The following is a 57166-nucleotide window of genomic DNA, read 5'->3' on the forward strand; positions in this document are numbered from 1 at the left end:
TACGTGTCGAACGCGAGCGAGGATGCCGTCGCGATCCTCGGCGGCACGACGAGTCTGCTGCTCCTGGCGGTGTTCGCGGTCGTCAACTGCGCGGTGCTGATCCTGCGCCGCGACCGGGTCGACCACGACCACTTCTCCACCTGGACGCCGGTGGCGCTGCTGGGCGTCGTGACGTGCGTGTACCTCGTGACGCCGCTGTCGGGCCGGCCCGCCGAGCAGTACGAGATCGCCGGCATCCTGCTGGTGATCGGTCTCATCCTTTCGGTGCCGATGTACCTGTTCAGCCGGCGCCGCGGCGAGCCGCTGGAGGTCTCCTCGCCGGACGACCTGCCGCCGCACGACATCCCGTAGGAGTCAGTGGCCCCCACCGATGCGATCCGGGTACTTCTTGCTGTACCAGAGGCTCGCGATCGCGGTGACGCCGAGGATCACGATGATGACCGCGAGGCTGAGCAGCGTGGGGATCTCCGGAATCGGAATCGGACCGATGTGGTGGACCGGCTGGCCGTCGTTGATGAACGGCAGCTCGTTGGTGTGCAGGGCGTGGCACACGAGCTTGACGCCGATGAAGAACAGCAGGATCGCCAGCCCGTACGACAGGAACACGAGGCGCTGCAGGAGGTCACCGAGCAGGAAGTACAGCTGGCGCAGGCCCATGAGCGCGAAGACGTTCGCGGTGAAGACGATGTACGGCTCCTTCGTGAGGCCGAAGATCGCCGGAATGGAGTCGAGGGCGAACAACAGGTCGGTCGTGCCGAGGGCGATGATCACGAGCGCCATCGGGGTCACCGCACGCTTCATGACACCCGACGCGTCGGGCTCCTTGACGACCAGCTTGAGGCCCTGCCACTGGTCGCTCATGTTGAAGTGCTTGCGCGCGAAGCGGACGACGCCGTTCTCGACGTCCTCCTCCTCCTCGCCGTTCTCCTTCGCGAGCTTGATCGCGGTGTAGATCAGGAAGGCGCCGAACAGGTAGAACACCCACGAGAACTGGTTGATCGCGACCGCGCCGAGCGCGATGAAGATGCCGCGGAACACCAGCGCCAGGATGATGCCGACGAGCAGCGCCTCCTGCTGGTACTTCTTGGGTACCGCGAAACTGCTCATGATGATGATGAAGATGAACAGGTTGTCGATTGACAGGCTGTACTCGGTCAGCCAGCCGGCATAGAACTCGATGCCGTAGTCGTGACCGTGATAGGTCCAGATCCAGACGCCGAAGGCGAGCGCGAGGCCGACGTACACCGAGAGCGCGATGGCGCACTCCTTGGTGGTCGGCTCGTGCGGGCGGCGGGCGATCGCGATGATGTCGAACAGCAGGATGGCGATGGTCACCGCGAAGGTGATCCCCCACTCGAGCGTGCTGACGTTCACAGGCAGTCCTCGGTTTTCTCACTCCGGGTCGTCAAGACTCGGAGGTCTCTTCCGCCGGCTGCGCGGCCCTGCGTACCGGGGTGGTCGCCGTTGACCCCCGTGCTGACGAGACGCAGATGATGGGAATACTCCCCTCCGCCGGTCAGTCTGTCAGCCGGGGCCTCGTCACGCCAATCAGGTGGCGGCGTCGATCATGCCGCGCAGTTCGCGCTTGAGCTCGCCGATCTCGTCGCGCAGGCGCGCGGCGACCTCGAACTGCAACTCCGCCGCGGCCTGGTGCATCTGCTCGGACAGCGAGTCGATGAGTCCGGCCAGCTCGCTCGACGGCAGGGACGCGAGGTCCTTCGTGTGCTGCCCGAGCGGCACGGCGGTGCCCTTGCGGCGGTGGTCCCCCGTCGCGGCCAGCAGCGCACGGGTGTCCTCGTCCTCGCGCGCCAGCATGTCGGTGATGTCGCCGATCTTCTTGCGCAGCGGCTGGGGGTCGATCCCGTTCGCGGTGTTGTAGGCGACCTGCTTGGCGCGACGCCGGTTGGTCTCGTCGATCGCCAGGGCCATCGAGTCGGTGATCCGGTCGGCGTACATGATGACCTGCCCCGAGACGTTGCGCGCCGCGCGGCCGATCGTCTGGATCAGCGAGCGCCCGGAGCGCAGGAAGCCCTCCTTGTCGGCGTCGAGGATCGCGACGAGGCTGACCTCGGGCAGGTCGAGGCCCTCGCGCAGCAGGTTGATGCCGACGAGGACGTCGTACTCGCCGAGGCGCAGCTCACGCAGCAGCTCGACGCGGCGCAGCGTGTCGACCTCGCTGTGCAGATACCGGGTGCGGATGCCCGCCTCGAGCAGGTAGTCGGTGAGGTCCTCGGACATCTTCTTGGTGAGCGTCGTGACGAGCACCCGCTCGCTGCGCTCGACCCGGTCGTTGATCTCGCCGATGAGGTCGTCGATCTGGCCCTTCGTCGGCTTGACCACCACCTCGGGGTCGATCAGGCCCGTCGGCCGGATGACCTGCTCGACGACGTCGCCCTCGACCTTGGTCATCTCGTAGTCCCCCGGCGTGGCCGAGAGGTACACGGTCTGGCCGATGCGCTGGAGGAACTCGGGCCACTTGAGCGGCCGGTTGTCCATCGCGCTGGGCAGCCGGAAGCCGTGCTCGACGAGGGACCGCTTGCGACTCATGTCGCCCTCGTACATCGCACCGATCTGCGGGATCGTGACGTGCGACTCGTCGACGACCAGCACGAAATCGTCGGGGAAGTAGTCGAGCAGGCAGTTCGGCGCGGAGCCCGCGGCGCGACCGTCCATGTGCAGCGAGTAGTTCTCGATCCCGGCGCACGTGCCGACCTGCTCCATCATCTCGAGGTCGTACGTCGTGCGCATGCGCAGTCGCTGCGCCTCGAGCAGCTTGTTCTCGCGCTCGAGCACGCCGAGACGGTCCTCGAGCTCGACCTTGATGCCCTCGATCGCCCGAGCCATCACCTCAGGGCCGGCGGCGTAGTGCGTCGCGGCGCCGACGTACAGCTCCTGGTCGTCGCTCAGCACCTCGCCGGTGAGCGGGTGCAGTGTCATGAGTCGCTCGACCTCGTCGCCGAAGAACTCGACCCGCACGGCCATCTCCTGGTAGACGGGGAAGATCTCGACGGTGTCGCCCTTGACCCGGAACGTGCCCCGCGTGGAGCTGACGTCGTTGCGGACGTACTGGGCCTGCACGAGGGTCCGCAGCAGCCGGTCACGACCGAGCTCCTCGCCGACGCGGAAGCCGATCATGCGGTTCAGGTACTCCTGCGCCGAGCCGAGGCCGTAGATGCACGAGACGGTCGCCACGACGATGACGTCGCGCCGCGTGAGCAGGGACCACGTCGCCGAGTGACGCAGGCGCTCGACCTCCTCGTTGATCGAGGAGTCCTTCTCGATGTAGGTGTCGGTCTGGGCGATGTACGCCTCGGGTTGGTAGTAGTCGTAGTACGAGACGAAGTACTCGACGGCGTTGTTGGGCAGCAACTCGCGCAACTCCGTGGCGAACTGCGCCGCGAGCGTCTTGTTCGGCAGCATCACGAGCATCGGCCGCTGCAGCTGCTCGGCCAGCCAGGCCGTCGTGGCGGTCTTGCCCGTGCCGGTGGCGCCCATCAGGACGACGTCGTCGACCCCGCCGATGAGCCGCTTCGAGATCTCCGCGATGGCGGCCGGCTGGTCGCCCGCCGGCCGATAGTCGGAGACGACCTCGAACGGCGCGACCTGACGCGTGAGTTCAGTGGCTGGCCTCATGCGTCGAGCCTACGGGCACACGCCGACAGTTTCGGATCGCTGAGGTTCAGCATTCAACGACACGAGGGCCCGCACGATCGCGAAGGCGATTTCGGCAGCAGATACCGATAGAGTCGTGCCATGGCCATCGTCGAACGCCGGGCTCAGCGGACCCGCGAGATCCTCGAGGCGACGCGCTCCCTGTTCGACGAACGTCGGATGCGCGATGCCCAGATCGAGGACATCGCTCGCGCCGTGGGCATCAACCGGGCGATCATCTACCGGCACTTCACGACGAAGGAAGAACTCTTCGCCATGACGCTGGTGGACTACCTCGAGGAGCTCGAGCAACTGCTCGCGAAGGCCGACGACCCGGCGCTCACGCCCACCGAGCGGATCAACGTCATCGCCGACGAGTTCTTCGCCTACGGTGCCGAGTACCCGGCCTTCGTCGACTGCGCCCAGTCGCTGCTGCGCCACCGCGGCTCCGAGCTGCTCGAGCAGATCAGCCTCGACCGGCTCACCGAGCTCGGCGCGGCGATCAACCGCTGCTTCCTGCACATCACCGCGGCGATCCGCGACGGCAACGAGAAGGGCGACTTCGAGGTCAAGGACCCCGAGCTCATCGCGAACATCATGTACACGGAGGGCCTGGGCATCCTCAACCTCGTGACCTTCCAGCGCTCCATCCGCGAGCTCAACTCGGGCCTCCCCGCGATGGAGCACCTGCCGATGAGCGATGTCGTCGAGATCGCCAAGCGGTCGATGCTCGCGATGGTGGTTCCGCCGCCCGAACGGGCCTGACCCACTCCACGTTCCAGACGCCGAAGGCCGGTGGCGATTGCCACCGGCCTTCGACGTGCGTCCGTGGAGTCAGCGCTCCAGGATCGCCACGACGCCCTGACCGCCCGCGGCGCAGATCGAGATCAGACCACGGCCCGATCCCTTCTCCTGCAGCAGCTTGGCGAGGTTCGCCACGATCCGGCCGCCGGTCGCGGCGAACGGGTGCGCCGCCGCCAGCGAGGAGCCCTTGACGTTGAGCTTGCTGCGGTCGATCGCGCCCAGCGGTGCGTCGAGGCCGAGCTTCTGCTTGCAGAAGTCCGCGTCCTCCCACGCCGCGAGGGTCGTCAGCACCTGGCCCGCGAACGCCTCGTGGATCTCGTAGAAGTCGAAGTCCTGCAGCGTCAGCCCCTGGCGGGCGAGCATCCGCGGCACGGCGTACGCGGGCGCCATGAGCAGGCCCTCGCCACCGTTGACGTAGTCGACGGCAGCGGTCTCGTAGTCGACGAGGTACGCCTGGACGTCCCAGCCGCGACGGGCCGCCTCCTCCTCCGAGGCGAACAGCGCGACCGACGCGCCGTCGGACAGCGGCGTCGAGTTGCCGGCCGTCATGGTCGCGGCCTCGCCGAACTGCTTGCCGAAGACGGGCTTGAGCTTCGCGAGCTTCTCGACCGTGGAGTCCGGTCGCAGGTGGGTGTCCTTCTCGACGCCGTTGAACGGCGAGACGAGGTCGTCCTGCCAGCCCTCGTCCCAGGCCTTCGCGAGGTTCTGGTGCGAGCGCGCGGCGAGCTCGTCCTGCGCCTCGCGGGTGATGCCCCACTCCTTGGTGGTGATGGCCTGGTGGTCGCCCATCGACAGGCCGGTGCGCGGCTCGACGTTGCGCGGCTGGTCGGGGGCCAGGTACGACGGCCGGATCTTCGAGAACAGCTTAAACAGGGCCTTCTTGTCACCCTTGGCGTTGGCCTGGTTGGCCTCGAGCAGGATCTTGCGGAGCTTGTCGTTGACGGCCAGCGGGGCGTCGGACGTGGTGTCGGTACCGCCGGCGATGCCCGTCTCGATCTTGCCGAGCGCGATCTTGTTGGCGACCTGGAAGGCGGCCTGCAGGCCCGTCCCGCAGGCCTGCTGCAGGTCGGTGGCCGGCGTCGTGGGCGCGAGCTTGGAGCCGAGCACGACCTCACGGGTCAGGTTGAAGTCGCGGCTGTGCTTGAGGACGGCACCGGCGACGACCTCGCCGACGCGCTCGCCCTGCAGGTCGAAGCGATCGACCAGACCGTCGAGGGCCGCGGTGAGCATGTCCTGGTTGGAGACGCCGGTGTAGACCGTGTTCGAGCGGGCGAACGGGATCCGGTTTCCGCCGATGACGGCGACGCGACGGACGGTGCCGGCGGGGGCCGAGGGCTTCTGGGCCTTCTTCTGGGCGGGCTTGTCAGCCATGTCGAACCTTTCGTCTGCGACCTTCGTCGCTTTCCTTTGCCGTGGCGCTGTCGGGCAGGCTAGAGTCACCCTAACGCTTTCAGATACCGATGGTATCCGAGACTCCAGAGAGATAGGACACACCGCGCGATGAGCGACCGTTACAAGTCGATGATCCAGAACCCCATCGGCCAGTTCCTCGTGAAGAACCTCGGCCTGCCCAACCCGCCCGAGCTGGAGCGGTACCGCGGTGGTGCGCTGGTCGACGGCCCCGTCCTCATCGGCGGCACCGGCCTGGTCGCGGCCGATCTGCCCTCCGTACTGAAGGCCTCCGGCATCGACACCACGACGGTCAGCGCCCAGGGGCGCCGCTACAAGGGCCTCGTGTTCGACGCGACCGGCCTGGACTCCGCCGACGCCACGGTCGCCCTGCAGGAGTTCTTCACGCCCGTCCTGCGCAGCCTCGCGCGGTGCGCGCGCATCGTCGTGATCGGTCTGGCTCCCGACCGCACCGAGACGATCGGTGCCGCGATCGCCCAGCGCGGCCTCGAGGGCTTCGTCCGCTCGCTCGGCAAGGAGATCGGCGCGAACGGCAGCACCGCCAACCTCGTGTACGTGACCCCCGAGTCGACCGGCGCCCTGTCCTCGACCCTCGAGTTCCTGCTCTCGGCCAAGTCGGCGTTCGTCGACGGTCAGGTCGTCCGCATCGGCACGACCGAGCTCGTCGACGCCGACGCGCCCGCCGACCCCGCCAAGCCCCTCACCGGCAAGGTCGCCCTCGTCACGGGCGCCTCGCGCGGACTGGGAGCGGCCATGGCCAAGACGCTGCACCGCGACGGCGCCACGATCATCGGCGTGGACGTCCCGCCGCTGCAGGCCGACCTCGACGCCCTCATGAGCGAGCTCGGCGGCACCTCGATCGTCGCCGACATCACCGCCGACGACGCGGCCGAGACGATCGCCGCGGGTCTGGGCGACGGCGTCGACATCGTCGTGCACAACGCCGGCATCACGCGCGACAAGCGCCTGCGGAACATGAAGGCCGAGAACTGGGCCAAGGTCGTCGACATCAGCGTGGGCGCCCCCGAGCGCATCACGGCGTACCTGCTGGAGAACAAGCTCATCCGCCAGGGCGGCCGCGTCATCGGCATCTCGTCGATCGCCGGCATCGCCGGCAACAACGGCCAGACCAACTACGGCACCGCCAAGGCCGGGGTCATCGGCTTCGTCCAGGCCCTCGCGCCGCGGGTCAGCGACCGCGGCATCACGGTCAACGCGATCGCCCCGGGCTTCATCGAGACCGACATGGTCAAGACGATGCCGGTGGGCATCCGCGAGGCCGGCCGCCGGCTCAGCTCCCTGTCACAGGGCGGCCAGCCCGTCGACGTCGCCGAGGCGATCGCCTGGTACAGCCACCCGGGTTCGTCGGCGATCTCCGGCAACGTGGTCCGCGTGTGCGGCCAAGGCTTCCTGGGTGCCTGAGGTGACCACTCGCACGTTCGACAAGGCGCCCGCCGGGCTGCCGCTCATGCTCAAGGCGGCGCTGCCGGCGATCCCCGTCGTCGGCGGCCTGCCGGGCGTCAAGCACGAGAAGGGCGGACTGCCCGACACCGTGCTCAAGCGCACCCGCGTGAGCACCGACCTGGCGCACCTCGACCGCTACAACGAGGTGTGCGGCTTCCTCCGGTCCGACACCCTGCCCGCGACGTATCCGCACATCGCCGCGCACACGCTGCACCTGACCCTCATGACGGACACGGCCTTCCCGTTCCCGCCGATGGGCGCGGTGCACCTGCGCAACCGCATCACGCAGTACCGCCCGATCGGGCGCGAGGAGATCTACGAGCTGAGCCTGCGGGCCGCGGCGGACGAGCCGCACCCGAAGGGCCGGCTCATCTCGCTGGTCTCCGGGGCGCACGTCGGCGGTGAGCTGGTCTGGGACGAGACGATGACCGTGCTCTTCCGCAGTCGATCGGGTGGCGACGAGCCGGTCGCTCCGCCGCTGGCCGGGGTCGAGGCCCCCGAGGGCGTCGTGCACTGGAAGCTCGGCAGCGACCTGGGCCGGCGCTACGGCGCGATCTCGGGCGACCGCAACCCGATCCACCTCTACCCGTGGACGGCCAAGGCGTTCGGCTTCCCCCGTCAGATCGCCCACGGCATGTGGACCAAGGCGCACGCGCTCTCGGCCCTGCAGAACCGCCTGCCGGACTCGTTCACGGTCGACGTCGAGTTCAAGAAGCCGATCCTGCTGCCGGCCACCGTCGTGTTCGGCACGGCCGGCCAGGACGACGTGACGACCTTCGGCGTGCGGGACTCGCGCACCTCGCTCCCCCACCTCGTCGGCCGGGTCACGCCCGTCTGAGCGGTCCTGATCCTCAGCGGTCGTCGGGCTTGCGCGACTGCCGGATCAGGCCCTCCTGGGCCACGCTGGCGACGAGGGTGCCGTCCAGCGTGAAGACCCGGGCGGTGCTCAGTCCGCGCGCGCCGGACGCCGACGGCGACGTCTGGTCGTACAGCAGCCACTCGTCGACCCGGAACGGCCGGTGGAACCACACGACGTGGTCGAGCGAGGCCGGCTGCACCTTCGGCGAGCTGATCAGGACGCCGTGCGGCACGAGAGCGGCACCGAGCAGGCTGAAGTCGCTGTAGTACGTGAACGCCGCTCGGTGCAGCAGTTCGTCGTCGGGCAGGCGGTCGCTGGCCTTGAACCACATCCGCTGGACCACGGGCACGTACGCCCGCGACGGATCGTCCTCCGGCCGCGGGTCCCCCACGTACCGCATGTCGAAGCCGCCCCACTCCTGCAGCCACATCTCCGCCGCATCGGGGCTCACGTACTTGACGAGGTCGGACATCGGCGTCGCCTCGTCCGGGCCCGGCGTCGGCGTCAGGACGTCCTGGTGGTCCCAGCCGTCCTCCTGACGCTGGAACGACGCCGTCATGTAGAAGATCACCTCGCCGTGCTGGCGCGCCGCGACCCGTCGCGTCGCGAAGGAACGGCCGTCGCGGACGTTCTCGACGTCGTAGATGATCGGAATGCTCGGGTCACCGCCGAGGATGAAGTACACGTGCAGCGAGTGCAGCGACTTGTCCTCCGGGACGGTGCGCTGGGCGGCCATCACGGCCTGCCCCGCCACCTGGCCACCGAACACCCGCTTGAGCCGGCTCCTGACCGGCTGGCCGCCGCGGAAGAGGTTGACCTCCAGCTGCTCGACCTCGAGCAGGTCGACGAGTTCGTTCACTGACGCAGGCACGCTCGTGATCCTAGCGAAGGAGCGCCGTCACGAGGGCGACGTCGAGCGTGATCCTGCTTGCGCTGGGGCGCGGCTCAGCCCTGGTCGTCCTTGCGCTGACGCGCCAAGAACTGCTCGACCTGGGAGGCGAGCTCGTCACCCGTGGGCAGGCTGTCGTCGTCGGCCAGCAGCGAGTCGGCCGCGCCGCGACTGAACGTGTCGTACTGACGCTCGAGGCCGGCGAGCACCTCCTCGCCCTCCTGCTCGGCGATCTGCTGCTCGATCTGCGCGATCGAGTCGGGCTGGCGCGAGCGCAGGTCCTCGAGATCGAAGTCCAGGCCCAGTCGGACGCCCACCGCGTCGACGAGCGCGATCGCGGCCGTCGGGTACTCGATCTGTGACAGGTAGTGCGGCACGTGGACGACGTAGCCGATCGCGTCGAGACCGTGCTCGCCCATCCGGTACTCCAGCAGCGACTGCGCCGACGAGGGCACCGTGACCTCGGCGCTCCAGAAGTTCTTGCGGTCGACCAGCTCGGGGCGGGTGCCGTGCATCGTCAGCAGCGGCGGCCGCGTGTGGGGGACGCCCATCGGGATCCCGCCGAGCGACACGGTCAACGGCACGCCGAGCTCCTCGACGACGTCGATCGCCTCGGCCGCGAAGGCCTCCCAGCCGAAGTCGGGTTCGGGCCCCGCGAGCAGCAGGTACGGCGACCCCGCACGGTCGGTGTGCCGCGTGATCTCCAGGACCGGCTCGGTGTAGTCGAGGTAGCGGTCACGCTGGAACGTGATCGGCGGGCGGCGGGCCCGGTAGTCGTAGACGGCGTCGAGATCGAAGGCATGCACGACCTCCGCATCGGGAGTCCGCAACTGCTCGGCAGCCAGCGTCGCGGAAGAGCCGGCGCTCAGGAAGCCGTCGAGGGTGACGATCAGCGGAATCGGATCGCGGTCAGCGTCTTGTCGTCGAGAGAACCACTTCGGAGTCAACGTCCGTCACCCGCCGCTGATTCCCGCAACCGGACGAGTGCGTCGGCCGCGACGGCATCGGCGGTGAGGCCGAGCCGACCCAGGATGACGTCCCGCTTGGCGTGGTCGAGGTACTCCTGGTCGATCGCGTGGATCCGGACGGGGACGTCGACCGCGGCGTCGCTCATGAGGTGCAGGAGCGTCGAGCCGACGCCACCCTGGCGGCCGTTGTCCTCGATCGTCACCACGAGCCGGTGCGCGGCGGCCAGGTCGACGAGCGCCGGATCGAGCGGCTTCACCCAGCGCGGGTCCACGACCGTGCAGCGCACGCCGTCGGCGGCCAGCAGGTCCGCGACGTCGATGGCCGTGTGCGCCATGGTCCCCACTCCGACCACGAGGACCTCGGGGTCGGCGTCGCGGCGCAGGACGTCGATCGTCCCGATCCGGTCGATCGCATCGAGATCCGCGGCCACCGCGCCCTTGGCGAAGCGCACGACGCTCGGGGCGTCGTCGATGTCGACCGCCTCGCGCAGCAGCTCACGCAGGCGGCTGCCGTCACGCGGCGCGGCGAGGTGCAGACCGGGCACGAGCTGCAGCAGCGACATGTCCCACATGCCGTTGTGGCTCGCGCCGTCGTCGCCGGTGACGCCCGCCCGGTCGAGGACGAACGTGACGCCCTGCCGGTGCAGGCCGACGTCCATCAGGACCTGGTCGAAGGCTCGGTTGACGAACGTCGCGTACACCGCCACGACGGGGTGCATCCCGCCCATCGCGAGTCCTGCGGCGCTCGTCACGGCGTGCTGCTCGGCGATGCCGACGTCGAGCACCCGGTCCGGGAACTTGTCCGCGAACGCGTCGAGCCCGGTCGGGTACAGCATCGCGGCGGTGATGCCGACGACGTCGGGGCGGTCGTCGGCGATGCGCACGATCTCGTCGCGGAACACCGACGTCCAGCCGGCCGGCGCGATCGTGATCGCCTCGCCCGTGGACCGGTCGAACGGGTGGGCCTGGTGCATCTGGTCCGCCTCGTTGGCGACCGCGATGTCGTAGCCCTGGCCCTTCGTCGTGATGGCGTGCACGAGGACAGGTCCGTTGAAGTTCCGCGCGGCGGCCAACGCGTGTTCGAGCGCGGCCCGGTCGTGCCCGTCGACGGGCCCGAGGTACTTGATGCCGAGGTCCTCGAACATGCCCTGCGGGGCGAGGACGTCCTTGAAGCCCTTCTTGATCGCGTGCAGCGCCTCGTAGACGACGCCGGCGACCTTGGGGCCGGTGGTCATCCGCTCCTTGATCGCGTGCAGGGCCGGCTCGTAGCGAGGGTTGGTGCGTATCTCGGTGAGCCGGTTCGCCAGACCGCCGACGGTCGGCGTGTACGAGCGGCCGTTGTCGTTGACGACGATGACGACCCGCCGGGTCTTGTCCGCGGCGATGTTGTTGATCGCCTCCCACGCCATGCCGCCCGTGAGGGCGCCGTCGCCGATGACCGCGACGACATGGTCGTCCTTGCCCTGCAGGGCGTTCGCCCGGGCGAGGCCGTCGGCGTAGGACAGCGACGTGGAGGCGTGCGAGTTCTCGACCCAGTCGTGCGGCGACTCGGCGCGGCTGGGGTAGCCCGAGAGCCCGCCCTCCTGGCGCAGCCGCTCGAACTGTGCGGCGCGGCCCGTGAGCATCTTGTGGACGTAGGCCTGGTGCCCGGTGTCCCACACGATCGCGTCGCGGGGCGAGTCGAAGACGCGGTGGATCGCGATGCTCAGCTCGACGACGCCGAGGTTGGGCCCCAGGTGGCCGCCGTGCGCGGCGACCGACTCGATCAGCAACTCGCGGATCTCCGCCGCCAGGTGGGTCAGCTCCGCGTCGTCGAGGCGCCGGAGGTCGGCAGGGCCGGACAGCGCACTGAGGACGGAAGCCATTGTCCCATCGTAACGACGCCCGGCGAAGCCCGCGGAGCGACCGGCCGTGGCTGCCCACCACGCCCCCGGGGCCGCCGAGCGGCACTCGGCGCGTCAGCCGATCGCGCCGAAGCGGCCTCGCGCGTGGGCCAGTCCCCCGTCGCCGAGGATCTCCACGTTCTCGACCGTGCCGGTGACCTCGTGGGACCAGCCGAGGACCCGCACGTCGTCGACGACGAAGCCGCACCACGAGCGGTCGGCGAGGTGCGGACCCCACGCCGACGCCTCCCAACGTCCAAGGGTGAACGGACCGCCGGGAGCGGGCGCGACACCGGCAAATGCCTCCGCGAGGTACGTGTCACCGGCCTCGAGCAGGCTCAGCGCCGCCCGGGTGCCCGGTGCGAGCTCCTCGCCGAGGTCCGAGTCCGGATCGACGCAGAGGATGAGGTGGGCCGGATCGCCGTCGACGACCAGGAGGGAGGACACCGTGAGCCCGACCGGGCCTCGCTCCGCCGCGGTGGTGACCACCGTCACGGGCGAGACCAATCGGCCGCGGAGCCGGCGCAGCGCATCCTTCGCGCCATCGCCGGGGACGAACGGATGCTCGGAGTGGATCGTCACGTCTCCAGCCAACCACCGAGGGGTGCATTTCGGTCCGCGACGGCCCGGCGGGCTTGACTTAATTCACGAGTCGTATTAAACCTTGTGAGGTGGCTCACGTGATCGGCGTCGACAGTTCGACGCAGTCCTGCAAGGCGTTGCTCGTCGACGCCGACGACGGCACCATGGTGCAGGAGCGTCGGGCGGCTCACCCGGAGGGGACCGCGGTCGACCCCGGGGCGTGGCTCACGGCGGCGGACGCCTGCGTCGCGCCGCTGACGGACTCCGCCGCGGCCCTCGCGGTCGGCGGCCAGCAGCACGGGATGGTGGCCCTGGACGCCGACGGCGCTCCCGTCCACGACGCCCTGCTGTGGAACGACACGCGCTCCGCGCAGGCCGCCGCCGACCTCGTCCGCGAGATGGGCGGCCCTGCGGCGTGCGCCGAGCGGATCGGCAGCGTGCTGGTCGCCTCCTTCACGTCCACGAAGCTGCGATGGCTGCGCGACCACCAGCCCGAGGCCGCCGCGCGCGTGGCCTCGGTCCTGCTCCCCCATGACCACGTCTCGCGCCACCTCGCGGGCGGAGCGCCCGCCTTCACCGACCGGGGCGACGCCTCGGGAACGGGTTACTACGACGCCCGGGAGTCGGCGTGGTGCCCGGACCTGCTCGAGCAGGCCCTCGGCCATGCTGCCGCGGTCCCCGAGGTCGTCGCCCCCGGTGCCGTCGCGGCCGAGCACGACGGTCTCGTGTTCGCCGCGGGCACCGGCGACAACATGGCCGCGGCACTGGGCCTGGGCCTGGAGCCCGGCGACGTCGCCATCTCGATCGGCACGTCCGGCGTGGCCTCGGCGATCAGCAGCACGCCCGTCGCCGACCCGACGGGCCTCGTGACGGGCTTCGCCGACGCGACCGGCAACTTCCTGCCGATGGCCACGACGATCAACGCCGCCCGGATCCTCGACCTGCAGGCCCGCTGGCTCGGAGTCGACCTCGACGGACTGTCCGAGCTCGCGTTGCAGTCGACGCCGGGTGCCGGCGGCGTGACCCTGCTGCCGTACTACGGCGGCGAGCGGACCCCGAACCGGCCGGGCGCCACCGGGGTGTGGGCGGGACTCACCCCCGACACGACTCGCGCCGACCTGGCCCGCGCGGCGGTCGAGGCGCTGCTGTGCTCGCTCGCCGACGCCGTCGACGCGCTCACCGGCCTCACCGGCACCGCACCCCGACGTGTCCTGCTGATCGGCGGCGCGGCGCGCAGCAGTGCCGTGCGGTCGCTCGCCCCCGCCGTGCTCGGGCGACCCGTCCACCTGCCGCCGCCGGTCGAGTTCGTCGCCCTCGGCGCCGCCCGGCAGGCCGCGTGGGCCCTCGCCGGCACCCCCGCTCCCCCGGACTGGCCCCTGCCGGGCCTCGAGGTCCTCGAGGCCGATCCGACCCCCGACGTGCGCGACGCGTACGCCGCGCTCCGCGACTCCGCACCCATGAAAGGCAGCTCATGACCGACTACACCCCCACCCCCGAGGACAAGTTCTCGTTCGGGATCTGGACCGTCCAGTACCCCGGCCGTGACCCGTTCGGCGAGCCCACGCGCCCCGACATGGACCCCGTCCACGCGATCGAGAAGCTTGCCGAGCTCGGTGCGTACGGCGTCAACTTCCACGACAACGACGTGTTCCCTTTCGACAGCGACGACGCGGCCCGCGGCCAGATCCTCGACCGCTGGCGCAAGGGACTGGCCGAGACCGGCCTGGCCGTCACCACCGCGACGACGAACCTGTTCACCCACCCCATGTTCAAGGACGGCGCGTTCACGTCCAACGACCGCGAGGTCCGCCGCTACGCACTGCGCAAGGTGATGAGGAACCTCGACCTCGCCGCCGAGCTGGGCGCGAAGGTCTACGTGTGCTGGGGCGGCCGCGAGGGCGCCGAGAGCGGCGCCTCCAAGGACGTCGCCGCGGCACTCGACCGGTACCGCGAGGGCTTCAACGTCCTAGGCGAGTACGTCGCCGACAACGGGTACGACATCAAGTTCGCGATCGAGCCGAAGCCGAACGAGCCGCGCGGTGACATCCTGCTGCCGACGATCGGTCACGCCCTGGCGTTCATCCAGACCCTCGACCGGCCCGAGGGCGTCGGCGTGAACCCCGAGATCGGTCACGAGGAGATGGCCGGGCTCAACGCGGCGCACGGCTACGCGCAGGCCATGTGGCAGGGCAAGCTCTTCCACATCGACCTGAACGGCCAGAACGGCCCGCGCTACGACCAGGACCTGCGGTTCGGTGCGGGCAACGTCCGCGGTGCCTTCTGGGTCGTCGACACGCTGCTCGCGGGCGGCTACGACGGTCCGGTCCACTTCGACTTCAAGACGCCGCGCTCGGAGGACGAGGCCGGCGTGTGGGTCGCTGCCGAGGCGTGCATGCGCAATTACCTGATCCTGCGGGAGAAGGCGCAGGCGTTCCGCGCCGATCCCGAGGTCGTCGCCGCGCTCGAGGTCTCGGGCCTGCCCGAGCTGGCCACGCCGACGCTCGCCGAGGGTGAGACGTGGCGCGAGCTGCGCGAGTCGACCGGTCCGTCGCCCGACGAGCTGGCCGCGCGCGGCTGGGCCTTCGAGCGGCTCGACCAGCTGGCGCTCGAGCACCTCTACGGGGTCCGCTGAGTGACGCGCGCCCTGCCCACCGACACGACGGAGCTGCGCCGCCTCAACACCGCCCAGGTGTTGACGGCGCTCCGTCGTGACGGACCGTCGACCCGGACCGCGCTCGCGGAGCGGACAGGCCTCGCGAAGGCGACGGTCGGCTCGATCGTCGCCGACCTCGAGCAGCACGGCGCGGTCAGCGAGCACGGTCCGGTCGCCGGCGGGCGCGGCCGGCCGGGGCGCCCGATCGGCCTCACGGGACGCCCGGGCGCCGGAATCGGCCTGGAGGTGAACGTCGACTACCTCGCCGCCGTCGCGGTGGACGTCGCGGGCACGACGCTGGCCCGCGAGGTCGTGGCCGTCGACCCGGCCGACCCGCTCGCGGGCCTGGGCCCGCTGCTGGCCCGCACGCGCGAGGCCGTGGAGGACGCGGGGCTCACGATCCTCGGCACGGTGTGCGCCGTGCCCGGCACGGGCCTGGGTGGCACGCCGAACCTCGCCGCCGGGGCCGACGCGGTGGCCGCCCGACTCGCCGACCTCGCTCCCGGCCCGGTGGGTGCCGCGCTGGAGAACGACGCGAACTGCGCCGCCCTCGCCGAGGTGATGACCGGCGCGCTCGTGGGCGTGCGCGATGCGATCTACCTGACCGGCACGGTCGGGATCGGCGCGGGAGTCGTCCTCGACGGTCGGCTGCACCCGGGCGAGCGCGGCCTCGTCGGCGAGGTCGGTCACATGCCGATCGGCCGTCCCGACGTCACGTGCGGCTGCGGACGGCAGGGCTGCTGGGAGACGGCGGTCGGCCTGCGCGCCCTGCTCGACGACGTCGGCTGGCCCGACGACGACACGCCGGTCCGCCTCGCGGAGGCGATCGCTGGGCGGGTCGGGGATCCCGTCGTGGATCGTGCCCTCGACCGGCTCGTCGCCGACCTGGCGCGGGGCCTCGCGGTGCTCACGTCGGTCATGGACCCGTCCCGGATCGTCCTGGGCGGCTACTTCGCGGCGCTCGGGCCGGCGTGGGCCGAGCGCGTCGGCGACGCCGTCGCGGGGCTCCTCCCGGCCGGCCGGCCGGCCGTAGAGGTGCTCACGAGCGAACTGGGGTTGCACGCCGCCGCGCGAGGTGCGGCCGAGCATGCGCTCACGACGCTGTACGCGGGCGCGGTGGGGCTGGACGCCCTCAGCTGACGGCGACGACCGCGGTGCGCAGGTCGCCCGTCGTCGGCGCGTTGGTCAGCATGCCGACGGGATCGTCGAGCAGGGCACCGAAGGCGGCCTCGGCAGCGCCGATGAGCACGGAGTCCTTGCCGAGGCCGGGCAGGGCGATCCGCACCTCGGCGCGTGGCGCGGACAGCGCGCGCTGCTGCAGTTCGCGCTCGACCCGCGTGTCGACGAACCGGTAGAGCGAGTTGAGGTAGCCGCCGAGCACGACGAGCCGCGGGTTGAACAGGTTGACGATGCCGGCGATGCCCCGGCCGAGCTGCTCGCCCACGCGGTCGAGGCCCGGCGTGTCGTGGTCGAGTGAGTCGAGGAAGGCACCGAGGGTCGCGAGCTGCTCCGGCGGGCAGCCCACGGCGGCCCCGATCGCGGCCGCACCGACCTCGGTCTCCCAGCAGCCACGGGAGCCGCAGTGGCATTCACGGTCGCCGTCACCGAACGGCAGGTGACCGATCTCGCCCGCGAGCCCGGTCGCGCCCTTCGCGGCGAATCCGCCCGAGATGATGCCGGCACCGACGCCGACCTCACCGGAGAGGTACACGAGGTCGGAGACGCCGGCGCCCACGCCGCGGAGGCGCTCGGCCATCGCACCGTGGTCGGCGTCGTTGGCGATCACCGGATCGAAGGCGCCACCGAGCCGCTCGGCGAGCAGCGTCGCGAAGGGCACGTCCCGCCACCCGAGGTTGGGCGCGAGCCGCACCAGTCCGGAGCCGAGCTCGATCATGCCGGGCACGGCGATGCCGAGGCCGACCACCGGGTCGTGGGCCGGCACGTCGCGCGTGACGACCCGGACGAGGTCCAGGACGGCAGCCAGGGTCGAGTCCAGGTCATGGTCCGGAGCGGCCGGTCCGGTGGCGCGCGAGAGCACGACTCCCCCGAGTCCGACCCGCGCCACGACCAGCCCGTCGACCCGCACGTCCACCGCGAGGACGTACGGCTCGCGAGCGACGACGACGTCGACGGAGGGCCGCCCGGTCCCCCGCGGAGTCCGCGGGGTGACCTGACGTGCCAGCCCGAGCTCGTCCAGCTCGCCCACGAGACCGGCGATCGTGCTGCGGTTCAGGCCGAGCCGGCGCGTGAGATCTGCGCGCGACATGCGCCCCGAGCGGTGGAGGTGGGCCAACACCGTGCCGAGATTGTGCCGCCGCACGTCCTCCTGGTTCGCGCCCGACCCCCGGCGCGGGATGCGCTGAGTCACCCCAGGCCCGCTGCCGAACGCCGCCGCCTCGAGATCGCATCGACGCTGGCCGCGAGCAGCAGCACGCCGCCGGTGACGAGGAAGTTGATGTACGACGCCTGGTTGAGCAGGCCGAGACCGTTGGCGATCGTCGCGATCACGACACCGCCGATGACGGCGTCCTGCGCGCGACCCTTGCCGCCGAACAGGCTCGTGCCGCCGATCACGGCCGCGCCCACGCCGTAGAGCAGCGTGTTGCCGGCGCCCGACGAGGCCGAGACCTTGCCGACGTACGACGAGGCGATGATCCCGCTCAACGCCGCGAGGGACGAGCAGATCACGAACACCGAGACCCGGATGCGGTCGACGCGGATGCCTGCGCGGCGCGCGGCCTCGGCGTTGCCGCCGACGGCGTAGATGTGCCGGCCGTAGGCGGTCCGGCTGAGCACGAAGGTCAGCAGGATCAGCAGGACACCGATCAGCGGCAGCACGTAGGGCACGCCCTGGATCGGGAAGTTCGGGTTGACGCTGCGGTTGAGGTTCATCACGAACGTCACGCCGATGAGCACCACGGCGACGGCCACGATGCGCAGCACGACCACGCCGAGGGGCGAGTGGTGCAGGTTGAGGGCGACCTTCTGGCGATGCCGGTACAGCTCGATCCCCGCGAACGCGACCGAGAGGCCGATCGCGGCGATCCAACCCCACAGGACCGACATGTTGTTGATCGTGATGCCGCGGATCACCGAATCGGCGACGCGGACGGAGCCGCCCTCACCGATCAGCTTGAGCGTCACGCCCTGCAGCGCCAGGAAGAACGCGAGGGTCACGACGAACGACGGGATGCCGAGTTTCGCCACCAGCAGGCCGATCGCGAGGCCGATCAGCGCACCGACCGCGAGTCCGGCCAGGATCGCGAGCCACCACGACCAGCCGTGGTCCACGATCGCGAGGGCCGTCACACAGGCCGAGACACCGCCGGCGACACCGGCCGACAGGTCGATCTCGCCGAGCAGCAGGACGAACACGAGTCCCATCGCCAGCACGCAGATCGAACCGGCCTGCGTGATCAGGTTGGCCAGGTTGAGCGCGGAGAGGAAGCGCTCGTTGGCGAAGCTGAAGACGATGAACAGGACGACGAGTCCCAGGATCGCGGGCAGCGACCCCATGTCGCCGCCGCGCAGGCGCTGGACGTAGGCAGAGAACGCGTCGCCGACGGACTGCTCCGAACGGGTGTCCGCGGCGAAGTCGGAGTCGGCGAGCTTCATGTCTGAGGTCATGTCAGGTCCTTCACATCGACTGGGCGGCTTCGGCGGGAGCCAGACCGAGGTCGCCGGAGCGACCCGCGGTGATGAGCTCGACCACCTGGGTGTTGGTCACGTCGGAGGTCTTGACCTCCGCGGCCACCCGCCCGAGGTACAGGGCACAGATCCGGTCGGCGACCTCGAAGACGTCGACCATGTTGTGCGAGATCAGGACGACGCCGAGACCCTGGTCCGCGAGCCGGCGCACGAGGTCGAGCACCTGCCGCGTCTGGGCGACGCCGAGGGCGGCGGTCGGCTCGTCGAGCAGGACGACCTTGGAGTTCCAGAGCACCGACTTGGCGATCGCCACGGTCTGGCGCTGGCCACCGGAGAGGCTCGAGACGCTCTGCCGCACGGACTTCACGGTGCGGACCGAGAGCGAGGCCAGTGCCTCGCGGGCACGCTGCTCCATCGCCGGCTCGTCGAGCGAGCCACGGCGCTTGATCTCGCGGCCGAGGAACATGTTCTGGACGATGTCCAGGTTGTCGCACAGGGCCAGGTCCTGGTAGACGATCTCGATGCCGAGATCGGCGACGTCCTTGGGGCTGTGCACGGTGACCGGCTGGCCCTCGAAGTAGTACTCGCCGCTGTCGATCGGGTAGATGCCCGCGATCGCCTTGACGAGGGTGGACTTGCCGGCGCCGTTGTCACCGACGAGGGCCGTGACCTGTCCGGGGTAGACCTTGAAGTCGACATCGTGCAGCACGTGCACGACGCCAAAGCTCTTGTTGATTCCTCGCAGGTCGAGGATCGGGGTGTCGCTCATCGCGTGGCCTTCGTTCTGACGTGGGTGCGGAGACGGGACCGGTGGGTCCACGGGGACGTGCCCCGTGGACCCACCGCAGGGGGCATCAGGAGATGCCGGCCGCCGTGCACTTGTCGGCGAAGTCGCCAGCGCAGACGTCGTCCTTCGACTGACCGCCATCGGCGATGACGTCGCCGACGCTGTCCTTCGTGATGGACTTCGGCGTCAGCAGGACCGAGGGGACCTCGCGGCCGCTCTCGCTGTCCTTCGTCGTGCCGTTGGTCTCGGGCTCGTCACCCTTGACCAGTGCGATCGCGGCGTCGGCCAGCGCGCCGGCCTCTTCCTTGGCGGACTTGTAGACCGTCATGCACTGCGTGCCCGCGAGGATGTTCTGCAGACCCTCGACCGTCGCGTCCTGACCGGTGACGGGCACCTCGCCCGCGCGCCCGTTCTTCTGCAGGGTCGAGATGACCGAGCCGGCCAGACCGTCGTTGGCGGCCAGGACACCGTCGATCTTGCCGTCGGCAGCGGTGTACATCTGCTCGAAGATCGTCACGGCCTTGTCGTTGTCCCAGTCGGGAACGGCCTGCTCGCCGACCTTGGTGTAGGTGCTGATCTTGTCGAGCACGCTGTGCGCGCCCTGCGAGAACAGCGTGGCGTTGTTGTCCGTCGGCGAGCCGTTGAGGAACGCGATGTTCGCCTTCTTGTCACCGAGGCAGTCGGCCAGACCCTGACCCTGCAGCTCGCCGACCTTGACGTTGTCGAACGAGATGTAGGCGTCGGCGGTGCCGTTGAGCGTCAGGCGGTCGTAGTCGAGCGTCTTGACGCCCTGCTTGCCGGCCTTCTCCTGGATGGACGCGCCACTGTCGGAGTCGAGGTTGACGATCGCCAGCACCGTCACGCCGTCGGCGATCATGCTGTCGGCGATGGTCGCCATCTTGTCGGCGTCGCCCTCGGCGTTCTGGATCGAGTACTCCACACCGGCGTCCTTGAACGCCGCCTCGAGAGCCGGCCGGTCGGCCGACTCCCAGCGCACCGACGACTTCGTGTCGGGCAGGATCACACCGATCTTGCCCTTCGCGTCGCCGCTGTCGCCGTCATCCCCCGAATCGTCGCTGCCGCAAGCCGCCAGCGTCAGACTCGCGCCGAGCACCGCCGCGAGCATGAGATTGCGCGTCCGCTTCACACGAACCGCCTCCGTTCCTCCTCGTGCGCAGCCCGGAGTGAGCCACGTCACACGTTTGTTGTGCCAAACAACATATCCGGTGACGAGGCCCGAGTCCAGCGACACACGCACGAAACATTCGACGAGTCCCGAGAAATGCCGGACGGGGCCCGGACCGTGTGGTCCGGGCCCCGTCCGAGGGGTGCGTCGCGACTCAGTCGAGCAGCGAGCGCAGCACGTACGGCATGATGCCGCCGTTGCGGTAGTAGTTCGCCTCGCCCGGGGTGTCGATGCGGACGACGGCGTCGAACTCGACGTCGCCGGCCTTCACCTTGACCGTCTTGGGCGTGCGGCCCTCGTTGAGCTCGGTGACGCCGGTGACGCTGAACGTCTCCTCGCCGGTCAGGCCGAGCGACTCGGCGTTCTGGCCCTCGGGGAACTGCAGCGGCAGGACGCCCATGCCGATCAGGTTCGAGCGGTGGATGCGCTCGTACGACTCGGCGACGACGACCTTGACCCCCAGCAGCGCCGTTCCCTTGGCCGCCCAGTCGCGCGACGAGCCGGAGCCGTACTCCTTGCCCGCCAGCACGACGAGCGGGATGCCGGCCGCCTGGTAGTTCTGCGAGGCGTCGAACACCGTGGTGACCTCACCATCGGTGCTGAAGTCGCGCGTGAACCCGCCTTCGGTGCCCGGTGCGATCTGGTTGCGCAGGCGGATGTTGGCGAACGTGCCGCGGATCATGACCTCGTGGTTGCCGCGGCGCGAGCCGAGCGAGTTGAAGTCGCGCGGCTCCACGCCCTTCTCCATCAGGTACTTGCCGGCGGGGCTGTCCTTCTTGATCGCGCCGGCCGGGCTGATGTGGTCGGTCGTGACCGAGTCGCCCAGCTTGAGCAGCACGCGCGCGCCGTCGATGTCGGTGACCGGCGAGGGCTCGAGCGCCATGCCGTCGAAGTACGGCGCCTTGCGTGCGTAGGTCGAGTCCTCGTCCCACGCGAACGTGTCGCCGTCGGGGGTCGGCAGGTTCTGCCACCGCTCGTCACCGGCGAAGACGTCGGCGTACTCCTTGTCGAACGTGTCGGAGGTGATCGCGCTCTGGATCACGTCCTCGACCTCGGCGGGGCTGGGCCAGATGTCCTTCAGGTACACCGGGTTGCCGTCGGTGTCCGCACCCAGCGACTCGGTCGTGATGTCCATGTCCATCGTGCCGGCGATCGCGTACGCCACCACGAGCGGCGGGCTGGCCAGGTAGTTCATCTTGATGTCCGGGTTGATCCGGCCCTCGAAGTTGCGGTTGCCCGACAGCACCGAGACGACCGCGAGGTCCTTCTCGTTGACGGCTGCGCTGACCTCGGGGATCAGCGGGCCGGAGTTGCCGATGCAGGTCGTGCAGCCGTAGCCGACGAGGTTGAAGCCCAGCTTGTCCAGGTACGGGGTCAGCCCGGACCGGTCGTAGTAGTCCGAGACGACCTTCGACCCGGGCGCGAGCGTGGTCTTGACCCACGGCTTGCGGGTCAGGCCCTTCTCGACCGCCTTCTTGGCCAGCAGGGCCGCGCCGATCATCACCGACGGGTTGGACGTGTTCGTGCACGACGTGATCGCGGCGATCGTGACCGCGCCGTGGTCGAGCGTGAACGTCTGGCCGTCGACCGTGACCTCGACCGGGGCCGAGGGGCGGCCGCCGTCGGCGGGCACGCAGGACAGGTAGTCACGCGGCGGCTTGGTGCCGTCATCGTGCGAGGACGGTGCGTCCGAGGCCGGGAACGACTCCTCGACGGCCTCGTCGTAGTCCGCGCCGTTCTGCGGGTCGCCGTCCTCGACGTACGCCGCGAGGGCTCCGCGGAAGCCCTCCTTGGCGTGGGCCAGGACGACACGGTCCTGCGGACGCTTCGGGCCGGCGATCGACGGAACGATCGTCGACAGGTCCAGCTCGAGGTACTCCGAGTAGCGCGGCTCGTGGTCGGGGTCGTGCCACAGGCCCTGGGCCTTCGCGTAGGCCTCGACGAGCGCGATCTGCTCGGCGCTGCGGCCCGTGAGCTCGAGGTACTTCGTGGTCTCGCCGTCGAGCGGGAAGATCGCGACGGTGGAGCCGTACTCGGGGCTCATGTTGCCGATCGTGGCGCGGTTGGCCAGCGGCACGGCGCCGACGCCGGAGCCGTAGAACTCGACGAACTTGCCGACCACGCCGTGCTGGCGCAGCATCTCGGTGATCGTGAGCACGAGGTCGGTCGCGGTGGCGCCCTGCGGCAGCTCGCCGGAGAGCTTGAAGCCCACGACGCGCGGGATGAGCATGCTGATGGGCTGGCCGAGCATCGCGGCCTCGGCCTCGATGCCACCCACGCCCCAGCCGACGACGCCCAGGCCGTTGACCATCGTCGTGTGCGAGTCGGTGCCGACACAGGAGTCGGGGTACGCGACGACGGAGCCGTCGGCGTCCTTCGTGAAGACGACGCGCGCGAGGTGCTCGATGTTCACCTGGTGCACGATGCCGGTGCCCGGCGGGACGACCCGGAAGTTGTCGAAGGCGCCCTGGCCCCAGCGGAGGAACTTGTAGCGCTCGCCGTTGCGCTCGTACTCGATCTCGACGTTGCGCTCGAACGCCTCGGGCGTGCCGAAGACATCGGCGATGACGGAGTGGTCGATGACCATCTCGGCCGGCGCGAGCGGGTTGATCTTGTTCGGGTCGCCACCGAGGTCGACCATGGCCTCGCGCATCGTGGCGAGGTCGACGACGCACGGGACACCGGTGAAGTCCTGCATGATCACGCGGGCGGGCGTGAACTGGATCTCCTGGTCGGGCTCGGCCGACGGATCCCATCCGGCCAGCGCCTTGATGTCGTCGGCGGTGATGTCGGCACCGTCCTCGGTGCGCAGCAGCGCCTCGAGCAGGATCTTGAGGCTGAAGGGCAGCGTGGCGACGTCGAGTCCCTCGCCCTGCACCGCGTCCAGCCGGTAGTAGTCGTAGGAGTTCTCCCCCACCGCGAGAGTGTCCTTGGCCTGGAATGTGTCGACGCTCATGGCTTCTCCTTCGCTGGTACGTCCCATCCTGCCCGCATTCCGCGTCTCGCGGGCGATCAGGATGTCCTAACCCGTGAATTTATCTTGATGTCAAGATACACGATATCAAATGATCGCCGGGAGGCCAGTTCAGGTCACCCTCACCTGAGCGCGAGGATCCGCGCGACGACGGCCCTGCCCTCGGCGACGCGCTTCTCCCACGTCGTGCCGACGACGAGCAGCACGAGCCCGGCGACCGCGATGAGGATCCACCGCGGCGTCGCGGCCGCCGTGGGCCCCACGTTGACGAGGATCAGCACCGCGAGCACGACCGCTCCCCCGACCACCGGCGCGCCCCAGCGCAGGGCGACCCCGGCCGCGAGCACGGCGGCCGCCGTGAGACCGAGCAGCAGCGCCCGCAGTCCCGTCGGATCGGCGATCGCCTGGGGCAGGGACGGCAGCAGCGCCATCGTCAGTCCGGGGGTGAGCACCGCCCACGTGCGACTGGTCGGATCCGTCCGCAGCCGCCAGACGCCGGCGACCAGCAGCCCCACTGCGAATGGTGCGGTGTAGGCCTCCACCGTCGTGACGTCGCTCGCCGCGAGCCGGACGATCCACGCGGCCCCCACGAGGGCCAGACCCACCCAGCGGAACCACCGCCGGTCGTCGTCGAGCAGACCCACGAGGCCGGCGGCCACGGCGCCGATCGTCAGGATCAGGGCGACGGCCGGACCATTCTCGATCTCGGTCCCGACGGCGACGAGCAGGGCACCGGCCGCCGCCAGTTCGACGGCACCGCGGTGCCACGGCCACTCGTCGAGGGCCATCGCGACCAGCAGGACCGCCGCCGACAGACCCGCGATGCACGCGCCCAGCCAGCCCGGCCCGGGATCGGCGAGGTCGATCCACTCGGCAGCCGTGGCGATCGCGGCGGCGGCCGCCAGCCCCGTGCACACAGCCGAGATCTTCTCCCGCAGGCCGGCTCGGTCGGCCCCGACGAGCGCGCAGCCGGCGAAGCCCACGGTGGTCAGGCCCAGCACGAGGACCGTCACCGGCTCGTCCGGCGGGACGACGAGCGGGGCCAGTGCGACGAAGCCGATCGGCACGAACGCGAACCCGGCGTGGGCCGATCCGAGCAGGAAGGCGAGCGCGACCCCCACGAGCACGAGTGCCGTGGCGTGTACGAGGAACGGCAGCTCGGTCGCCGAGACCGCCGTGACGAGACCGAGCGCACCGACGACCAGCGCGAGCGGTCGCCCGAGCTGAGGCCAGTCGAGCCGCAGCGACGGCCACCGGCCGGCAGCCCACAGCACGACGTCGATGGCAGCAGCGACCACGAGCACGCGCCAGCCCTCGTGGAACGACGCATCGATGGGCCCGAGCCACCAGCCCCGCGGAGCGACGAACGAGGACGACGTGTCGATCCGCTCGAGATTCGTCGTCGCGACCGTCAGAAGCCACAGCGCCACGACTCCCCCGCCCGCCGCGGCGGCCCACCGCATGCCGGCCGACCACGCGTCGGCGCGGGTCGCGACGCAGGCGACCCCGGCCGTCAGCACCGCCAGCACGAGCACCGCGACGCTCTCGTGCGCCTCCAGTTCGAACGCCCAGCCGGACGCCGCGACGTACGCGAGGTACCCGAGGCCGGCCGTGGCGGCAGCCGCCGCAGGAGTCCTGAGCGCCGGCACCAGCTGGCCGGCGACGACCGCACCCACGATGAGGGTCAGCATCGGCGCAGCGTCCCCGAACGTCAACGTGGGCTCGTCGCTCCAGGCGTGCCCGACGGCGATTCCCACCAGCACGAGCAGGAACAGTCCCACGAGCGGCGCGGAGGTCAACAGCGCCCAGCGCAGCCGTCGGCGTGCCACGACAGCGACGACCGCCGCAGCCAGCGTCGCGCCCACGAGGGTCGACCAGAAGTAGCCGCCGGCGTCGAGCCACTCACCCACGCGCACCGCGAGCACCGGGGCACCGATCCACGGGGCTGCTCCGGCAGCCAGCTGAGGCGTCACGAGATCGTGGCCGAGCGGCCTCCGGGCCCAGCCGACGAGGAACGTCGACACCGCGACGATGACGACCGTCCACGTCGTCGTGACCCAGACGATGTCGTCACCCTCGATGCCGAACAGACCCTCGACGGCAGCGGCGAGGACGTCGACGGTCAGCAGGCCCAGGAAGACGGCCCACAGCGACTCGGCCGTGCCCCGCAGGCCCCGAAGCGTGGCCCATCGCGCACAGGCCCCGACGAGCGCCGTGACCAGGAGCAGGATCAGCGCGCGGCCGAGGATGCCCAGCGCACCCCACGCCACCGTCACGAAGATGATCCCGGCCACGACCAGACACGCCGCGCCGAGGCCGAGCAGGATCGACCCGGTGGACCACGAGTGGGACGGTCGGGCGACCGTCGAGGCGTCTGCGCGGGGCACGGCGCGGGGCGCCGTGGCCGTGATCGATTCCGCCGCCGGCCGGCGACGGCCCTGCGCGACGAGGCGGTCGGCCGTCAGGAACGTCCGCCACAGCTCGGCCGCCTCCGGGGTGGCCAGGTCGAATCCGCAGTGCGGGCAGACCGGCTCGCCCGCGATGCTTCCTCGGCAGTCGGGACAGGCGTGCGGATCTGCGTATCTCACGCGTGTGAGTTTCCTGTGCCGCTCACGTCGGGGCAAGCACCCCGACGCAATTCGACGCGGTACGTCCTGTCAGAACATGCCGCGTTCGCGGGCGATCGCGGCCGCTTCCGAGCGTGAACCGGTGCCGAGTTTGGTGTTGACGTGCGCCAGGTGGGACTTGACGGTGGCGACCGAGACGAACAACTCGCGGGCGATGGCCTCGTTGGACTTTCCGGCCGAGGCCAGGCGGAGGACCTCGAGCTCGCGGGCGCTGAGGCTCTCGGCGGGAGTGCGCATCCGGCCGAGGAGCCGGCGTTGCACCTCGGCGTCGAGGACGACCTCTCCGGCGGCAGCGGAGCGGATCGCGCGGGCCAGCTCCTCGGTGGGGGCGTCCTTGAGGAGGTAGCCCGTGGCTCCTGCCTCGATCGCGGTGAGGATGTCGGCGTCGGTCCCGTAGGTCGTCACGACGAGCACGGGGATGGCGTGGCGACGGACGATCACGCCGGTCGCGGTGGCGCCGGACATGTGTGTGTCGCCGAACCGCAGGTCGAGCAGGATGACGTCGGCCCGCCCGCCCTCGTCGAGCCAGGCCAGCAGGTCCTCGGCGGACGACGTCTCGTGGATGACGTGCATGTCGGGCTGGGTGTCGACCACCGTGCGCAAGCCGGCGCGGACCACCGGGTGGTCGTCGGCGAGGACGACGTCGATCATCGAGACTCCTCCATGACGTGGGTCGGCAGGGTCACGGCGAGCGCGGTCCCCCGCCCGGGAGCGGACTCGAGGGTGAACGACCCTCCGAGTGCCTGGATCCGTGCGCGGATCGCGGGGATCCCGAAGCCTCGCTCACCGGTCTGGCTGGTGACGGTCGCGGGGTCGAATCCCTTGCCGTCGTCGACGACGTCGAGGGTGACGGAGTCGGGCTCGTAGGAGAGCGTGACCCGGGCACGGGTCGCCTCGGCGTGCTCGCTCACGTTGGCGAGGGCCGACTGGGCGATGCGCAGCAGTGCGGTCTCGAGCGGCACCGGGAGCGGGACGGCTGGACCGTTGGTGTGGACCGAGACCGCGAGCGGGCGTGCGCTGCCGTCCTCGGTCTCGATGTAGGTGTTCGCGGTGCGGTCGGCGACGCGGTGGAGCGCATCGACGAGGGTCGTCCGATCAAGGTCGCCGGGGGTGAGGTCCTGGACGACTCGACGCGCCTCGCCGAGACCGGAGCGTGCCGCCTCGCGCGCCTGCCCGATCAGCGTCCGCGTCTGCTCGACATCGGTGCCGACGGAGGTCTCCGCGGTACGGAGCAGCAGCTCGATCGCGGAGAGCGACTGTGCCAGCGTGTCGTGGATGTCGCGGCCCAGGCGCGCCCGCTCCTCACTGACGGCGCGTTCGCGTTCTTCCCGGGCGAGGTGGCGACGCGCCTGGGTGAGCTCGTCCACCGTGCGCTGGCGGGTCTGGGACTCCCGGACGAATGCCTCGATCCCGAGCACCACCCCGATGGCGACCCCGGCTCCGAGCACCGGGCCCAGGACGAAGCCGGTCCACGGGCCATCGGTGCCGGCCTGGACGAGCAGCCCTTCGGCCACCGCGGCAACCGTGGTGGCCAGGACCGCGACGGGTCCCCGGCGTGGTCCCAGGACGTGCATCTGCAGGAGCATGAGCGGGAAGGCGAGCCACAGTGCCGCCGGGGAGATCCACAGGGTCACCGCCCACAGCACCGTGAGGACGGCGATCCAGGCGGTGTCGGGCCACCAGGCTCCTCTCGGGCTCTCGAGGGACCGTTCGTGCACCCGCACGGCCAGTCGTCCCCACGCGTACACCCCCGCGAACACGCTGACGCTCAGCGTGGCCGCCCACGTGGCACCCCGAGGCGCCTGCACCACCGCCACGACGATGAGGATCGCGAACAGCACGTCGAGCCCCAAGATCAGCCCCCGCGTGGGCGAGGGATGAGCACGCACGTTCACCTTGCCAATGTAGCCACGCCACGCCGGGGCACATCGTCCGAAGGAATGATGATTCGGGCCACCGTTCGACGGCGCAGGATCACTCCGGGTTCCGATGTTCACGCGGTCGCGGACGCGGATGCTGGAAGACGTCCAGCACACCGTGGAGGTCATTCGTGTTCGTCGCCCTGCGCGATCTCAATCATGCTCGTGGTCGCTTCGCCCTGATGTCGGTGGTGATCGTGCTGATCACTCTCCTGGTCACCATGATCGCCTCCCTCACCGCCGGCCTGGCGCGAGAATCGACGTCCGCGATCACGGATCTGCCCGCGGACCACATCGTCTTCGCCATGCCGTCGCAGGATGATGCGCCCGGGTTCACCGCGTCGTCGGTGACCGCCCCGCAGTGGAGGCAGTGGGCCCGCGTACCCGGCGTCGAGTCGGCCGAACCGCTCGGACTGGCCACCACCCGGGCGGCGGCGGACGGCGCGACCGCCTCGGTCACGGCACTCGGGGTGGGACGGGGTTCGGAGCTCGGGCCGTGGGAGGGCGGAGGTATCGAGCCCGGGACCGTCGTCCTGACCGCCGGCGCCGCGGACGTGCTCGGCGCCGACGCGGGCGACACCGTGGCGCTGGGTGACCGTGACCTCACGGTCGCAGCGATCTCAGACACCGACGAGTCGTACTCCCACACCCCGGTCGTCTGGACGACCCTGGACGACTGGCAGACGATCGGCGCGCGGGCGGCTCCCGGCGGAACGCACGACCCGGCCGCCACCGTGATCGCCCTGACCACCACGGGGAGCGATGACGATGCACTCGCGGCCGCTGATGACGCACTCGGCACGACGACCGTCACCACGTCGGATGCCCGGTCGGCCGTACCGTCCTTCGCCGGCGAGAACACCTCGTTGAGGACCATGCAGGCGTTCCTGCTCGTCATCTCCGCGCTCGTGGTCGGGGCGTTCTTCACGGTCTGGACCATCAGCCGCTCCGGCGACATCGCCGTCCTCAAGGCTCTCGGCGCCTCCACCGGGTACCTCGTACGGGACGCGCTCGGACAGGCGGCGCTCCTGCTGGTCGGCGGTGTCGCCGCCGGAACCGCGCTCGCCTTCGCCAGTGCCGCACTGCTGCCGGATGCGGTCCCGGTGACCCTCACCGTCTCGACGACCGTGGTCCCTGCTGCCGCGCTGGTCCTGCTCGGGCTGGTGGGCGCCGCGATCTCGGTGGCCCGCATCACCCGCATCGATCCCCATGCCGCCCTCGCCGCCCGCTGACCCAGAAGGAGCACCCATGAACCTGCAGCTGGAGAACGTCACTCTCGACTTTCCCGATGGCGACAGCACGCTCACCGCCGTGGACGACGTCACCCTGGCCGTCCCGGGCGGCACCACGACGGCCCTGCTCGGACCCTCGGGCGCGGGCAAGTCCAGTCTGCTGGCAGTGGCGGCCGGGTTGACCCGACCCACCCGTGGCTGCGTCCGGATCGGCGACGAGGTCGTGTTCACCCCCACCACGACGGTGGCGCAGGCCACCCGGATTCGGCGTGACCGCATCGGGATGGTGTTCCAGTCGCCCCAACTGCTCGGCTCGCTCACCGCCCTCGAGCAGCTCGAGCTCCACGCCCACCTGCGCGGTCGCAAGCCCGCCAGTGTGCGCGCAAGGGCCCTGGACCTGCTGGACGCCGTCGGCGTCGCCGACCAGCAGCGGAAGCGCCCGGCACAGTTGTCCGGCGGCCAGCGTCAACGGGTCGCGATCGCGCGTGCCCTGATCGGCGAACCCGAGATCCTCCTCGTCGACGAGCCGACCTCCGCGCTCGACCACGAGCGCGGAGCCCGCGTGGTCGAGCTGATCACCGACCTGGCCCACCACACCGGTGCGGCGACCCTCCTGGTCTCCCACGACGCCTCCACGCTGGACACCGTCGATGCCACCGTCCGGATGATCGATGCCCGGATCGAGGACGACCACCGCCTCGTCGCGCCCGGACCGCGCTGAATCGCGAGGACGAGGAGGACCGAAGCCGTGTGGCCATCTGGTTGGTCCCTTACGTCACCGGAGCCATTGGCGCGATGACGGACGGCTGAGCACGGTCGATCACGACGCCCTCGGGGATGGCTACAGGTCACCCGCCGTGACGACGCGATCGAGCGCGGGCCCTGCGTTCGGAACTTCGAGCAGGAGAGCCTGATCCTTCCGCGCCGCGGTGACCATCGCACGCAACCGCTGGCGGTCCTTCCTCGTGAGTTCCTCGTCTCGGAAGTCGCGGGCCGTGAGCAGCCCAGCGAGGATGACAAAATCACGCCGATGGCGACCGAGTCCGGGGTCGCCCGCGTTGCTGTGAGCGGCCGCCTTCCCGATGAGCGCGCCGACGAGGCTCGGACGGCGTACCGATCCTTCGCGGCCAGCGACAGTCACCGCAACGGTCTCACTGCGATGCAGCGCCTGCGTCCCGCCTGCGGTGGGAAGAGTGGGACTGCCCGTGACTCCCGGACGGAGGCTCGCGCGCTCGCCGATGCCGTCGGGCAGCAGCACGTCGATCGAGGCGTCGCCCCGGATCCAGCGATGCTGGAGCCCCTCGGCCGAGATGCCGGCCGAGGCGAACCCGAGGTCGGTCAAGGCCCCGGTGAAGGTCGCCAACATCGTGGGGTCGGCGCGCACGTCGACCACCGTGTCAGCGTCGTTCGTCGGACGCACGGGAACCTGGCCCCGCTCGGCGCAGTGCAGATGAACGAGTTGGCCGCCGATGAGTGTCCAGCCCGCTGCGAGTCGCTCGTGCAGGTCCAGCAGACCCAGCCAGGAGGCGGTCTGCTCGGGCGGCATGTACGGCAGGACGATCACCACTCTTCGGCCTTCCGCTCCACCGCGAGCTCGTGCAACAGTTCCGCTGCCCGCGCCTCCTCGCGTGGACCGCGATGCTCGGCGAGGTCGGCCGCGACCCGGAGCCGCGACTCCGGGTACAGGTACTGCCCGTCGGGTACGACATGGATTACGACGTTCGCGTCCCGGTCGACCTCGACCAGGAGATGGTCCTTCACGACTCGGTCGACATCGGACTCGCCGAGGTATCCCTCGACGTCGGCTGAGGCGATGCCCCGTGCCCCGAGATCGACCGACAGCAGCCAACGCTCGTCACTCCTGAGATCGTCCAGGTCTGCCGACGCCGCACGAAAGAGGCGACGTTGCGCCCGGTTGCGAAAGATCGACCGAAGCGACACGGCCAGATCGCTGACGGCCTCCTCGCTGGCGGCCGGGTCGTCCGCCGACTCGAGCAGAGCACTCAGGTGGCTCCTGGCGCGTGCCCACACTGCCGACGCGTTCGGGCCCAACCGGCCGCGGTCGCCCTCCGACGCCGCGATCACAGCCCATGCAGAACGGAGCGAGAGCGGACGGCCTGCCTTGCCTCGCTCCTGAACCCGCAGGAGCGACAGCTCGTCGACCACCCACTGGGCCCCGATCCGCTGCGCGACCAGCGAGCCGTCGGCGATGCGCTGATGGACCCGAGGCACGCTGACGCCGAGCCGCTCGGCGGCTTGGGCGACACTGATTGCTCCCATGACACAATCCTAGAAGACTTTCAAGGATTGTGGAACTGGTGGCAGATGCCACGCCTCACTTCACGGCACGAGAGAGTCGCTCTTCGTGAGCACGGCGACGCACTCCACGTGGTGCGTCATCGGGAACAGCGCGAATCCGCGCAGCGACTCCAGCGCGTACCCGCGGCCGGCGAAGGCCGCCAGATCGCGGGCCAGTGCGGCCGGATCGCACGCGACGTAGACGATGCGGCGCGGCTCGAGTGCCGCGATCGGCGCGACCACGTCCTTGGCTCCCGTGCGGGGCGGGTCCAGCACCACGACGTCGGCCCGGGAGCCGAGGAGTCCGCGCGCGAACGCCCGCTCGACCGGCGCGTGCACCGTGGCCGCGTTCGCCAGGTCCGCCAGGTTGCCGCGCGCGTCCGACGACGCACGGCGATTGCCCTCGACGCTGACCAGCTCACCGGGCGAGCAGCCGGAGGCGAGGAAGGCGGAGAAGAGACCGGCGCCGGCGTACAGGTCGAGCACCCGGTCCCCCGGTCGCACGTCCGCACCGTCCAGCACCGCAGACACCAGGGTCTCGGCCGCCGCCGGATGCACCTGCCAGAAGCCCGACCCGGAGATCGAGAAGTTCCGGCCGCGGACGGTCTCGACGACGATGCCCGTGCCGGCCCGCACCGTGCCGTCGGAGGCGACGACCCCGTCCACGTCCTCCTCGAGGGAGTCCTCGATGGTGGCGTCCGTGACGAGCAGGCGCTGGTGCGTCGACGACGCGATCGCCTCGACGCGCGGCTCGTCCCACGTCTGCACCGTCACGTCGGGAAGGTCCGCGTGCGCGATGGGGCAGTTCGCGACCGGCAGGACGTCGTGGCTGCGGTGCCGGCGCAGTCCCGCGAGACCGTTCTCGGCAACGGACCACACGACGCGGGTGCGCCAGCCGAGCAGGCCCCCGACCGCCTCCACGTGGCCGTCCCAGTCGATTCCGGCGAGCCGGTGCAACTGCTCGCGCACGACGTCGGTCAGCAGCAACAGTTGGCCCTCGGCCGACACGTGCTGGAAGTCGCAGCCGCCACACGTGCCGGCCAGAGTGCACGGCGGTTCGACCCGGTCGGGCGAGGCACGCAGCACGCGCACCGCATCGGCCCGCAGGAACCGCCGGTTGCGCTCGGTGATCCGGATCTCGACCTGCTCGCCCGGAAGCGCATGCCGCACGAACACGACCTGCCCGTCCAGTCGCGCGACGCAGTGACCACCGTGCGCGACGGGCCCGACCTCGACGACGGGCAGGGTCACCGCCGGCTCCGGGGCTTGCCGGTGATGCCACGGCGGACGTCGCCGGGGGTCGGCCGGTCGTCGAGCACGGCCGCGTTCTTCGCCGAGGCCAGCTGGAACGGCACACTGACGACGAGCACGCCGGGCATGAACAGCAGGCGGGCCTTCAGCCGCAGCGCCGTCTGGTTGTGCAGCAACTGCTCCCACCAGCGGCCCACGACGTACTCGGGGATGTAGACGGTGACGATGTCGCGCGGGTTCTCGCTGCGTCGCTGCTTCACGTAGCGGACGACCGGTCGGACGATCTCGCGGTACGGCGAGTCGAGCACCCGCAGCGGGATCGGCACCCGCAACTCGTCCCAGCGCCTCAGGAGCTCCTCGGTCTCCTCCGGGTCGAGGTCGACCGTGACGCCCTCGAGCATGCTGGGCTTGCCGACGCGGGCGTACGCGATCGCGCGCATCGTCGGCTTGTGCAGCTTGCTGATGAGCACGATGCCGTGCACGCGCGCCGGCAGCGTCACGTCGCCGGACTCGACGACCAACTCCTGGGCGACGTGCTCGTAGTGCCGCGAGATCGACCGCATCACGATGAACACGGCGATCATGGCCAGAATCGCGATCCACGCGCCGGCGAGGAACTTCGTGACGAGCACGATCACCAAGACGGTGGCCGTCATCGCCAGGCCGAACGTGTTCACGGCCCGCGACCGCTGCATCCGTCGGCGTTCGGCCGGGTCGGTCTCGGTCGAGAGGTGTCGCGTCCAGTGCCGGATCATCCCCAGCTGGCTGAGGTTGAACGACACGAACACCCCGACGATGTACAGCTGGATGAGCTTCGTGACCTCGGCGTCGAAGGCGATGATCAGCAGGCTCGCGGCCGCGGCGAGCGTGATGATGCCGTTGCTGAACGCGAGCCGATCGCCACGCGTGTGCAGCTGACGAGGCAGGAATCCGTCGCGGGCCAGGATCGAGCCCAGCACCGGGAATCCGTTGAACGCCGTGTTCGCGGCCAGCACGAGGATCACGCCGGTGCACGCGATGACGAAGTAGAACAGCAGCGGGACGTCGCTGAACAGGGCCTCCGCGAGCTGGCCGATCACCGTCTCCTGGACATAGGACTCGCCGACGGGCACGCCGTTCAGCAGCAACTGCTCCGCCGGGTTCTCGACATAGCGCAGGTGCATCTTGTCGGCCAGCACGATGATGCTCATCAGCATCGCGATCGAGATCGTGCCGAGCAGCAGCAGCGTCGTGGCCGCGTTCTTGCTCTTCGGCTTGCGGAACGCCGGGACTCCGTTGCTGATCGCCTCGACGCCGGTCAGGGCGGCACAGCCCGACGAGAAGGCCCGGGCCAGCAGATAGGCCATCGCGATTCCCGAGATCGCCCCGGTGAACGGCTCCTCCGCGACGATGTCGTACTTGGCGCTCTCGACCTCGGGCAGGTTGCCCGCCGCGAGTCGGGCATAGCCCCAGATCGCCATCATCGCGATCGAGAACATGAACAGGTAGGTCGGCACCGCGAACGCCGTGCCGGACTCCTTCGTGCCGCGCAGGTTCATCGACGTCAGCAGCACCACGAGGATCACCGCGGCCGGCGCCTCGTGTCCCTTGAGGAACGGCAGCGCCGCCGTGGCGTTCTGGACGCCCGACGAGATCGACACCGCGACCGTGAGCACGTAGTCGACGAGCAGCGCACTGGCGACCGTGAGGCCCGCGTTGCGGCCCAGGTTGACGGTCGCGACCTCGTAGTCGCCGCCACCACTGGGATACGCGTGCACGTTCTGGCGGTACGACGCCACGACCGTGAGCATCACGACCACGACCGCGAGGCCGATCTTCCAGTTGTACGCGTACGCGGTCAGGCCGCCCATCGACAGGGTCAGGAAGATCTCATCGGGCGCATACGCCACGGACGACAACGCGTCGCTGGCGAACACGGGCAGCGCGATGCGCTTGGGCAGCAGCGTCTCGCCCATCTGAGAGCTGCGCAGCTTCCGCCCGATGACAGCACGCTTGAGCGCTCCGGAGATTCCCACCCGGCCGATGCTAGACCCGAAAGAGTCGTAGTACCGTCGCCGGTGTGCACATCGTGATCATGGGCTGCGGCCGCGTCGGATCGACGTTGACCCGCAACCTCGAGGCACGCGGTCACTCGACCGCGGTGATCGACTCGAACCCCGATGCCTTCCGCCGGCTCGGCCCCAGCTTCACCGGCATCACGGTGACCGGGATGGGCTTCGACCGCGGGGTCCTGCGGGACGCGGCCATCGAGCGTGCCGACGCCTTCGCCGCCGTCTCCAGCGGCGACAACTCGAACATCATCGCGGCGCGGGTCGCGCGCGAGCTCTTCCATGTCGACAACGTCGTGGCGCGGATCTACGACCCCCGTCGCGCCGAGGTCTACGAGCGACTCGGCATCCCCACCGTCGCCACCGTGCCGTGGGCCGCGGACCAGGTCATGCGCCGGTTGCTGCCCGCCGGCTCCGAGCCCGCGTGGCGCGATCCGTCGGGCCGGCTGCGACTCGACAACGCGTACGCGCCGTTCCCGTGGGTCGGCAGGACCGTGTCGGCACTCGAGGCCGGGACCGGCGTTCGCGTCGCGTTCCTGACCCGTCTGGGCACCGGCGAGCTGGTCCACGGTGACACCGTGATCCAGGAGGGCGACTACCTGAGCCTGTTCCTCGTCGACGATGACTCGGACCGCGCCCACGCGGCGCTGGCCGCCGGACCCAAGGAGGACGACTGATGCGTGTCGCCATCGCCGGAGCCGGCGCCGTCGGCCGCTCCGTCGCACAGGAACTCATCGACCATGGTCACTCCGTCCTGCTGATCGACAAGTCGCCCACCGCGATCCGCAGCGATCGCGTCCCGGACGCCCAGTGGCTGCTCGCCGACGCGTGCGAGATGGCCACCCTCGAGGAGGCGCAGCTCGAGACGTGTGACGTCGTGATCGCCGCGACGGGCGACGACAAGGCCAATCTCGTCGCGTCGCTGCTGGCCAAGACCGAGTTCACCGTGCCGCGCACCGTGGGCCGCGTCAACAACCCCAGCAACGAATGGCTGTTCGGCGAGTCGTGGGGCGTCGACGTGGCCGTCTCGACCCCGCGGATCATGGCCGCGCTCGTCGAGGAGGCGGTCGCCGTCGGCGACCTCGTCCGACTGTTCACGTTCCAGCAGAGCAACACGAACCTCGTCGAGCTCACGGTCCCGGAGGGCTCGCCGCACATCGGCCGCCGGCTCGGCGACATCCACTGGCCCGAGGGGGTCACGGTCGTCGTCGTCCTGCGCGACCACGAGACCCTGCTCCCGGAGGCGGACCGCACGGTCGAGTCCGGCGACGAGCTGCTGTTCGTCACGCCCGCCGATGCCGAGCTGGAGCTCGCGCACCTCCTGGCCGGACGCGACTGACCTTTCGCGGCCGTCGGGTCAGTCGTCCTCGGACTCCTGCAACGGCGAGACCGGCGTGCTGTTGCGACTCAGCAGCCACACCATGGCCGACAGGGCCGCGATCTGCAGCGGCCAGCCCAGGATGATCTTCGACGTGCCCAGCCAGCCGACCTGGTCGGCCGCGTACAGCGGGTACTGCACGAGGACCCGGATGACGCACGGCAGAGCGAACAGCAGGGTCAGCCGGCTGCACAGCCGCCGCATCCCCGGATCACGGCGCCAACCGCTGACGTCACCGACGATCGCTCCGATCATGAAGCCGATCGCCGGCCAGCCGATCACCACGGAGAACACCAGGACGATCGCGTAGCCGGCGTTGTAGAGGATCCCGGGCAGGAAGACGTCGCGGGCCTCGCCGGACCGCGACGCGAACAGCGCGGCGATGCCGATGCCGACGAGCGCGTTCAGCACGAACTGCGGGTTCGACCGCTGCAGCACGCGCACGATCAGCAGCACCGCCGTGAGCGCCGTGGCGACGATGAGGCTCAGCTTGAGGTCACGCGTCGTCAGGTAGCAGACCGTGAAGGTCAGGGTCGGGACGGCGGCCTCGACGATGCCGCGGACGCCACCGAACGCCTCCGCGAGCCGCTGCCGGACGACCTGCTCGACCGTCGCGACGTCGGCCACGGGCCGCGGCTCGGGATCGGTCACCTCACGGGTCCAATCGGTAGGACGGGTTGTACATGACCCGGTCGTGGCCGCGACGGCCGATCCGGCCCGTGGCCGTGAGCGAGCGTCCCGGGGCGATGCCGACGATGCGGCGCCGGCCCAGCCACACGAGGGTGACCGATCCCGTGCCGTCGTAGAGCTCGGCCTCGAGCGCCGTGACGTTGTCGATCGGGCGCAGGGCGACGCTGCGCAGCACTCCGTGGACGTCCACGCGACCCCTGGCCGGCGACGTGTCGATCGGTGCGCAGCCCGCGGCCGTGCGGCGATCCTGCAGCTCTGCGTCCTCCTGCCGCTCGACCGAGAGCCGGTCGATCAGGCGCGAGACCATTCCCGCCATCGGGGTGCCTACGCTTCCTCGGTCGGACGGGCTTCCGGAGGCAGCACGAGCGGCAGCGTCTCGCGCAGGATCCGCGGCTCCTCGCCGCGGCGCACGCGCAGGTCGCGCAGGACCTCCATGAAGATGCCATCGGTGGTCGACTCGAGGCCCGCGGCGCCCAGGATCGTGGCGCGCAGGACCCAGCGCGGACCCTCGATGCCCATGAATCGTGCGGGCTGGATCGCGGGGGCTCCGTCGGGACCGGTCGCGGGGAACTGGGCGAGTACCTCGGTGCCGTACGGCCCGTCGACCTCCGTCCACGTGCCCTCGCGACGGTCGACCTCGTCGCGCAGCTCGCCACGCACGCCGTCCCACGTGCCGCCGCTGCGGGCGCCGGCGAAGGGACGCAGCTCGACGGCAGACCCGTCGGCGGTCACGAGCACGGCCGTGACGACGTCGTTCTCGGTGGGCAGCTGCACCTCGATGTCGGGGCGCATCCTGATCAGCAGCGTTCCCAGGTCGAGGTACTCGGCCGGGTCGTAGTCGCGCTCGGTGAGATCAAAGGGGCCGTCGGCGCGCGGACCGGTGACCTCGACGGGCTCCGGCGCGGTCTCGACCGACTCGTGAGTCGCGGACTTCTTGCGACCGAACATCACTGACTTCCTTCCATTGCCGCCTCGATCGAGGCGTGACCACCCGACGAACCGTACCCGCCGGCCCCGCGGGCGGAGTCGGGCAGTGCCTCGACCTCGACGAAGCGCACGTGCTCGACCCGTTGGACCACCAACTGGGCGATCCGATCGCCTCGCGCGATGTGCACGGGCTCGCGCAGGTCGTGGTTGACGAGCAGGACCTGGATCTCGCCGCGGTAGCCGGCGTCGATCGTGCCGGGCGTGTTCACGACCGACAGTCCATGGCGCAGCGCGAGCCCCGACCGGGGATGGATGAATCCCGCGAATCCCTCGGGTAGCGCGAGGGCGACGCCGGTCGGCACGAGCGCCCGCTCCCCCGGTTCGAGGGTGACGTCGACGGTCGACACGAGGTCGGCGCCGGCGTCCCCGGGACGCGCGTAGCCGGGGACGGGGACACCGTCGTCGAGCCGCTGCAGGAGAACCTCGGTCACGTGGCGACGATACTGCCGTCACCCCCGGTCGGGCACAGTGGAGTCGTGGAAGAACCGTCGAGGACCCGTCACGTCGAGCGACTCACGGCCCCCGCGCCGTGGTGGGCCGGCATCGTGCTCTTCGCCGTCATGGTCGGCTGGCTGCTGCTCGTGGCGACGCCGCCCGCCGTGGCCCTGGCGATCGCGCTCGCACTGCTGGCCCTGGGAGCCGCCGTGCTGGCGCGCGCGGGATCGATCACCGTCACCGCCGACGACGGGCTGCTCAGGGCCGGCGACGCGCACGTCGAGGCACCCGACCTCGGTGCCGTCGAGGCCCTCGATCGGGACGCCTGGCGGGCCGCCCTCGCTCGCGGGGGGACGGACCGCGCCTTCCTGCTGACGCGGCCGTGGATCGACCGGGGCGTGCGCGTCGAGGTCGCCGACCCGACGGACCCGACGCCCTACTGGCTCGTGTCGACCCGGTACCCCGAGGCGGTCGCGCGAGCGGTGGGCCACACTGGTGCCAGCACCGGCGCCGGCGAACCAGGCGCCGAGGACACGAATGACGAAGGGACCGAGGATGGCCAGGAAGCGCGCGAAGCCGGACGCCGGGACGACCTCGACTGACGAGATCCGTGCCTCCCGCGGCCCGGGCCGCGGTGCGTGGAAGGCGCTCGACGCCGGCTCGGGACTGCTCGCGGCCACGCTGGCACCGCGCGTCTCGACCCTCGCCTGGCGTGCCCTCACCGGCCGCAAGCCGCCCAAGAACACCCGCAACCCCGAACTGAGCACCACCGAGGCCGTCGCGTGGGCCGCGCTCGGCGGGGCCAGCGTTCAGGTCGTGCGGACCCTCGTGCGCCGCAGCGCCGCGAGCTACTGGGTCCGATCCACCGGCAACCTGCCGCCGGGCATGAAGACGCTCAAGAAGTGACGTCGCCGCGACATGACTGAGGGGCTCCGACGGCCCCAGCCATGAAGGCCGGAACGGTCGAAACCCCTCGACGTGCGGTGTGGATGCTCAGTCCGCGCAGTCGCGGCAGATCGGCACGCCGTTCTTCTCGTGCGCGAGCTGGCTGCGGTGGTGGACCAGGAAGCAGGACATGCAGGTGAACTCGTCGGACTGCTTCGGGACGACCTGGACCGCGAGCTCCTCGTGGGAGAGGTCGGCTCCCGGGAGCTCGAACGACTCTGCCGCCTCGACCTCGTCCTCGTCGACCTTGCCCGAGTTCTTCTCGTGGCGGCGGGCCTTCAGCTCTTCGATGCTGTCTTCGGACTGATCTTCCTCGGTCTTGCGTGGCGCGTCGTAGTCGGTGGCCATCAACTCTCCATAGTCGTTCGTCGTTCTCGTGGAACATCTGCTCGTTCTTGTGGAACCCGCAGATTCAACCACATCAGCGCAAAGTCCGCGCCTTCGAGAACCGTCAAGCCAAACGGGGCCCCGGGTATTCCCGTGCGACCGCACCGGGTCGGATCAGAAGCCGCAGCGTTCCACGAGCGCCATGAACTCCTCGAACCTGGCGGGCGTCGCGACGACCACGAGTCGCTCCTGAGGCTCGCCCTCCCAGCCCGAAACCACGAGACCGGCCTCGCGGGCGATGAGCCCTCCGGCGGCGATGTCCCACGGCTTGAGGCCCTGTTCGACGTACGCGTCGAGGCGCCCCTCGGCCAGGTCGGTGAAGTCGAGGGCGGCCGCACCGATGCGACGAATGTCACGCACGTGCGGCAGCATCCGGCCGACCGCGGCGGCCTGGTGCTCGCGCACGGTCGGCACGTAGTTGAACCCGGTCGCCACGAGCATCTGGTCCAGCGGCACGTCGGGCGGGCCCGCGAGTCGCACCCGCTCCTCACCGCTCGTGCGCCAGGCACCCCCGCCCGCGGTGGCCTCGTAGGCCTCGCCGGTGGCGATGTTCACGACGACCGCGGCCTCGTCGACGCCCTCACGTCGCGCGGCGATCGCCACCGCGTACCGGGGCAGCCCGTAGACGAAGTTCACCGTGCCGTCGATGGGGTCGACGATCCAGTCGACACCGGAGGTCCCCAGTACGTCCTGGCCCTCCTCCCCGACGAAACCGTCGTCCGGGCGGACCGCGAGGATCCGCGCCCGGATGAGCTCCTCGCACGATCGGTCGATCGCCGTGACGACGTCGGTCGGGCTCGACTTCGTGTCCGCGACGCCGACCCGGCCGGCGGGTCGCATCGCGCGGACGTGCGCGACGGCCTCACCGGCGGCCGATCTGGCGAGGTCGAGCAGGGCGTCCTGACTCATGCGACCACGGGCCGGTCGGACCGCGGGTTCAGGCAGCAGTTGTCGGCGCACGTGTCGGCCTTGGCGCCGAGGTCGCCGAGGGCCGGCCGGTCCGGACTCTCGCCCCGCTCGGCGGCGGCCCGCTCGAGCAGCAGCTCGCGCACCATGGCCGCGTACCGCGGATCGGCATTGGGCGTCGCGGCGCGGGCGAAGCGCATCCCCAGCCGCTCGGCGGTCGCCTTCGCCTCGGTGTCGAGATCGTACGCGACCTCCATGTGGTCCGCGACAAAGCCGATCGGCACGAGCACGACGCCCGTGACGCCCTTCTCGGCGAGCTCCTCGAGATGGTCGTTGACGTCGGGCTCGAGCCACGGCTGCGTCGGCGGGCCGGATCGCGAGCAGTACGCGAGGTCCCAGCCGTCGAGCCCGAGGCGCTCCGCGACGAGCGACGCCGCCGACAGGTGCTGGCGCACGTAGAGCCCGCATCCGGGTCCCCCGCTGGACTCGTTCATCCAGTCCGGGACCGAGTGGGTCACGAACACGACCCGGGCGTCCTGGCCGACGTCGTCGAGTGCGGCTTGCGTGGCCCCGGCGAAGAGCTCCACGAAGACCGGGTGGTTGAAGTGCTGGCGCAGCCGGTCGAGCCGGATCGGCAGGTCGTGGCCGGCCTCGAAGAGGTTCTCCCGGTACTGACGGCAGCTGGAGTAGGACGAGTAGGCGCTCGTCATGAAGCACGCGGCCCGACGCACGCCGTCGGCGACCATCTGCTCGACCGTCTCGCGCAGGTACGGGTCCCAGTTGCGGTTGCCCCAGTAGACGGGCAGGTCGATTCCCTCGGCCGCGAGATCGTCACGCAGCGCGGCCAGCAGGGCACGGTTGATGCCGTTGATGGGCGACTTGCCGCCGAAGCCGAAGTAGTGCTCGCCCACCTCGACCAGCCGCTCGCGCGGGATGCCGCGGCCACGCGTGACGTTCTCGAGGAACGGCACCACGTCCTCGGGCTTCTCGGGGCCGCCGAAGGAGACCAGCAGCAGGGCGTCGTAGGGCTGGACGGACCGTGGGGCAGCCATGGCCCCAGTCTCCCACGCGGCGGAGCGCTCGGCCCGTGGCCCTACATTGGGCTCGTCATGCTCTCGACCTACCGCGCGATCCTCGCCACCCCCGGCGCCAAGGCCTTCACCTCCGCCGGCGCACTGGGTCGGCTGCCACTGTCCATGACGGGGCTCGGCATCGTGCTGCTGATCTCCGCGCGCACGGGCGAGTACGCGCCCGCGGGAGCCGTCTCGGCCGTCTACGTGCTCGTCTCGGCCGTGTTCGCGCCCGTGCAGGGCCGACTGGCCGACCGGTTCGGCCAGGCCCCCGTGCTCGCGGCGGCGGGCGCCCTCTTCGCGACGGGACTGACGAGCCTGCTGCTCGTCGTCGACCGCTCACTCGTCGCCGCGGCGCTCGCGGCCGCCGTGGCGGGAATCGGCGCGCCCCAGGCGGGGAACATGGTCCGGTCCCGCTGGACCCACGCCCTCGACGACCGGTCGAAGCTGCAGACCGCGTTCGCCCTGGAGGCCGTGCTCGACGAGGTCGTCTACATCGTCGGGCCCGTGCTCGTCACGGTGCTCACGCTCAGCATGCTCGACTGGTCAGGCCTGGCCCTCGCCGGTGCGGCGGCGGTCGCCGGCGCGTGGGGGTTGGCCGCGCAGCGCAGCACGCAGCCACCGCACCGGGACCACGGCGCCGGCGGCCGGGAGCCGCTGCGCTGGGCCCTGCTCGGACCGCTCGTCGTCGCGGCGCTCGGCCTGGGGGTGCTGTTCGGTTCGGCCGAGGTGCTCGTGGTGGCCTTCACCGACGAGCAGGGCGAGCGCGGTGCGGCCGGCCTCGTGCTCGCGATCTGGTCGGTCGGCAGTCTGCTCGCCGGGCTCGCGGTCGGGGCGCTGCCACCGCCCCGGGACAGCGTGCGACGGCTGCGCCTGACGACCGCCGGTCTCGTCGTGCTGTTCGCTCCCCTGCCCTTCGCGCCGAGCACTCCGGCGCTCGCCGTGGGCTTCTTCCTGGCCGGCCTGATGGTGGCACCGACCCTCATCACGGCCGTCCACCTCGTCGAGCTCAACACCCCGCAGTCGCGACTCACCGAGGCCCTCACGTGGACGACGACCGGGCTGTCGACGGGAGTCGCCGGCGGGGCCGCCCTCGCGGGAGTCATGGTCGATCGCTGGTCGGCCTCGGTGGGGTTCGTGCTGCCCGCGGCCGCCGCGCTGGTCGCCGCCACGGTCGCCCTGCTCTACCGCGTCCCGGAGTCGGTCGAAGCCGACGAACGGGGCGAAACCGTCGTCCACCCCGGCGAGTCTCCCGGGATTCCCCCGACGTCTCACTAGGCTCGAAATTGGTGGCCCGAGAAGACGAAAAGCGCAGCGACACGGGAGGTTCGACGATGCGGGAGATCGCGACCGTGGGACTGAGCGACGACGGACGATTCCTCGTCGCTCGCGATGCGACGACTGGTGAGCGCTTCCGCTTGAGCATCGATCGCCGGCTCACCACCCTGATCGATCGCACGCCGAGCGCCTCGAGCCGATCCGGACAGATGGAGATTCCGATGGAGAGTTCGCTGACCCCCCGAGACATCCAGACGCGGATCCGCCGCGGCGAGTCCGTCGATGAGGTTGCCGCGGCAGCCGGCATCCCGGCCGACCAGGTCCACGGGTTCGCGGTCCCGGTGATCGCCGAGCGCGAGTGGATGGCGCAGTCCGCCCGGTCGACCTCCGTCCGCCGCAAGCACGTGGGCGGGCCCGCCGTCGCGCTGGCCGAGCTCGCCGATGCCGCCCTGAGCGAGCGCGGCATCACGCCCGAGGCCGCGCACTGGGACGCGTGGCGCCGCGAGGACGGCCGCTGGACCGTCCGCGTCGACCTCGACGAGGGCCACGCCTCCTTCCTCTACGACTCCAAGAGCCGCTACGTCGTGGCCGACGACGACGCCGCCCGCGGGCTGGTCGGCGACCTGGCCACCGAAGAACAGCACGACATGGCACTTGCCGACCTCGTGACCGACGCGCCCGAGGGCTTCGGCGGCACGGTCGTGGACGACTCCCCCGTCGACACCTCGCCGGTCCGCTCGATCAAGGAGGCCCGCGACCGTCGGGCCATGGAGCAGGCCGTGTTCGAGGAGCCGACCGAGAAGATCGTGCTCGACGTGGAGGACGCCGCCCTCGAGGAGCGCGTCGCCGTGCCGGACACCCCGAAGCCGCGCAAGAAGCACTCCCGCCGCTCCGTCCCGAGCTGGGACGAGATCATGTTCGGCGGCTCGTCGGACTAGGAGGCGAACCGGCGGCGGTACACGGCCATCGCGGCCACGTAGGTGATCGCGAGGATGCCGACGCACCACGCGAGCGCGATCCACACGTCGTGCCCCACGGGCGCTCCGGCGAGGAGACCACGCACGGCGTCGACGATCGGGGTCACCGGCTGGTGCTCCGCGAAGGCCTGCACCGGCGCGGGCATCGTCTCGGTGGGCACGAAGGCCGAGCTGATGAACGGCAGGAAGATGATCGGGTAGGAGAAGGCACTCGCCCCGTCGACGGACGTCGCGGACAGCCCCGCGATGACGGCGATCCACGTGAGGGCGAGCGCGAACAGACCCACGATCGCGGCGACCAGTAGCCAGGCGACGACGCCGGCCGACGAGCGGAAGCCCATCACGAGCGCGACGGCGACGACGAGCACGACCGAGATCGCGACCGAGACCATCGACGTCAGCACGTGGGCCCACAGCACCGAGGGTCGGGCGATCGGCATCGACTGGAACCGCTCGAAGATGCCGGCCTGCAGATCGGTGAACAACCGGAACGCCGTGTAGGAGACCCCGGTCGCGATCGTGATCAGCACGATCCCGGGCAGCAGGTAGTCGACGTAGTCGTCGGTGCCCGCGTCGATCGCGCCGCCGAAGACGTACACGAACAGCAGCATGAAGGCGATCGGCATGATCGTCACGGTGATGATGGTGTCGAGGCTGCGCAGCACGTGCCGCATGGAGCGTCCCGACAGGGCGATCGTGTCGCCGAGGGCGTGGGTGGTCATGTCCGGTCCTTCGCGTCGTGGCTGGTGAGCGCGAGGAAGATCTCCTCGAGCGTCGGCTGCTTCTCGACGTACTCGACCTTGGCCGGCGGCAACAGCCGCTTGAGCTCGGCCAGGGTGCCGTCGGCAATGATCCGGCCCTCGTGCAGGATCGCGATGCGGTCCGCGAGGTGCTCGGCCTCGTCGAGGTACTGGGTCGTGAGCAGCACCGTCGTGCCCGCGTCGGCGAGCTCCTCGACGGCGCTCCACACGTCGAGTCGGGCCTGCGGGTCGAGCCCGGTCGTCGGCTCGTCGAGGAAGATCACGGGCGGCTCCCCCACGAGACTCATCGCGATGTCGAGGCGTCGGCGCATCCCGCCGGAGTACGTCCCTGCACGACGGTCCGCCGCGTCGACCAGTCCGAACCGGGTCAGCAGCCTCTCCGCCACCGCGGCGGGGTCCCCCGCCCGACGCAGCCGGGCGACGAGCACGAGGTTCTCCCGCCCCGTGAGGATCTCGTCGACCGCCGCGAACTGGCCGGTCAGGCTGATCGAGGCACGCACGTCCGACCCCTGCGTCCGCACATCGAAGCCCTCGACGCGAGCCGAGCCCGCGTCCGGCGCCAGCAGCGTCGACAGGATGCGCACGAGCGTCGTCTTGCCGGCGCCGTTCGAGCCGAGCAGGGCCAGGATGCTGCCGCGCTCCACCGCGAGGTCGACGCCCCGCAGCACCGGGAGCTCGTCGAACGACTTCTCGAGTCCCTCGACGACGATCGCGGTCATGAGCCCTCCTCGGACTCGGCGCGCTCGATCGTCTCGACGAGGCGCGCGCGCTCCTTCGCGATCCACTGGCCCTCGGCGTAGTTGCGGACGAACTCCTCCGCGAACTCCACGGGGTCGTCGCCCACGACCGAGCGCACGGACGTGCCGCTGGCGGCGCTCTGCTCGAAGAGGTCCAGCAGGTCCTCGAGCATCGCGATCATGATGTCGCCCTTTGTGATCGAGCCGTAGTACATGAGGTAGCGCTCGACTCCCTCGATCGCGGTGCGGTGGTGCGTGGGCAGCTGGTTCCGCCGCGCCTTGTACTGCCGCCAGCGTCGCTTGTCGCCCAGGATCCGGGACAGGTTCATGATCGTTCTCCTCCTTGGTGGAGCTGTTCCAGTCGGTCCGAGAGGAAGCCCCACGTCCTCCAGAATTCATCGAGGTAGTCCGCGCCAGCAGCGTTGAGCGTGTAGACCTTGCGCGGCGGGCCCTTCTCGGAGGGCACCTTCTCGACGTCGACGAGTCCGCGCTGCTCCACCCGGACGAGCAGCGCGTAGATCGTGCCCTCGGCGATGTCGGTGAAGCCCTGCTCGCGCAGCCACGCCGTGATCTCGTACCCATACGCGGGCTGCCGGGACAGCACCGCCAGGACGACGCCCTCGAGCGTCCCCTTCAGCATCTCGGTCACGAGCTTGCCCATGACGGCCTCCATCTACTCACTGTCACTGACTACTAGTAGATAGTAACACCAAGTAGTGGCGCGTCAAGAGTCACGTCGACTTGGCCGGAGGGCGGCGCGAGCGGGATCCTGCTGCGCCATTCCTGTCGGACGTGCCCACTAGGTTGGGTGCATGGGTTCGGAGGTCGTGGCTGAGGTGTGCGAGATGGTGCGCCGTCAGCGTGCTCGGGCGGAGTTCGCCGAGTGGGCCTTCGTGCTGAATCGGCACGAGTCGCAGGTCGCGAAGATCGACCGGACCGACGACCTGCTGTTGTCCAAGGAACTCGCCCGCCGTGAGGTGACCTTGGACTTGGCGCAGGCGCTGAAAGTCACCGAGGCGCGCGTTTGGGCGATCATCTCCGAGGCCGGCGCGTTGCGGGAGCGGACCCCGGGGGTCTGGGAAGCGTTCCGCGATGGTGACATCGACGCAGCTCGGGCTGGCGCGATCGCCGACACGGCCGAGCGGCTCACCCAGCCCGCGAGCTGGGGCCTGTTGGAGCATTCGTCGGTGGAGTACGCCACCACCCACACGGTCGGCGAGCTGCGCGCGTGGTTGCGGCGGTTCCGGGCGAGGGTGGAGGCCGAGCAGGTCGCTGCTGAGGCCGCCCGTGCGGTCGACGAACGTCGCGTGTCGGTGTCCCACAACGACGACGGCACCTCGTGGTTGTATGCCCTGCTGCCCACCGGGGTCGCGATCGCGGTCGCGGATCGACTCCGCAGGGCGGCCAAGGCACTGCCCAAGATCGATCCGGAGACCGGCGAACGTGACCGTCGGACGCGCGATCAGAAGCAGGCCGACCTGGTCGGCCACTGGCTGACCTCGTGCACCGGCACCGAAACCGATATCCGAGCCGAGATTGCGATCTCAATTCCCGCCACCGACCTGATCGGACTGACCGACGGTCCGGGATTCACCCGCGACGGCGAACCCCTCGACAACACCTGGGTACGAGAAATCGCCACCAGCGAACACACCATCTTGAGGCGACTGGTCCTCGACCCACTCGGGCAGGTGCTCGACACCACCGTCCTGTCCTACCGACCACCCGAATCACTCAGACAAGCACTCCACTGGCGAGACGGCACCTGCCGCGTCGCCGGCTGTCGAGCACCCGTGCACGAAACCGACCTCGACCATGCCGTCGACTACCACGATTCAGGCGGCCCAACCGCCGGCCCCAACCTCAGATGCCTGTGCCGCAAACACCACAACATGCTCTACCCATTAGAAGCAGCCCACGGTCACCTCGACGACCGACACCTCGACACGCCCACCCGCCACATCGAGCGGTATCCGTCCTGCCCGCCGACGGCGTGATTTCTCGGTCAGTCGAAGGGAAGGACGTCGGGCGACAGCGCGCCGGCCTGCGCGCGGGACGCGGTCATCCGCTTTCGGTGGTGCCGTCGGCAGAGCACCTCGTACCCGATCGTGGGTGCGGGCCGGTCCGGGTCCTCGACGTCGCCGACGACGATGACCTCACCCTCGGTGACCATCTCGCCGTCCTCGGTGCGGGCGTTGTGCGTCGCGCGCGCACCGCACCAGCACAGGGCTTCGACCTGCAGCTGCAGCACGCGATCGGCGAGCTCGACGAGCCGCGTCGACCCGGTGAACAGGCGGGTGCGGAAGTCGGTCAGGATCCCGAAGCAGAACACGTCGATCGACAGCTCGTCGACGACCTTGGCCAGCTGGTCGATCTGGCGGCCCAGGTAGAACTGGGCCTCGTCGCAGATCAGGAAGTCGATCCGCGCACCGGCGGTCAGCTCACCGACGACGTCGTCCCAGAAGTTGAGGTCATCCGAGACCTCGTGCGCGGGCGCCGACAGGCCGAGGCGGCTCGACAGGATCGCCTCGCCGGCCCGGTCGTGCGAGGTGTAGGTGCGGCCGACCCGCCCACGGGCATGGTGGTTGTGGGCCAGTTGGAGCGCGAGGGTGCTCTTGCCGGAGTCCATCGTCCCGGAGTAGAAGACCAGTTCTGCCACGTCGTGATTCTCGCAGTCGCTCAGGCGTCGACCAGGACGGGGATCCGCCGCTCGCGGTCGGTGATCGAGCCGTGGAATCCGCGGAGCTTCAGCTCGATGCCGAAGCTGTCGGACTTGAAGATGGCGAAGTCGTCCCGCGCCGCGACGACGACGTCGCCGAACCGGGCCCGCATGGTCGGGTCGAGCGGTCCGAACCAGTCCTCGGCGTCGTCGCGCAGCCGCACCTCTGCCCGTTCGCCGAGCCGGGCACGCCAGCGGGCGGCGACGGCCGCCTCGGCGCCGGACGCGGTGTGCACGTGCCGGAAGCGGGCCTCGCCCGCGACGAGCACGACGTCGTTGAGCAGTCGGGGGTGGTCGACCAGGTCGAAGCGCCCGGACATCGGCACGTCGACCATCCCGTGGTCGGCGGTGACGAGCAGCGTCACGTCGGGGGCCAGCGCGGCGCGCAGGTCCGCGACGTCGCGGTCGACCTGCGCGAGCGCCGTGCGCCACTCGTCGGAGTCGACGCCGTTGCCGTGGCCCGTGTGGTCGATGGACGACTCGTATGTGTAGACGAGTGAGCGGTCACCGCGCTCGACGGCCTCGGCCACCGCCGCGAGCCGCTCCCACGGCGTGTTCGCCCCCACGAAGGGGACGCCGCGCTGGCTGCAGCGGGTCAGGCCGCTGGCCTCGAAGCGCGCGTCGTTGACGACCGTGACCGCCACGCCCTCGGACTGCAGTTGCTGCAGGACGTTGCGGTGCGGCTGCCACTGCTGCGGGTCGACCCTCGAGTCCCACTTGAGGGTGTTGAGGAAGCGTCGGGTGCCGGGGATGCGGCACGTGTAGCCGGCCATGCCGTGCGCACCGGGTCGCAGCCCCGTGCCGAGCGAGGTGAGGCTGACCGAGGTCGTCGACGGGATCCCCGCGACGACGTCCTCGACGTTCGGCAGCGATGCGAGATGGGGTGCGATCTCGGCATGCTCGCGCAGGAGGTCCAGGCCCAGTCCGTCGACGAGCATCACGACGTAGCGCTGCCCTGCCGGGAGGCCGAGCACGTCGGTCCACGACGGCGATCCCAGCGCCGCGCCGACCGAGGTGAGCACCTCGTGGATCGCGGCGCGCGGCGATTCAGCACTCATGGAACGCCGGACTCATCGAACGCCGGCGACGGTCGTCGCGGCGGTCAGGGCCCGGGCGAACTCCAGCAGGCCCTCGACCGCCGAGCCACCCTCGGCGGCCGCGCTGAGGCGCAGCGAGAAGTCGTCGCCGGCGACCGAGCCGGTGTACCCGTGGTCGGCGTCGCACTCGGGGTCGTCGCACCGTGCGGGTTCGAGGTCGACGCGCGAGACCGCACCCCACGAGACGGTGAGCACGGCCTCCTCGAGCTGCTGCGTCTGGGCGGACACCATGCGGGTCACCACGACGCTCGCGATCCGCGACAGCGGGACGGCCTCGGCGGACGTCGACGTGTACGGCTTCGGCAGCAGGGTGTCACCGGGATGCTCGTCGGTGTGGGTGAGCAGCAGCCGGGTCGGCGTGAGCACCAGGACCGACATGTGGCGCCGGATCTCCTCGCGGTCGAACGTCGGCTCGTGATGGAGCACGTAGGAGTCGGCCGGCTCGCCCGCCAGGGCGTCCTGCAGGGCACCGGCGACGATGTCCGGGTAGTAGCCACTGCGCGAGATGGCCGCGAACAGCGCGTCGGTCTGCGTCACCGGTTCAGGGTATCCGCCGGCTGGTCGGGCTGGCTCAGCCGCCGGACGAACCAGTCCCCCCGGCTGTCGGAGGACGGAATGACCTTGGCCCGCGCGCTGAGGGCCGTGTAGCCGTTCGCGTTGACGGACACCGGCTCGAGATCGAGGGACACGACCTCCGGCAGGTCGTCCTTGAGGGCGGCGAGCCGCAGCACGATGTCCTCGAGCCCGGCGACGTCGACCGCCTCGGCACCGCGGTACCCGAACAGCAGCGGCGCGGCACGGATCCCGCTGACCATCGCGCGGGCGTCGACGTCGGTCAACGGCGGGATGCCGTAGCTGCGGTCCTCGAGCAGCTCGCTCGGGGCGCCGGCGATGCCGAAGGACACGAGCGGGCCGAACAGCCGGTCCTCGGTGGCACGGAACGCGACCTGGACGCCGTCGGGGGCGGACTTCTGGACGAAGAACGTCGTGTCCGGGCGAATGCCGGACCACGTCGTCATGGTGTCCCACGCCTCGGTCATGTCGTCCGCGTCGTTGATGCCACGCCACACGTGCGCCAGGTCGGGTCGGGCCCTCAGGTGCTCGCTGCCGGCCTTGAGGACGACGTCCCAGCCCAACTGCTCGCCCGCGGCGATCGCCTGGTCGCGGTTGTGCACGTTGAGCCACGTCCACAGGTCGATCCCGTAGCAGGACAGCAGGTAGTGCACCTGCTCGGTGGACAGCACGGCACCACGCGGGGCGATCGTGAGGACGTCGCGGATGAGCGACTTGGCGTCACCGGAGCGATGCTCGGCGGCGACGTGGTACTCGCCGTGGTCACGCGCTGCCCACTCGGCGTAGTTCACGGCGCGGGCCAACGCCTTGACCGCCGACTCCGGCGCCGCGTACGACGGCACGGAGCCGCGCCCGGCCGAGCCGCCCTGCAGGTCCGGCACGCGCAGCAGCATCGGGATGCCCTTGCTGGCCAGGAAGGTGGACACGATCGGCTTGTCCGACTGCTCGCCGATCGCCGCGAGCACGTTCGCGACGGCGTCGCCGTCGGTGCTGATCGGCGGCGCGTAGACCACGACGAGCGCGTCGACGTCGGGACGGCCGAGCGCACCCTCGATGGCGATCTCGAACTCCTCGGCGCCGGCGGTGGCACCCAGCGAGACCGGCGGCGCGACCTGCAGGCCCTGGGCCTTCGCGGCATCGGTGACGATCAGCGCGACGGCGTCGGAGTTGCCGACCACGGCGATGCGGTTGCCGCGCGGCAGGGGCTGGTGCGCGAGCAGCTGGGCGACGTCGAACATCTCGTCGAGGTTGTCCACCTGGATGACGCCGGCCTGCTTGAACATCGCGTCGACCGCCTGCTGCGGCGCCGAGCTGCTGCGCACGGTGTGCCCGACTGGCACGCCCTGCGTGGACCGGCCGGACTTGACAGCGACGACCGGCTTGACCTCGGAGACGCGACGGGCCAGCCGCGAGAACTTGCGCGGGTTGCCGATCGACTCGAGGTACAGCAGCACGACCTCGGTGGCCTCGTCCTGCTGCCAGTACTGCAGCAGGTCGTTGCCGGAGACGTCGGCGCGGTTGCCCGCCGAGACGAAGGTGGACAGACCCAACCCGCGTGAGGCGACCGAGTCCAGGATCGCCGAGCCGAGGGCTCCGGACTGGCAGAAGAAGCCGACGCGGCCCGGCGGCGGCATCGACGGCGCGAGCGAGGCGTTCAGCAGCACGTCGGAGGAGGTGTTGATGATGCCGAGGCAGTTAGGTCCGATGAGTCGCAGCCCGTGGGTGCGGCACAAGTGCAGCAGCTCCTGCTGACGCGCGCGGCCCTCCGGGCCCTCCTCGGCGAAGCCCGCGGAGATCACGATCAGGCCGTGGACGCCCTTCGCGGCGCAGTCCAGCACGACGTCGTTCACGTGCTCGGCGGGAACCGCGACGATCGCGATGTCGACGTCGCCGGGGACGTCGCGCACGGTCGGGTAGGCGGGCATCCCCGAGACGGCCTCGGCCTGCGAGTTCACGGCGTAGACCGTGCCGGCGTAGTCGCCCAGGACGAGATTGCGCACCATCGCCTGGCCGATCGAGTCCTGGCGACGGCTGGCGCCGACGACCGCGACGCTGCGGGCATCGAAGATCCGCGCGATCGACGCCGCCTCGGCGCGCTGCTCGCGCGAGCGCATGACGCCCAGCGCGGAGTCGGTGGGGTTGATCTCGAACGTGAGTCGCTGCACGCCGTCCTCGAGCATGCCGCTGATCGTGTAGCCCATCTCGCGGAACACCTGCAGCATCCGCACGTTCTCGGGCAGCACCTCCGCGGTGAACTCCGCGTAGCCGCGCTCGCGTCCGGCCTGCGCGAGGTGCTCGAGCAGCAGCTGGCCGATGCCCCGGCCCTGGTGGGCGTCCTCGACGAGGAAGGCGACCTCGGCCTCCTCGTCGGAGATCCCGTCGTAGCGGCCCACCGCGATGATCTCGTCGTGCTGCGTCACGACGAACGCGACGCGCTTGTGGTGGTCGACGGTCGTGAACCGCTCGATGTCGCGGTCCGAGAGCCGCGGGTACGGGGCGAAGAACCGGAAGTACTTCGACTCGGCCGACACCCGGTCGTAGAAGGCGACGAACTTCGGCGCGTCCTCGGGAACGATCGGGCGGATCTGCGCGACGCGGCCGTCCTTGAGCAGGACGTCGGCCTCCCACGCGGGCACCGGGTGCGGCACCGCGCTGGCGGGGTCGACGGGTGGGGTCGGCTCGGCGGTCACGGGCACCAACCTACCGCGCGGGCAGCGCGCGGGACGGGTGCCTCACGCCACAGCACGAGGGTCCCCGGCGTGGCGGTCGTCGACCCGGTGGAGCCAACGGGGACAATGACCCAGTGACCGACACCGCGACAGAAGTGGGGGACTTCGAGGAGCACATCCTCGACACCGACGTCGGCGACGAGATGCGCTCCAGCTTCCTCGAGTACGCCTATTCGGTGATCTACGCCCGCGCCCTTCCCGACGCCCGCGACGGCCTCAAGCCCGTGCAGCGCCGCATCCTCTACACGATGGACGAGATGGGCCTGCGGCACGACCGCCCGCACGTCAAGAGCGCGCGCCCCGTCGGCGAGGTGATGGGCAAGCTGCACCCGCACGGCGACGGCGCGATCTACGACGCCCTCGTGCGCCTCGTCCAGCCGTGGTCGCTGCGGCTGCCGCTGCTCGACGGGCACGGGAACTTCGGCTCGCCCGACGACCCGCCCGCCGCGATGCGGTACACCGAGTGCCGGATGGACGACCCCGCCGAGGCGATGACCGCCTCGCTCGACGAGGACACGGTCGACTTCAAGCCGAACTACGACGGCCGGCTCGGCGAGCCCACGGTCCTGCCCGCGGCGATCCCGAACCTGCTGGTCAACGGCGCGACCGGCATCGCGGTCGGCATGGCGACCAACATCGCCCCGCACAACCTCATCGAGATCGTCCAGGCGCTGCGCCACCTCATCAACCACCCTGAGGCCGACGTCGACGCGCTCATGCGCTTCGTGCCGGGTCCCGACTTGCCGTCCGGCGGCAAGATCGTCGGCCTCGACGGCGTCCGTGACGCCTACGCGACCGGCAACGGCTCGTTCAAGATGCGCGCCACGGCCCGCATCGAGAACGTCACGCCGCGCCGGAAGGGCATCGTCGTCACCGAGCTGCCGTACAACGTCGGCCCGGAGAAGGTCATCGAGTCGATCAAGAAGCTCGTGCAGGCCAAGAAGCTGCAGGGCATCTCCGACCTGAAGAACCTCACCGACCGCCACCACGGCCTGCGCCTCGTGATCGAGGTCAAGAACGGCATCGTCCCCGAGGCCCTGCTCGAACAGCTCTACCGCCAGACCCCGCTCGAGTCGTCGTTCGGGATCAACGCGGTCGCACTCGTCGACGGGCAGCCCCGCACGCTCGGTCTCAAGGAGATGCTCGAGGTCTTCCTCGAGCACCGCATCGACGTCGTGCGTCGCCGTACGACCTTCCGCCGGAACAAGGCTGCCGCGCGGCTGCACCTCGTGGACGGCCTGCTGCTGGCGATCCTCGACATCGACGAGGTCATCCAGCTCATCCGGTCCTCGGAGAACCGCGGCGAGGCCCGGACCCGGCTCATCTCGGTCTTCGACCTCAGCGAGCTGCAGGCCGACTACATCCTCGACCTCCAGCTGGGTCGGCTCACGCGGTTCTCGCGGCTCGAACTGGAGAAGGAGGCCGAGGACCTGCGTCGCACGATCGAGGAGCTCGATGCGATCCTCGCCGACGAGACGATGCTGCGCACCGTCGTCGGCGACGAGCTGTCCCAGGTGGCCCAGCGGTTCGGCACCCCCCGGCGGACCGTGCTGCTGGAGTCCGCGGGCGTGCCCGCCCCGGCGGCCGCGGGCGCCTCGATCGAGGTGCCCGACGATCCGTGCTGGGTCCTGCTGTCGTCCACCGGGCTCGTCGCGCGGACCTCGGACGCCGAGCCGCTCGGCGACCTGGGCCGTCGCGCCAAGCACGACACGATCGTCGCGGCGGTGCGCTCCACGGCCCGAGGCCAGGTGGGGGTGGTGACCACGGCCGGCACGGTGCACCGGATCGACGTGCTCGACCTGCCCGCCCTGCCGCCCACGGCGGAGTCACCGCACCTGCAGGGTGGCGTGCCGCTGTCCGAGCTCGTCCAGCTCGACGGCCCGGCCCTGACGCTCATGACCTTCGCCGAGGACGTGCCCGGACTCGCGCTCGGCACCCGCGCCGGCATCGTCAAGCGGGTCAGGCCCGACCACCTCACGAATCGCGACAGCTGGGAGCTGATCCGGCTGGACGACGGCGACCGGCTCGTCGGCGCGGTCGCGCTCGTCACGGGCGAGGAGGAACTCGCGTTCATCACGTCCGATGCCCAGCTGCTGCGCTTCTCCGCCTCGGCCGTGCGCCCGCAGGGTCGATCCGGCGGCGGCATCGCCGGCGTGAAGCTCGGCGCCGGCGCGCACGTCGTCACGTTCGGTGCCGTGGCGGACGTCGACGCCGCCCATGTCGTCACGGTGGCCGGCAGCGGCGACGCCCTTCCGGGGACGCAGGCCGGCTCGGCCAAGGTCACCCCGCTGGCCATCTACCCGGCGAAGGGGCGCGGCACCGGTGGCGTGCGCTGCCAGCGGCTGCTCAGCGGCGAGGACGGCCTGATCTTCGCGTGGGTGGGCGACGGCGCGCCGGTCGCGGCGGCCGCGAGCGGCTCCCCCGTCGACCTGCCGGCAGTCGTGGACAAGCGGGACGGGTCGGGCACCTCGGTGGGCCAGCCGGTCGCGGGCGTGTCCAGCGCGGCGGGTCACCTGCTCGGTGCACGTCCCATGTCAGACTGACCCCCGTGTTTCCACGTCGCCTCCTGACCACCGTCGCCCTGTGCGGCGCCGGGCTCGTCCTGTCGGCCTGCACCGGCGACGACTCCTCCGATGACGGGGCCAGCGCCCAGGATCGGCTCGACGCCGCCGCGGCCGAGCTCGCCAGCGCCGAAGCGCTCGACATCACGCTTCGGACCGAGGCGCTGCCCGACGGCCAGCGGGGCCTGCTGTCTGCCACGGGAGTGGGCACGCACGCGCCCGCGTTCCGCGGCGACGTCGAGGTCGTGGCCGGTGGGCCCACGATCGGTGCGCAGGTGATCGCGGTCGACGGGCAGGTCTGGGCCAAGACCGGCTTCTCCCCCACGTTCGCGGTGCTCGATCCCGCCTCGCTGGGCGCACCCGACCCGGCGGCCCTCGTCGGCACGGGCGCCGATGACGGCCTCGCGGGACTGCTCGGAGCCACCGAGGACGTCAAGACGGGCGACAAGTCGCGCGACGGCTCGGAGGTGCTGACCGAGGTCACCGGCACGATTCCGGGTGACACCGTGGCCGAGCTGATCCCCACGGCCGACACCGCACAGGACTTCACGGTGACCTACCGGCTCACCGACGACGACGAGCTGCACGACGCGAAGGTCACCGGGCCCTTCTACGGCGACGACCAGGTGACCTACACGCTGACGCTCGAGCCGCACGACTCGCCCGTGACGATCACGGCACCCTGACCCGATGGCGGCCCGAGAGCTCGCCTCCCGCGGGCTGCTGGCGCTCGCGGCGGTCGCGATCGGCTTCGCGGCGGCCGACACGTACGTCGTGGTGCTCGCGCTGCCCGACATGATGACGTCCGCCGGGCTGACCGTCGACGACCTGCAGCGCGCTGCGCCGATCGTCTCGGGCTTCCTGCTCGGCTACGTCGCCGTGCTGCCGCTCATCGGCCGGGTCTCGGATCTGCGAGGTCGGGTGCCCGTCCTGATCGGGTGCCTCGTCGTGTTCGCGATCGGCTCGGTCATCACGGCCGCCGGCTACGACCTGCCGTCGATCGTGATCGGACGCCTCATCCAGGGCATCGGGGGTGGCGGCCTCATCCCGCCCACCCTCGCGCTCATCGCCGACACGTGGCCGGCGGAGCGCCGAGGCCTCCCGCTCGGCGTCGTGGGCGCAGTGCAGGAGCTCGGCAGCGTCGTCGGACCCCTGTGGGGCGCCGCCGTGCTGGCGTTCGGGACGTGGCACGACATCTTCTGGCTCAACGCCGTGGTCGGGCTGGTGATCGGTGCGGCGATGCTGCGATACCGGCCGGGCGAGGACGAACGACGACCGTTCGACGTGATCGGCCTCGTCCTGGCCCTGCTCGCCGGTGGCTGCCTGGTCGTGGTGATGCTGCAACCCGAGCGCCTCGTCACGGGCGTCACGAGCGGGCTGGCGTTCCTGCCGGTGACCGGGGACTCGCGCTGGCTCACCCCCCTGGCCTTCGCGGGGTATGCCCTCACGGCCGCCTTCGTGGTCCGGCAGGCGACCGCGTCGCACCCGCTGGTCGACTGGCGCGCGTGGCGTGACGTCGCGCGGGAGACCGACCTGTGGGGTGCCGCAGCACTGACCGTGGCGCTCGGCGCCGTGATCGTCACGTTCGCCACCGCCGAGCCGGAGCAGGCGGTCCTGGCCGAGGACGCCTGGGTCCTGCTGCCGCTCGCCGCCGTGGCCATGGCCGTCTTCGTCTGGCGCGGCCGGCGTGCCGCCCACCCGCTCATCCCCCGTGGCGCGCTCTCGGCGACGCCCGCGTGGGGAGCGATCACGGTGTCGTTCTTCGTCGGCGCCGCCCTCATCGCGGCGCTTGTCGACATCCCC

53 protein-coding genes (2 of these 53 running past the window's edge) are annotated in these 57166 nt (G+C 70.6%); 19 read left to right on the forward strand and 34 right to left on the reverse strand.

Translation table 11 applies throughout. The annotated features are described in order from the left end of the window. Window positions 1–351, forward strand: partial view of an APC family permease gene (locus tag ACT26F_RS06400; RefSeq protein ID WP_471669671.1) — the 3' portion only. It extends 1056 nt beyond the left edge of the window; only the last 351 of its 1407 coding nucleotides appear in the window; its start codon lies off the left edge, out of view; its stop codon occupies window positions 349–351. A gap of 3 nt (window positions 352–354) precedes the next feature. On the opposite strand, the gene ACT26F_RS06405 is transcribed toward ACT26F_RS06400, so the two are convergent. Together ACT26F_RS06405 and uvrB are read right to left on the reverse strand one after the other, a co-directional pair. Next, window positions 355–1374 carry a TerC family protein gene (locus ACT26F_RS06405; protein ID WP_471669673.1) on the reverse strand — a complete coding sequence of 340 codons (1020 nt, stop codon included), beginning with the start codon at window positions 1372–1374 and terminating at the stop codon, window positions 355–357. A gap of 174 nt (window positions 1375–1548) precedes the next feature. After that, complete coding sequence (uvrB, locus tag ACT26F_RS06410; RefSeq protein ID WP_471669674.1) at window positions 1549–3633, reverse strand: excinuclease ABC subunit UvrB; 2085 nt, start codon at window positions 3631–3633, stop codon at window positions 1549–1551. 120 nt (window positions 3634–3753) lie between these two features. On the opposite strand from uvrB, the gene ACT26F_RS06415 reads away from it, so the two are divergent. After that, complete coding sequence (locus ACT26F_RS06415; protein WP_471669675.1) at window positions 3754–4416, forward strand: TetR/AcrR family transcriptional regulator; 663 nt, start codon at window positions 3754–3756, stop codon at window positions 4414–4416. Between the two features lie 69 nt (window positions 4417–4485). Here ACT26F_RS06415 and ACT26F_RS06420 read toward each other — a convergent pair whose 3' ends face one another. Next, window positions 4486–5826: an acetyl-CoA C-acetyltransferase gene (locus ACT26F_RS06420; protein WP_471669676.1), complete on the reverse strand. Its 1341-nt coding sequence runs from the start codon at window positions 5824–5826 to the stop codon at window positions 4486–4488. Window positions 5827–5955: 129 nt separating this feature from the next. Here ACT26F_RS06420 and ACT26F_RS06425 point away from each other — a divergent pair, with 129 nt between their 5' ends. Both ACT26F_RS06425 and ACT26F_RS06430 read left to right on the forward strand, forming a co-directional pair. Continuing rightward, window positions 5956–7287, forward strand: coding sequence for a 3-oxoacyl-ACP reductase (locus ACT26F_RS06425; RefSeq protein WP_471669677.1), 1332 nt, complete (start codon window positions 5956–5958; stop codon window positions 7285–7287). Window position 7288: 1 nt separating this feature from the next. Continuing rightward, window positions 7289–8167, forward strand: a complete 879-nt coding sequence (locus ACT26F_RS06430; protein ID WP_471669678.1) for a MaoC family dehydratase — start codon at window positions 7289–7291, stop codon at window positions 8165–8167. Window positions 8168–8180: 13 nt separating this feature from the next. Here ACT26F_RS06430 and ACT26F_RS06435 read toward each other — a convergent pair whose 3' ends face one another. From ACT26F_RS06435 to ACT26F_RS06450, 4 genes are all read right to left on the reverse strand, one after another. Then, a complete protein-coding gene (locus tag ACT26F_RS06435; RefSeq protein WP_471669679.1) occupies window positions 8181–9059 on the reverse strand; it encodes an acyl-CoA thioesterase in 879 nt (292 codons plus the stop codon). 74 nt (window positions 9060–9133) lie between these two features. Continuing rightward, window positions 9134–10024 (reverse strand): proteasome assembly chaperone family protein, encoded by an 891-nt coding sequence (locus tag ACT26F_RS06440; protein WP_471669680.1) that lies wholly within the window; start codon window positions 10022–10024, stop codon window positions 9134–9136. Then, the gene (gene dxs, locus ACT26F_RS06445; RefSeq protein WP_471669681.1) at window positions 10021–11910 is read right to left on the reverse strand and encodes a 1-deoxy-D-xylulose-5-phosphate synthase; all 1890 of its coding nucleotides are present in this window, start codon (window positions 11908–11910) and stop codon (window positions 10021–10023) included. Before dxs ends, ACT26F_RS06440 begins: the two co-directional genes overlap by 4 nt. Window positions 11911–12003: 93 nt before the next feature. Further along, window positions 12004–12510, reverse strand: coding sequence for a flavin reductase family protein (locus ACT26F_RS06450; protein ID WP_471669682.1), 507 nt, complete (start codon window positions 12508–12510; stop codon window positions 12004–12006). A gap of 89 nt (window positions 12511–12599) precedes the next feature. Here ACT26F_RS06450 and xylB point away from each other — a divergent pair, with 89 nt between their 5' ends. The 3 genes from xylB to ACT26F_RS06465 are packed head-to-tail and all read left to right on the forward strand — an operon-like array spanning window position 12600 to window position 16303. After that, on the forward strand, window positions 12600–13985 hold the full coding sequence (gene xylB / locus ACT26F_RS06455; protein WP_471669684.1) for a xylulokinase: 1386 nt from the start codon (window positions 12600–12602) through the stop codon (window positions 13983–13985). Then, complete coding sequence (gene xylA / locus ACT26F_RS06460) at window positions 13982–15142, forward strand: xylose isomerase (protein WP_471669685.1); 1161 nt, start codon at window positions 13982–13984, stop codon at window positions 15140–15142. Before xylB ends, xylA begins: the two co-directional genes overlap by 4 nt. Further along, a complete protein-coding gene (locus tag ACT26F_RS06465) occupies window positions 15143–16303 on the forward strand; it encodes an ROK family transcriptional regulator (protein WP_471669686.1) in 1161 nt (386 codons plus the stop codon). Here the strand turns inward: ACT26F_RS06465 and ACT26F_RS06470 are convergent. The 8 genes from ACT26F_RS06470 to ACT26F_RS06505 form a co-directional block, all read right to left on the reverse strand. Then, complete coding sequence (locus tag ACT26F_RS06470; protein WP_471669687.1) at window positions 16296–17531, reverse strand: ROK family transcriptional regulator; 1236 nt, start codon at window positions 17529–17531, stop codon at window positions 16296–16298. The genes ACT26F_RS06465 and ACT26F_RS06470 overlap by 8 nt on opposite strands. Continuing rightward, the gene (locus ACT26F_RS06475) at window positions 17528–18790 is read right to left on the reverse strand and encodes a sugar ABC transporter permease (protein WP_471669688.1); all 1263 of its coding nucleotides are present in this window, start codon (window positions 18788–18790) and stop codon (window positions 17528–17530) included. Before ACT26F_RS06475 ends, ACT26F_RS06470 begins: the two co-directional genes overlap by 4 nt. 10 nt (window positions 18791–18800) lie before the next feature. After that, complete coding sequence (locus ACT26F_RS06480; protein WP_471669689.1) at window positions 18801–19580, reverse strand: ATP-binding cassette domain-containing protein; 780 nt, start codon at window positions 19578–19580, stop codon at window positions 18801–18803. 85 nt (window positions 19581–19665) lie between these two features. Then, complete coding sequence (locus tag ACT26F_RS06485) at window positions 19666–20745, reverse strand: sugar ABC transporter substrate-binding protein (RefSeq protein ID WP_471669690.1); 1080 nt, start codon at window positions 20743–20745, stop codon at window positions 19666–19668. Between the two features lie 193 nt (window positions 20746–20938). Further along, window positions 20939–23740, reverse strand: coding sequence for an aconitate hydratase (locus ACT26F_RS06490; RefSeq protein ID WP_471669691.1), 2802 nt, complete (start codon window positions 23738–23740; stop codon window positions 20939–20941). A 140-nt stretch (window positions 23741–23880) separates the two neighbouring features. Beyond that, complete coding sequence (locus ACT26F_RS06495; RefSeq protein ID WP_471669692.1) at window positions 23881–26346, reverse strand: SCO7613 C-terminal domain-containing membrane protein; 2466 nt, start codon at window positions 26344–26346, stop codon at window positions 23881–23883. Between the two features lie 69 nt (window positions 26347–26415). After that, window positions 26416–27036, reverse strand: a complete 621-nt coding sequence (locus ACT26F_RS06500; RefSeq protein ID WP_471669693.1) for a response regulator — start codon at window positions 27034–27036, stop codon at window positions 26416–26418. After that, a complete protein-coding gene (locus tag ACT26F_RS06505; protein WP_471669694.1) occupies window positions 27033–28280 on the reverse strand; it encodes a sensor histidine kinase in 1248 nt (415 codons plus the stop codon). Before ACT26F_RS06505 ends, ACT26F_RS06500 begins: the two co-directional genes overlap by 4 nt. Before the next feature lie 155 nt (window positions 28281–28435). On the opposite strand from ACT26F_RS06505, the gene ACT26F_RS06510 reads away from it, so the two are divergent. Next, window positions 28436–29536: an ABC transporter permease gene (locus tag ACT26F_RS06510; protein WP_471669695.1), complete on the forward strand. Its 1101-nt coding sequence runs from the start codon at window positions 28436–28438 to the stop codon at window positions 29534–29536. A gap of 16 nt (window positions 29537–29552) precedes the next feature. After that, on the forward strand, window positions 29553–30257 hold the full coding sequence (locus ACT26F_RS06515) for an ABC transporter ATP-binding protein (protein WP_471669696.1): 705 nt from the start codon (window positions 29553–29555) through the stop codon (window positions 30255–30257). A gap of 120 nt (window positions 30258–30377) precedes the next feature. Here ACT26F_RS06515 and ACT26F_RS06520 read toward each other — a convergent pair whose 3' ends face one another. The 4 genes from ACT26F_RS06520 to ACT26F_RS06535 all read right to left on the reverse strand — a co-directional run bounded on the left by ACT26F_RS06520 (window position 30378) and on the right by ACT26F_RS06535 (window position 35100). Then, complete coding sequence (locus ACT26F_RS06520) at window positions 30378–30929, reverse strand: hypothetical protein (protein WP_471669697.1); 552 nt, start codon at window positions 30927–30929, stop codon at window positions 30378–30380. A 167-nt stretch (window positions 30930–31096) separates the two neighbouring features. Then, a complete protein-coding gene (locus tag ACT26F_RS06525; protein ID WP_471669698.1) occupies window positions 31097–31816 on the reverse strand; it encodes a helix-turn-helix domain-containing protein in 720 nt (239 codons plus the stop codon). Between the two features lie 60 nt (window positions 31817–31876). Beyond that, window positions 31877–33085, reverse strand: a complete 1209-nt coding sequence (locus ACT26F_RS06530) for a class I SAM-dependent RNA methyltransferase (protein WP_471669699.1) — start codon at window positions 33083–33085, stop codon at window positions 31877–31879. Continuing rightward, a complete protein-coding gene (locus ACT26F_RS06535) occupies window positions 33082–35100 on the reverse strand; it encodes an APC family permease (protein WP_471669700.1) in 2019 nt (672 codons plus the stop codon). Before ACT26F_RS06535 ends, ACT26F_RS06530 begins: the two co-directional genes overlap by 4 nt. Before the next feature lie 44 nt (window positions 35101–35144). On the opposite strand from ACT26F_RS06535, the gene ACT26F_RS06540 reads away from it, so the two are divergent. Together ACT26F_RS06540 and ACT26F_RS06545 are read left to right on the forward strand one after the other, a co-directional pair. After that, window positions 35145–35810 carry a potassium channel family protein gene (locus ACT26F_RS06540; RefSeq protein ID WP_471669701.1) on the forward strand — a complete coding sequence of 222 codons (666 nt, stop codon included), beginning with the start codon at window positions 35145–35147 and terminating at the stop codon, window positions 35808–35810. Further along, complete coding sequence (locus tag ACT26F_RS06545) at window positions 35810–36472, forward strand: potassium channel family protein (protein WP_471669702.1); 663 nt, start codon at window positions 35810–35812, stop codon at window positions 36470–36472. Before ACT26F_RS06540 ends, ACT26F_RS06545 begins: the two co-directional genes overlap by 1 nt. Window positions 36473–36490: 18 nt before the next feature. Here the strand turns inward: ACT26F_RS06545 and ACT26F_RS06550 are convergent, their stop codons facing one another. From ACT26F_RS06550 to dut, 4 genes are read right to left on the reverse strand one after another with little or no spacing between them, the layout of a single operon-like run. Then, window positions 36491–37162, reverse strand: a complete 672-nt coding sequence (locus tag ACT26F_RS06550) for a DUF3159 domain-containing protein (protein ID WP_471669703.1) — start codon at window positions 37160–37162, stop codon at window positions 36491–36493. A gap of 1 nt (window position 37163) precedes the next feature. Further along, the gene (locus ACT26F_RS06555; protein ID WP_471669704.1) at window positions 37164–37517 is read right to left on the reverse strand and encodes an OB-fold nucleic acid binding domain-containing protein; all 354 of its coding nucleotides are present in this window, start codon (window positions 37515–37517) and stop codon (window positions 37164–37166) included. An 8-nt stretch (window positions 37518–37525) separates the two neighbouring features. Further along, complete coding sequence (locus ACT26F_RS06560; RefSeq protein ID WP_471669705.1) at window positions 37526–38149, reverse strand: DUF3710 domain-containing protein; 624 nt, start codon at window positions 38147–38149, stop codon at window positions 37526–37528. Continuing rightward, on the reverse strand, window positions 38149–38619 hold the full coding sequence (gene dut / locus ACT26F_RS06565; RefSeq protein ID WP_471669706.1) for a dUTP diphosphatase: 471 nt from the start codon (window positions 38617–38619) through the stop codon (window positions 38149–38151). Before dut ends, ACT26F_RS06560 begins: the two co-directional genes overlap by 1 nt. Window positions 38620–38664: 45 nt before the next feature. Between dut and ACT26F_RS06570 the strand changes: the two genes are divergently transcribed. Together ACT26F_RS06570 and ACT26F_RS06575 are read left to right on the forward strand one after the other, a co-directional pair. Continuing rightward, on the forward strand, window positions 38665–39225 hold the full coding sequence (locus ACT26F_RS06570; RefSeq protein ID WP_471669707.1) for a DUF3093 domain-containing protein: 561 nt from the start codon (window positions 38665–38667) through the stop codon (window positions 39223–39225). Beyond that, window positions 39179–39529, forward strand: a complete 351-nt coding sequence (locus tag ACT26F_RS06575) for a DUF4235 domain-containing protein (RefSeq protein WP_471669708.1) — start codon at window positions 39179–39181, stop codon at window positions 39527–39529. Before ACT26F_RS06570 ends, ACT26F_RS06575 begins: the two co-directional genes overlap by 47 nt. Window positions 39530–39616: 87 nt before the next feature. Here ACT26F_RS06575 and ACT26F_RS06580 read toward each other — a convergent pair whose 3' ends face one another. The 3 genes from ACT26F_RS06580 to ACT26F_RS06590 form a co-directional block, all read right to left on the reverse strand. Then, complete coding sequence (locus tag ACT26F_RS06580; RefSeq protein WP_471669709.1) at window positions 39617–39916, reverse strand: DUF4193 domain-containing protein; 300 nt, start codon at window positions 39914–39916, stop codon at window positions 39617–39619. Between the two features lie 153 nt (window positions 39917–40069). Further along, on the reverse strand, window positions 40070–40864 hold the full coding sequence (locus ACT26F_RS06585; RefSeq protein WP_471669710.1) for an inositol monophosphatase family protein: 795 nt from the start codon (window positions 40862–40864) through the stop codon (window positions 40070–40072). After that, window positions 40861–41913, reverse strand: coding sequence for a ferrochelatase (locus tag ACT26F_RS06590; RefSeq protein ID WP_471669711.1), 1053 nt, complete (start codon window positions 41911–41913; stop codon window positions 40861–40863). Before ACT26F_RS06590 ends, ACT26F_RS06585 begins: the two co-directional genes overlap by 4 nt. A 57-nt stretch (window positions 41914–41970) precedes the next feature. On the opposite strand from ACT26F_RS06590, the gene ACT26F_RS06595 reads away from it, so the two are divergent. Together ACT26F_RS06595 and sepH are read left to right on the forward strand one after the other, a co-directional pair. Continuing rightward, window positions 41971–43209, forward strand: a complete 1239-nt coding sequence (locus ACT26F_RS06595; protein WP_471669712.1) for an MFS transporter — start codon at window positions 41971–41973, stop codon at window positions 43207–43209. Window positions 43210–43265: 56 nt separating this feature from the next. Beyond that, window positions 43266–44147 carry a septation protein SepH gene (gene sepH, locus ACT26F_RS06600; protein ID WP_471669713.1) on the forward strand — a complete coding sequence of 294 codons (882 nt, stop codon included), beginning with the start codon at window positions 43266–43268 and terminating at the stop codon, window positions 44145–44147. On the opposite strand, the gene ACT26F_RS06605 is transcribed toward sepH, so the two are convergent. The 4 genes from ACT26F_RS06605 to ACT26F_RS06620 are packed head-to-tail and all read right to left on the reverse strand — an operon-like array spanning window position 44144 to window position 46345. Beyond that, window positions 44144–44908 carry an ABC transporter permease gene (locus tag ACT26F_RS06605; protein ID WP_471669714.1) on the reverse strand — a complete coding sequence of 255 codons (765 nt, stop codon included), beginning with the start codon at window positions 44906–44908 and terminating at the stop codon, window positions 44144–44146. The two genes, sepH and ACT26F_RS06605, sit on opposite strands and share 4 nt — an antisense overlap. Beyond that, window positions 44905–45666, reverse strand: a complete 762-nt coding sequence (locus ACT26F_RS06610) for an ABC transporter ATP-binding protein (RefSeq protein ID WP_471669715.1) — start codon at window positions 45664–45666, stop codon at window positions 44905–44907. The genes ACT26F_RS06605 and ACT26F_RS06610 overlap by 4 nt, the downstream gene beginning before the upstream one ends. Then, window positions 45663–46013, reverse strand: a complete 351-nt coding sequence (locus ACT26F_RS06615; RefSeq protein ID WP_471669716.1) for a DUF1048 domain-containing protein — start codon at window positions 46011–46013, stop codon at window positions 45663–45665. The genes ACT26F_RS06610 and ACT26F_RS06615 overlap by 4 nt, the downstream gene beginning before the upstream one ends. Then, on the reverse strand, window positions 46010–46345 hold the full coding sequence (locus ACT26F_RS06620) for a PadR family transcriptional regulator (protein ID WP_471671662.1): 336 nt from the start codon (window positions 46343–46345) through the stop codon (window positions 46010–46012). Before ACT26F_RS06620 ends, ACT26F_RS06615 begins: the two co-directional genes overlap by 4 nt. 151 nt (window positions 46346–46496) lie before the next feature. On the opposite strand from ACT26F_RS06620, the gene ACT26F_RS06625 reads away from it, so the two are divergent. Next, on the forward strand, window positions 46497–47681 hold the full coding sequence (locus tag ACT26F_RS06625) for an HNH endonuclease signature motif containing protein (protein WP_471669717.1): 1185 nt from the start codon (window positions 46497–46499) through the stop codon (window positions 47679–47681). A gap of 8 nt (window positions 47682–47689) precedes the next feature. Here ACT26F_RS06625 and ACT26F_RS06630 read toward each other — a convergent pair whose 3' ends face one another. From ACT26F_RS06630 to ACT26F_RS06645, 4 genes are read right to left on the reverse strand one after another with little or no spacing between them, the layout of a single operon-like run. Then, window positions 47690–48343: a thymidine kinase gene (locus ACT26F_RS06630; protein WP_471669718.1), complete on the reverse strand. Its 654-nt coding sequence runs from the start codon at window positions 48341–48343 to the stop codon at window positions 47690–47692. A 20-nt stretch (window positions 48344–48363) separates the two neighbouring features. Next, the gene (locus ACT26F_RS06635) at window positions 48364–49461 is read right to left on the reverse strand and encodes an alkaline phosphatase family protein (RefSeq protein ID WP_471669719.1); all 1098 of its coding nucleotides are present in this window, start codon (window positions 49459–49461) and stop codon (window positions 48364–48366) included. Between the two features lie 12 nt (window positions 49462–49473). After that, entirely contained in the window at window positions 49474–50037 is a 564-nt protein-coding gene (locus ACT26F_RS06640) for a DUF5998 family protein (RefSeq protein ID WP_471669720.1), read from the reverse strand. After that, window positions 50034–52763, reverse strand: coding sequence for a bifunctional acetate--CoA ligase family protein/GNAT family N-acetyltransferase (locus ACT26F_RS06645; protein WP_471669721.1), 2730 nt, complete (start codon window positions 52761–52763; stop codon window positions 50034–50036). The genes ACT26F_RS06640 and ACT26F_RS06645 overlap by 4 nt, the downstream gene beginning before the upstream one ends. A gap of 182 nt (window positions 52764–52945) precedes the next feature. Between ACT26F_RS06645 and ACT26F_RS06650 the strand changes: the two genes are divergently transcribed. The 3 genes in view from ACT26F_RS06650 to ACT26F_RS06660 are tightly spaced (at most 5 nt apart) and all read left to right on the forward strand, a layout consistent with a single transcriptional unit that may run on beyond the window. Then, window positions 52946–55345, forward strand: a complete 2400-nt coding sequence (locus ACT26F_RS06650) for a DNA gyrase/topoisomerase IV subunit A (protein ID WP_471671663.1) — start codon at window positions 52946–52948, stop codon at window positions 55343–55345. Between the two features lie 5 nt (window positions 55346–55350). Then, window positions 55351–56049, forward strand: a complete 699-nt coding sequence (locus ACT26F_RS06655; RefSeq protein WP_471669722.1) for an LppX_LprAFG lipoprotein — start codon at window positions 55351–55353, stop codon at window positions 56047–56049. 4 nt (window positions 56050–56053) lie between these two features. After that, on the forward strand, window positions 56054–57166 hold the 5' portion of the coding sequence (locus tag ACT26F_RS06660; protein ID WP_471669723.1) for an MFS transporter. Its footprint extends 600 nt past the window's final position; 1113 of the gene's 1713 nt are visible here — the first part of the coding sequence; the start codon lies at window positions 56054–56056; its stop codon lies off the right edge, out of view.

The organism is Aeromicrobium sp. SP1 (assembly GCF_055663785.1).

What these genes read in the sequence shown, in the direction of transcription:
- ACT26F_RS06490 (WP_471669691.1), bottom strand. Translation starts at nt 23,740, where the DNA reads ATGAGCGTCGACACATTCCAGGCCAAGGACACTCTCGCGGTGGGGGAG.
- ACT26F_RS06415 (WP_471669675.1), top strand. Translation starts at nt 3,754, where the DNA reads ATGGCCATCGTCGAACGCCGGGCTCAGCGGACCCGCGAGATCCTCGAG.
- ACT26F_RS06590 (WP_471669711.1), bottom strand. Translation starts at nt 41,913, where the DNA reads ATGGCTGCCCCACGGTCCGTCCAGCCCTACGACGCCCTGCTGCTGGTC.
- ACT26F_RS06610 (WP_471669715.1), bottom strand. Translation starts at nt 45,666, where the DNA reads ATGACCGCGATCGTCGTCGAGGGACTCGAGAAGTCGTTCGACGAGCTC.
- ACT26F_RS06620 (WP_471671662.1), bottom strand. Translation starts at nt 46,345, where the DNA reads ATGGGCAAGCTCGTGACCGAGATGCTGAAGGGGACGCTCGAGGGCGTC.
- ACT26F_RS06500 (WP_471669693.1), bottom strand. Translation starts at nt 27,036, where the DNA reads ATGATCGACGTCGTCCTCGCCGACGACCACCCGGTGGTCCGCGCCGGC.
- ACT26F_RS06480 (WP_471669689.1), bottom strand. Translation starts at nt 19,580, where the DNA reads ATGAGCGACACCCCGATCCTCGACCTGCGAGGAATCAACAAGAGCTTT.
- ACT26F_RS06585 (WP_471669710.1), bottom strand. Translation starts at nt 40,864, where the DNA reads ATGAGTCAGGACGCCCTGCTCGACCTCGCCAGATCGGCCGCCGGTGAG.
- ACT26F_RS06545 (WP_471669702.1), top strand. Translation starts at nt 35,810, where the DNA reads ATGCGTGTCGCCATCGCCGGAGCCGGCGCCGTCGGCCGCTCCGTCGCA.
- ACT26F_RS06625 (WP_471669717.1), top strand. Translation starts at nt 46,497, where the DNA reads ATGGGTTCGGAGGTCGTGGCTGAGGTGTGCGAGATGGTGCGCCGTCAG.
- sepH (WP_471669713.1), top strand. Translation starts at nt 43,266, where the DNA reads ATGCGGGAGATCGCGACCGTGGGACTGAGCGACGACGGACGATTCCTC.
- ACT26F_RS06615 (WP_471669716.1), bottom strand. Translation starts at nt 46,013, where the DNA reads ATGAACCTGTCCCGGATCCTGGGCGACAAGCGACGCTGGCGGCAGTAC.
- ACT26F_RS06650 (WP_471671663.1), top strand. Translation starts at nt 52,946, where the DNA reads ATGCGCTCCAGCTTCCTCGAGTACGCCTATTCGGTGATCTACGCCCGC.
- ACT26F_RS06525 (WP_471669698.1), bottom strand. Translation starts at nt 31,816, where the DNA reads ATGGGAGCAATCAGTGTCGCCCAAGCCGCCGAGCGGCTCGGCGTCAGC.
- ACT26F_RS06420 (WP_471669676.1), bottom strand. Translation starts at nt 5,826, where the DNA reads ATGGCTGACAAGCCCGCCCAGAAGAAGGCCCAGAAGCCCTCGGCCCCC.
- ACT26F_RS06580 (WP_471669709.1), bottom strand. Translation starts at nt 39,916, where the DNA reads ATGGCCACCGACTACGACGCGCCACGCAAGACCGAGGAAGATCAGTCC.
- ACT26F_RS06425 (WP_471669677.1), top strand. Translation starts at nt 5,956, where the DNA reads ATGAGCGACCGTTACAAGTCGATGATCCAGAACCCCATCGGCCAGTTC.
- xylA (WP_471669685.1), top strand. Translation starts at nt 13,982, where the DNA reads ATGACCGACTACACCCCCACCCCCGAGGACAAGTTCTCGTTCGGGATC.
- dxs (WP_471669681.1), bottom strand. Translation starts at nt 11,910, where the DNA reads ATGGCTTCCGTCCTCAGTGCGCTGTCCGGCCCTGCCGACCTCCGGCGC.
- ACT26F_RS06605 (WP_471669714.1), bottom strand. Translation starts at nt 44,908, where the DNA reads ATGACCACCCACGCCCTCGGCGACACGATCGCCCTGTCGGGACGCTCC.
- ACT26F_RS06555 (WP_471669704.1), bottom strand. Translation starts at nt 37,517, where the DNA reads ATGGCGGGAATGGTCTCGCGCCTGATCGACCGGCTCTCGGTCGAGCGG.
- ACT26F_RS06560 (WP_471669705.1), bottom strand. Translation starts at nt 38,149, where the DNA reads ATGTTCGGTCGCAAGAAGTCCGCGACTCACGAGTCGGTCGAGACCGCG.
- ACT26F_RS06575 (WP_471669708.1), top strand. Translation starts at nt 39,179, where the DNA reads ATGGCCAGGAAGCGCGCGAAGCCGGACGCCGGGACGACCTCGACTGAC.
- ACT26F_RS06595 (WP_471669712.1), top strand. Translation starts at nt 41,971, where the DNA reads ATGCTCTCGACCTACCGCGCGATCCTCGCCACCCCCGGCGCCAAGGCC.
- ACT26F_RS06475 (WP_471669688.1), bottom strand. Translation starts at nt 18,790, where the DNA reads ATGACCTCAGACATGAAGCTCGCCGACTCCGACTTCGCCGCGGACACC.
- uvrB (WP_471669674.1), bottom strand. Translation starts at nt 3,633, where the DNA reads ATGAGGCCAGCCACTGAACTCACGCGTCAGGTCGCGCCGTTCGAGGTC.
- ACT26F_RS06635 (WP_471669719.1), bottom strand. Translation starts at nt 49,461, where the DNA reads ATGAGTGCTGAATCGCCGCGCGCCGCGATCCACGAGGTGCTCACCTCG.
- ACT26F_RS06515 (WP_471669696.1), top strand. Translation starts at nt 29,553, where the DNA reads ATGAACCTGCAGCTGGAGAACGTCACTCTCGACTTTCCCGATGGCGAC.